This is a genomic window from Sporosarcina sp. NCCP-2716, from assembly GCF_023707985.1.
Taxonomy (GTDB): domain Bacteria; phylum Bacillota; class Bacilli; order Bacillales_A; family Planococcaceae; genus Sporosarcina.
This window is the reverse complement of record NZ_BRCF01000011.1, coordinates 1-57,509: the sequence shown is the minus strand read 5'-3', so window position 1 is coordinate 57,509 and position 57,509 is coordinate 1. Positions and strand designations below refer to the sequence as shown.

Genomic DNA, 57,509 nt, shown 5'->3' with positions numbered 1-57,509 from the left:
GAATAACACTTGACTAGTATTTTTGACTTCACCGTTTGCTAATTGTGAAAAAATAGCAGTATTTTTCCAATCCCACGGTTTATTTAAAATTTCAGATCCTTCATACAAACTTGCCAAAGTTGAAAATATAAAAATAAATATAAGAATAAGAATATATATTAATCTAATTGCGATGCACTCCTTTTACTTTATATTTGTAATTACACTACAATTAAACCATAAAGTAATTTAATTTACAAACTATTTGTTGACTTGTAAAATTTTTCATTGTAAAGTGGTGGTGATTAATAAAAAAGGAGATGTATAAGTATGAAGAAAATCTTTTTAACATTATCCACAGTTTTCATCGCTGCAATTATTGTCTATATGCCACAAAGTGCAAAGGCTAGTGAGGATTTTGAATTACCTAGGTTTTATAATGCTGATAATCAAGAGATCTTCCCTTACAATCAAAAAGAATATGCAGAGAAGGTTAACGCTATTTTTAATGGAGGAGAGGACCTAAAATCTAACCTATTGTCAACAGTATATTCAATTCCAAAGTATTATGATGACTTTGGTCCTGGTAGTTTCACGAATTTTGTATGGATTAGAAAAGGTAAACTTTATAAGAATCCTCTGTATGTGAACGTTGAAAGAATTAACAGGACAACGGGTTTAGCAATTTATTATTATAATAGTGGGAATAGCTATGAAGGTAAAACTGTTTTCCCTAAATACGGTAACATATGGCACGCCGCTACTGTTGATTATTTGCCGCGTGGAAAGTCATACAAATTTAAATTGGTTAGCGAAAGTGGAGAATTAGCTCAGGTGAAGCAAGGAGAAGTAGGATACAATAATTAAATGACATTCATACTTTATGATGTAACTGAAAGAGAGAACAAGCTGTCAAATTGACGAAATCAGACTAAATCTGAAGTTTTAATTAAAGATATCTAATTATTTTTAACTGTAGACAAAAGGGTTGGAAATCGTTACGATTTCCAACCCTTTTGTGTTTTCTGATTCTAAATCAGCAGAGGAGAAACCGGCCGTTGATTTCCGTTCCGGGCGAACGTTTTCCGGTTCGCTTGCCCTCAGCCAAGCGAACCGTGAAGTGTTCGCTTTGCCGTATTTCTGTGTACTATACAGAAATCAAGGCATCAGGCTGCTCCTAACGCTTCGCTTATAGTCGCAAGAGCTGTTCTTCGTGACAGCTCTTCCTGCGGGGTCTTTGCGCTGCGCTGATCCCCCAGGAGTCGCCGCCCTGCACTCCAATCAACTAGGTGTCTCGCAGGACACTTAGGTTGTAGATGGGCCTCCCTGGACAGGCGGTCTCCATGTCCAGCTGGCAAGTTTCTTCAGATTTTGCGCAGCAAAAGAAAGCATCGCCTGCATGGACAATTTTTTAAGACCCCTCAGGGTTGTCCATCGCATCCAATGCTTCTCTTTCGCATCGGCAAAGACATGTTCAACCGTCTCTTTCCGCTTCTCATAGATTTCTTTGATCTCGTAGTAGTGTCTCAAGTCCTCTGCAACGTCCAGATAGTCCTGCCAAATATGCCGCTGGATCATCTTTTGCTTGTTCTTACTTTGCATACATTGCTCAATTACCGGGCACGCGGCACAGATAGAGGGAGAGGAAGCGTGGGCTGCCGCAAGGCAGCTTTTTGAAAATAAGACTTGTTCCGCGCGTTGTGCGTCTCTGTGGGCCGGAATGCCCTCAGTGTCCTCAGATCGTTCGGTGAAATTGTTAGTTGGACAATCCTCCTGTTGACAAACCATTTCCGTGAAAGGATGAGGAGATTTACTGGCTGCTCCCTAATTGGCAAAACCTGAACGAGTCGAATGTAACGGCTATGGGTTTGTAAGAGCAGTTGGAGCAGCTAGGATAGATAGCAGATGCCCGGTTGCTTTTCACGGCAATTAGTAAGGACTCTTCTTATCGAGAAACGTGCATCAACTCCATATGGGGTGCAGGTGGTGACCAGGGATTCATGGGGCATACCTCCTCTGAATAGTTTAGTAGACAAATATCCAGTTTAGGTGGCCACCAAACCTCGTAAGAAACACTTCAGGAAAGAAGAAATACTATGGACGTTTGGCAATCAACAAGTTATTACGACAATAGGTGTATTAACCCAATATCCTATTCCAGAAGAGTTGAAAGGAGAAAAAGTGACAGTTGAAAATGGAAAGGAAGCATTTATTTACAGAGATACGTATCAGAACAACTTTTTGTACTACTATGATACGGACAAAGTAATCGTGGTTTCGGGGAAAGTTAGCAGATCAGCTATTAATGAACTGACCTATACACTTCCATCTGTCCCGATGCGAGTTTTCCAGGTAACAAAACGAGAGATCACCAGTTAGGCTATCGGCGTTTTGTGAGATGACCTTCTTTTAATTGCACGCTGGCCAGCGCATTCGTCGCACACCTATAGGAGCCATTAATAAATTTTCCTTAAAGCCCGCCTCCGTAACCTGCATTACAAATGTACCGTATACCGAGCAACTTCTTCTTCCACCATACGCAGCAGACCTTCTTCCTCCAATACCTCCAACATTGTTATCCCTTTAGCAATCCAATACTGCCCATCTTCTTCCAACATTTGTAGGCATATCCCTTTCCGTACATAGCAGACCGACAACTGCAGGAAGGCTTTTTGTTGTTTGGCGTAGGGAATGGCTGCTTCCACCTCATCCTGCGCCTCGGCGAACCTGTTTTCTTTCATCAGCAGCAGCGAGATATTAACACTGAAATTCAAATGCAGCCTGGGCACTTTCGGAAACTGTTTGTAGCGCGCCAGACTGGACTCCGCCAGCTTGCGCATCTGCAGCATCGTTTCAAGAGGAAAAAGATAATAGATGGCATTCAGCAAATACAGATCCGTAAGATAGAATTGATTTTTAACAGACAGTCGTTCCCAAACACTGGTGACAGAGGTTTTGAGCAAATCATCATCACTTGTAGAGATAAACAAAAGCAACCCTTCAAACAAAGTTTGGACGTCCCTAACTAATAGATCTTCATCGATGTCCAAATAGTCCTCTGCCAAACGCATAAGCTCGGTCAATCGCACCTCATCATTATAGGAAATCGAGGTGAATGAGCTGATAATCCGGTTCTTTGTAGTCAGACAGAAGTCGTTATGAATATAGAGAAACTCGTCCATTGAGACTTCTAATTTCTCTAAAATCTTGACTAACAAGAAAAACGAAATGTCCGTCTTGTTCAGCTCGAACTTTGAATAAGCACTTTGTGTCATGATGCCGTCGGTCACATAGCGCTGCGAATAATTTTTGTCTGTTCTAATTTTCCGTATTGTAGAGCCGATTGTTCTGTCCACCTATCATCTCTCCGTTTATAGTCATTTACGACTGTTTTAATTTATTGTAACCAAATTGAAGTAGAATGACAAAGAGTGGAATTAATACATAATCTGAAAGAGGTGGATGTCATGACCGGAATTATAATTTCTCTATTAGATATTTGGTTTATTGGGGGTGGTTGATTAAGAATAAAGGATATTTACTAATCTTTACTCAATTAAATGCTATGTGTATTAGTGACAGTCATAATACCAACACAGACACCAATATTAAAACAGAAAAGGGGCAAATCAAAAATGAAATCATCATTTTATAAAAAAGTAAGTGGATTACTACTAATTAGCAGTTTGACTTTAGGCTTGAGTAACGGAGTTCTGGCAGAGGAGTTAGATTCTGAGCCAACTGTTGCTGTTGCAAAAAACAACTCCTTACCTTCGCTATTGCCAAAGCACGGTACAGAGGGAATGGTAGAAACTTATGCAGCGGATGCTAGATCTATCAAGACCGATACTGGTGGCACTCTTACAAGTAATACATGGCTAAGCAGTATACATTCTAATGGTTTAATTGATTATCAGGTATCGGCAAATTACAATAAAACCGATCATCAGAATATTAAAACACAGTGGTTCGCCACTATTGAATCTAATAGCACATCTAAAACGGCTTCAGTTACAATAAGTACCTCCGGAGGAAGTGTGAGTGCCTCCACAACAAAAACTACCACAACAGCAAAAACAGCAAGCAAGTATTATCAAAATACAAAATCCCAAAAAGACGCATCATATAAATCAAATTTAGCAGTACAAGGTGACTGGAGGAAGGTTACTTTAACGAATGAAGCTTCAGTGTGGGGTAATAAAGTGGTTAAAAAAGCTGCCATTAACAGTCAGGCAACTGTCACGAAGTAAATCGCTAGAAATCCTGTAATGGTATAAGGACCTTACAGGGTTTCTTTAGATTAATAATCATAGTTTTTAGGTGGAGACTGTAAAATGAAAAAAAATTACTTTTTACAACTAACGTTAATTATAATTCTCACATTAGCTGTTGTAATTTTCTTTGCAATAAATACTCAAAAAAATGTATCTCTTGAAACATATGCAGCATATAATAATAAAGAGGCAATGAGAAGTACAAATTATATTAAACAAACTGGCCTGTTTTCTTTCCTTAACAATATGTACGAAAAGGAAGGTGAATTTACTTCGTTACGAGTAGATTTAAACGAGCAAAGTTTAGACCAAACATACTACTATATTAAAATAAATGCAATGCTGGAAAACGACATCAATGATGATTTACTTAATAAGTTTAACGAATCTTTAATAACGCAACTTGATGAGAATCCTTTTTTTTATGCCTATCTAGATACATTAAAGATAAACAAGGAGCAAGTTTCACAATCTGTTAAAAAAAGACTAAGTCTAGACATGAATGAACAGCTAAATTGTTCGCGCTGTCTTAGTGAAGCAAGTCCATATATCATATATTATTTAGCAAATTTTTTAGAGAACCAAGATAGTAAATCAATGGACATATTATATCAGTTTATTGTTGAAGAAAGAGACAATGAAAATTTAATTTATTATTTGTACTGGTACTTGATGTTAAATGAAAAAAAAGATAATAAAGATAAAGTTCCAGAAGAAATAATGAATATTGCTGTTAACTTGTTGAAAAATGTAAAATTAGAATATTTTAACGACCCTCAAACGGTATATAATTTATACTGGATAAGCATTTTATTAGACAAACCTTATAGTGTTAATGAAGTTAGCCTCGGGAATATTAAAAATAAAATGAATCGAACCTTTAATTTGCAGGATTTATTTTATGAATTGAAGTTTCTTATGCTATATGAAGGTAGACTAAATAATGATTACAGAATTCAAATAAATAAATATTTCACTGTTATAAATGAACATAAAGAAGTCTTAGCACCTTTGGTTGTTATTGAAGACGATAATTTAATTGAAATGATCGAATGGCATATCATAACAAATTTCTTAATTGAGTCCGGAAGTAAAGATTTATCACATTATATAAAAAAAGTTATTGAAACAACCAATCCTACTTCCTCACAAACAGAAATGTATTATCAAGTATTATTTTATAAGTTACATAACATTCCATTCCCTCAAGAAAGAATCAGGAGTATAAAACAGGGATTAATGTATGAAACTAAATTGGTAGAAAACTATTATCATTTTATCGCTGGCTCGATATTAGGTTATACACTAGACGAAAGACAAATGAGTAACTTGAAATCCGAAGTAGAAAAATATAGTAGCGAAAATGATGTTTGGGGGTTGGTCTCTGGATTGGATCTGTATTTTACATATAGTACTGATAAATCCAAGCTAAATAGCTTGTGGGAACAGCACAAAAGCTTTTTGGAAAGCAATGTATATGAAATGAATCAAAAAACATTCTTTCTTTACCAACTTTTAAAGTCTTCCATGGGAGAAGAATTGGATAAAAATAAAATAAATCATTTTTATAAGGTTAGAAGAAATGGTGACATGCTTCTAATACAAGGAGATACTGCTATATTAGATATATCCTCTATTTATAGCTATCTATCACTTTTAAAACTAAAAGGTAATCAAGGAAGAAAGAATAATTAACTAAACTCTTAGTTACAGTGAGTCATTTAAAATGAGGAACGTTGGAATGTTGAGAATACTTTTTATTATAGGATTATCAGTGATTCTATGAATTCAATTTGGACTTAAAGAGAGGTGTCAGTGCAGTGATAATAAAATATAAGTTACCGGAATTTGTAATTTTCATTACTCTAGGCGCTTTCTTTGGATTAGCGTCTAAATACTTAGATAATATAGCCGTAGAGGAAGGCGATATGTGGCTGGAAGCTCTAAGTTATTTTGGTGATTTGTCTACAAGGCTAGGAATTTGGGTATTACTTGCAACGTTTATAGCTGCATTCAGTAAGACATTTGTTGAATCTGCTATTAATACCTTTCTATTCTTTGTTGCAATGCTGTTTACCTACTATTTATATTCTGCTTATCTATTTGGGTTTTTCCCTTTTAGATACCTGATAATTTGGGGTGCCTTAGCAATCGCTTCGCCTCTGTTTGCGATGATTGCATGGGAGGCTAAAAACAATGAACGTCGTTCTCTTCTCTTACCAGCCCTGCCTATGGGGTTAATGTTGAGCTTGTCTTTAGGAATGGGTCTGTTTTATATTCACTTGAATTATATTGAAGAACTTATTATGTATTTTATTTTAGCTCTGATATTTTATAGAAGCCCTAAACAAATGGCAATTGTTATCGTTCTTTCGTTTGTAGTCGGGTTTATTATTGAACAAGTAAGTCCCTTTCACTTTTGAATGTAATGGAGAGAAATTAGCGTTGCAGAATGTATTGAGGTATGAGGAGAATGAGCATGGGTATCTATTCAGTAAAGTTGCTCTTAGAATCAACTGTGAGGCCGAATATGCGTGCAAGTAAGACGTTTGAGGAAAGTATTGTATTGGTAAAAGTGAAAAATCCCTCTGAGATACAACAGAAAATTTACGGTCATTTTGTTGATGTTACTTATGAAAACGCTGATAGGGGGCAGACGACATGGAGTTTAGTTAAAATCTTGGACACCTTCGAATTGATGGACGACTTTGAGGGTAATATTGATTTCAAAGAAGTGTACAGCCGGTATCTCCCATTCGATAAGCCCATGACGGCTGATCAAGTGATCGACCTCTATTCTCTTGAAAAGTGATCCTGCATGCTCGTATACCGCGTCCTGGAAAACCAGATGACCTATTCGCCGTTATAGCATCTTTGGTGAATGCGTAGCCTTGTATTCTGCATGCCGTTTGAGACAGGTGATGTTTAATTTAAGACAGATTTACGAATTGAAAAAAGCTGTCCACCGGATACTTCGGCTGGACAGCTTGTTCTATGATATAAAGGGTCGTGCTTATGTATGGAGGAGGTAGAGGGATTCGAACCCCCGCGGGTTTTGACACCCCTGTCGGTTTTCAAGACCGATCCCTTCAGCCAGACTTGGGTATACCTCCGTAATCGGACAAGAACTACTATAGCAAGCGGGAAAACGGAAGTCAACAGATTTTCGAAAAAAGGGGTCCTGTACCGTACAGCGCTCCGAGTTGATTTTTCCTCGGTCACCCTCTATAATGGAGGATGCCGTGCTAGGTGGGGAGGTAGCGGTGCCCTGTCACTTGCAATCCGCTCTAGCAAGACTGAATCCCTTTCCTGAGGCCGTCCGTATTGTAGGGTCTGCCTTTTGCACGTAGTGTTGACATTTGGGTCCTGCGCAATGGGAACCCACGAACCATGTCAGGTCCGGAAGGAAGCAGCATTAAGTGGACTCTCTCATGTGCCGCGGGGTCGCCTAAATCGAGCCAACGACAAGAGTAACGCTTATGTGCGGCGGTCGAAGGAAGGTGCACGGTATACATACGCAAACGCCCCCCATCCCGTGTTTCGGGTGGGGGGCGTTTGCATGCCTGCAGGTGTCCGTGCCGCTGTTTTTATCGAACGGCGGCTGTGCATCCCGCAGGCGTTTTTTCTGACCGGCTGTGCTATAATGGAAGGAACGGACGTAACAGACAGAAAGGGGAGCGGACGGTTGAGTTATCAAGCTTTCTACCGGGTGTACCGGCCTCAGACATTCGACGAGATGTCAGGACAGCGGCATGTCAAACAGACACTTCAAAACGCTCTCCTCCACAACAAAACCACTCACGCCTATCTATTCTCTGGACCTCGAGGCACCGGGAAGACGAGTGCCGCCAAGATTTTTGCGAAAGCGCTGAACTGTGAGAACGGACCGGCCAAGGAACCATGCAATGCGTGCGAGACGTGCCGGACGATCACGGAAGGCTCGAATACGGACGTCATCGAGTTTGACGCTGCCTCCAATTCACGTGTCGAAGAAATGCGCGACATTATCGAAAAGGTTCGTTATGCCCCCGCTTCCTCCAAATACAAAGTCTACATCATCGACGAAGTGCACATGCTGTCGAATTCGGCGTTCAACGCGCTGCTGAAGACGCTCGAGGAGCCTCCAGCACACGCGGTGTTCATCCTGGCGACGACGGAACCGCATAAGCTGCCGCTGACGATCATCTCCCGCTGCCAGCGGTTCGATTTCAAGCCGATCACTGCCGCGGAGATCATGGAGCGGATGGCGTACGTGCTCGATGAAGCGGGTATTGAAGCGGACAACAGCGCCTTGAAAGTCATTGCGCAGGCAGCGTCCGGCGGGATGCGGGATGCGCTCAGCATGCTCGATCAGGTCGTGTCCTTCAGCGGGGAGCGGGTGACGGCGGAAGAAGCGCTGCTCGTCACCGGTTCTGTCGGCGAGGACATCTTCTACGAGCTGGCCTGCGCCCTGCAGTCAAAAGACGCGGGTGCTGCGCTTACGCTGCTGAACCGGCTCATTGCGGAAGGCAAGGACGTCTCCCGACTCGCGGAGGATCTGATCACCTTCTTCCGGGATCTGCTGCTGCTCCATACAGCTCCGGAACTGACCGACCTGCTGGAAGCGATCTCCGGGGACGACCGGTTCGTTGCGCTCGCCGCGGACTTCGATCCGGATCTGCTCTATGCGTATATCGATATACTGGGAGAGACGCAGTCGGAGATGCGGTTCTCCAATCATGCGAAAGTCTACATCGAATCCGCCGTGCTGAAGATGATTCAGACGAAGGGTGCGGTGTCCGGTACGGGCGCAGGGACCGTCATCCCGGCGGAACTCGAACAGAAGATCGCCAGTCTCGAACGGCTGGTGGGCGACTTGCAGAAGCAGCTGGCAGATGGCGGTGCGGCCGGTCAGCCGGCAGACCGTGCACCTGCAGCACGCAAGAACTCGTCCAACAATGCCCGGGCGTATAAGATTCCGACGGGCAAAGTCCATCAGGTGCTGAGTGCTGCGACGAAGCAGGACATCCAGGTGATCCGGGAAGAATGGGCGCGCATGATGCAGACGATGCAGCGTTCGCATTCGGCGCTGCTGGAAGAAACCGAACCGGTCGCAGCGTCGGATAGCGCCTTTGTGTTAAAATTCAAATATGAGATCCACTGCCTGATGGCGTCCGAGAATGCGTCGCTCCGATCGGGGCTCGCCGAGGCGCTGCACCAGCAGACCGGCAAGGCCTATGAAGTGGTCTACGTGCCGGAAGAGGGCTGGCTGAAAGTCAGGGAAGATTTCATCCGTAAAAACGGGCTGGCGAAACAGCCGTCTTCCGGGGAGACCCGTCCTGAAGGAGAGGGAGCCTCTTCTGAACCTGCGGGGCAGGAAGAACTGCCTGCGTTCCTGGAAGGGGCGGAGCTGACGGAAGAGGACGGCATCGTGTCCGAAGCGGAAAAACTGTTCGGCAAGGAATTCATTACCGTCCATGACGAGTAATACAACTGACAAGGAGGAATTCACATGCGTGGTATGGGAAATATGCAAGGTATGATGAAGCAGATGCAGAAGATGCAGAAACAGATGGCGGAGGCTCAGGAGAAACTGGGTGACGAGCGCCTGGAAGGGACAGCTGGCGGCGGTATGGTGAAAGTCATCGTATCGGGCGACAAGAAAGTGGTCGACGTCGTCGTGGATCCGTCTGTCATCGATCCAGAAGATGCGGAAATGCTGCAGGACCTGATTATCGTCGCAACGAATGACGCGATGGAAAAAGCGGATGAATTAACGAACTCCACGATGGGGCAATTCACGAAAGGATTGAACCTGCCAGGGATGTTCTAGGAGGCAGACTTATGCATTATCCAGAACCGATCTCCAAACTGATCGACAGTTTCATGAAACTGCCAGGCATCGGCCCGAAAACTGCGGGCCGTCTGGCGTTTTTTGTGTTAAGCATGAAAGAAGACACCGTGCTCGACTTCGCGAAGGCGCTCGTTGACGCGAAGCGGAATTTGCGGTTCTGCAGTGTGTGCGGCCATATTACCGACATCGATCCGTGCCACATTTGTCAGGATACATCGCGCGACCGTTCGCTGATCTGTGTCGTGCAGGATCCGAAAGATGTCATCGCGATGGAGAAGATGCGCGATTACAACGGACTCTATCACGTCCTGCATGGGGCGATTTCCCCGATGGATGGCATTGGTCCGGAAGACATCAACGTGCCGGACTTGCTGAAGCGCCTGCAGGATGATGAAGTGCAGGAGCTGATCCTCGCAACCAATCCGACGATTGAAGGCGAGGCGACCGCGATGTACATTTCCCGGCTCGTCAAACCGTCGGGCATCACGACGACCCGTATCGCTCATGGCCTGCCAGTCGGCGGAGACCTCGAATACGCGGACGAAGTGACGCTGTCGAAGGCGCTGGAAGGGCGGCGTGAACTGTGAGGCGGTCAGCCGGCCTGTTCCGCCGCAAGCACAAGATGAAACGGGAATACGACGAAAAATTGCGTGCGCTCATGATGGAAACCCGTCAGGAATGGGAGCACGCCAAAGAAATCGAGAAGTATGCCGATGACTGGGATGCCGACGTTCTTATCCGGCGCAAAATTGCCGAATGCAGCCATTTTTATCTCTACAAAGAAGCCAAGCAGCGAAACCTCGGCCTGGAATGACTACCTCCTTCTTTGCATAAGCTAGTTAATAGCTAAGTTAAATGATTACCTTTTTGTGTTTTTCTTATGCTGAGTTGATTGGAGTGCAGGGCGGCGACTCCTGGGGGGTAGGCGAAGATTGAAGACCCCACAGGGAGCGAGGAGGCTGAAATCGAGCCCCCCGGAAAGCGTCCGCCTGGAACGGAAATCAACGTTTCTAACGAGCTCATGTAGAAGGGGGAGTCCGCGTGAAAGCGGCTATCATTCTGGTGTTCGGTGTGCTGCTTCTGTTCATCTTGCGATTGACCAAGCCTCAGCTGCAGCACGCCTTCGAAAAGCTGTCGGTCTTCTGGTTCCGGATTGCGTTTTCGTTCTTAGTCCTATTTATTCTTAACATCGCAGGAGGATTTGTCGGCCTGTACGTGCCGATCAATCTCGGCTCGGGCCTGCTGCTCGCGATCCTCGGCCTGCCGGGGGCGGCATCGCTCCTCGCTCTGGCCATTTTCCTGTAATGACGGGGGAACCTCCCCGAAGCCCCGCCAGCCGGTTCGTGTGCTGGCTTTTTTACATAGAAGACTTTTACAAACAACAGGAGGAATGCAGATGGATCAGAAACAACGCCCGATCGTGGACGCACTGGAAGCGTTCCAGTCGACTTCCCCGATTTCGTTCCACGTGCCGGGACACAAGCACGGGCTGCTGTCCGGACTGCCGGATGGCCTCCGCACAGCCATGCGCTACGACGCCACTGAACTGACCGGGCTCGATGACCTGCATGCGCCGTCCTCCATCATCCGGGAAGCCCAGCAGCTGCTGGCGGATGCCTACGGAGCTGACCGCAGTTTCCTGCTCGTCAACGGCTCCACGGTCGGCAATCTGGCGATGATCCGGGCTGTCTGCGGATCCGGCGATGTTCTGCTCGTCCAGCGGAACGCCCACAAGTCGGTGTTCCATGCGGTGGAACTGGCAGGCGCCCATGCCGTTTTCCTGAACCCCGAATGGGACGAATCGACCTGTACTGCAGGCGCAGTCGCTGCGGGTACCGTGCGGGATGCGCTCGACCGGCATCCGGACGCGAAAGGGGTGTTCCTCACTTATCCGACGTATTACGGAATTGCCGGGGACGAGCTGCCCGCCATTATCGAATGTGCACATGAACACGGTATTCCTGTGCTCGCTGATGAAGCGCACGGTGCCCATTTCGTTGCCGGTTCGCCGTTCCCGCCATCGGCACTCGATCTTGGCGCTGATGCCGTCGTGCAGTCCGCGCACAAAACGTTATCCGCGATGACGCAAGGTTCGTTCCTGCATGTGAAGTCACACCTGCTCGACATCGACCGTCTCACGCGGTGGTTGTCCATGCTGCAGACGAGCAGCCCGTCGTATGTGCTGCTGGCCTCCCTAGACGATGCGCGCGCACGGATAGCAGCCTATTCGGAAGCGGACAAGCAGGCGTTCCTCACGTGGCGCCGGCGGTTCATCGACCGATGCAGCGAGCTCACGATGCTCGAAACCATAGAACCGGATGATCCGCTAAAAGTGCTCGTGCGGCACAAGCACGTATCCGGCTATGCACTGCAGCAGGCACTCGAACAGCAGGGGGTCTTTACCGAACTCGCGGACGAGCGCCAGGTGCTGTTCATCCTGCCTCTGCTCATGGAAGGGAAGGATTTCCCGATCGAGCCGGTGATGGACGCCTTTGCGGCTGCTGTCAGAGCGCTTGAGCACCGGAAGGAAGATGAACCGCCGGCAGCGGAACCAGCTGTACCGGAGGTTTATACGGCTATCCCGATATCGGGCGGGACCGCCAGCAGTTCATCTGAATGGATTGCTGCTGCAGACGCAGAAGGGCGGATCGCAGCATCCGCCATCATTCCGTATCCTCCGGGTATCCCGATGATCCTCGCGGGGGAGCGGCTGACAGAAGAAATGATTACGGACGTCTGCCGGATGATCGGCTCCGGTGCGGCGTTCCAGGGAGCCGTCCGGGGCAGCGGAGACTCGATACAAATGGAAGTGAAGACGGACCAACAAGGAGGCGATCGCCATGGCTGACGGTGTGTTCATCACATTCGAAGGACCTGAAGGCGCAGGGAAGACAACAGTGATCCAGGAAATCCACAGACGGCTGGCGGACACAGGCCGGCCGGTCGTATTGACGCGCGAGCCGGGCGGCATCCGGATCGCAGAGAAGATCCGCAGTGTCATTCTGGACAATGATCATTCGGAAATGGATGGCCGGACGGAAGCGCTGCTGTATGCAGCAGCTCGCCGGCAGCATCTGACGGAAAAAGTGATCCCGGCACTGGAGGACGGAGCGGTTGTACTGTGCGACCGGTTCGTCGACAGCTCGCTTGCGTACCAGGGATATGCCCGCGGTCTCGGTATCGACGCGGTGTTGGCCATTAATGAGTTCGCGATACAGGGGCTTATGCCGGATCATACGATATTCTTTGATATTACACCGAAACAGGGACTTGCACGGATTGCGGCGAGCGGAACCCGCGAACAGAATCGGCTGGACAACGAGGCGCTGGCATTCCACGAAGCGGTCTATGAAGGCTACCGGATTGTCCGGGAACGGTTCCCGGATCGCATCGAATCGGTCGATGCCTCCGCTCCGCTTGAAACGGTGACCGGGAATGTATGGGCTAAGATTGTATCATTCATATCCTGACCCATTTCATGGTATACTGAAAGAAAGCGGAAAAGGGGAGATTCCTGTGAAACTAATCGTGGCAGTAGTACAAGACCAAGACAGCAACCGGCTTTCAACAGCTTTGACGAAAGGTGATTTCCGGGCGACGAAACTCGCAAGTACCGGCGGATTCCTGAAGTCCGGGAACACGACGTTCCTGATCGGTACGGAGGACAGCCTCGTGCCGAAATGTCTGGACCTGATCCGGGATAACTGCCGGTCACGCGACCAGATGGTGGCCCCTGTCTCCCCTATGGGCGGCAATGCAGACTCCTATATCCCGTACCCGGTTGAAGTGGAAGTCGGCGGTGCCACGGTATTCGTCCTGCCAATCGAACAGTTCCGTCATTTCTGATGACAATCGGAGTGAACGCACATGAAAGTGAATAACGACTACCGGACGGGTCTCGACAAACTGAGGAACGATCCGCTGAAAGCGCCTCAGGGCGGGGACCGGTTCGGCCAGATGGTGCAGAAGCAGGAATCCCGCCTGCACGGGGAGCAGATCACCCGGCTGCTCGGGGATATCTCGACAGCGGGTGACCGGCTCGCCCGCTCACGCAACTTGCGTGACATGGCAAAATTCAAAATGCTCGTGAAACGATTTTTGAAGGAGTCCGTGGAAAGCGGTCTTGGCTTGAAGCAGTCCCATACGTGGAACCAATACGGCGAAGGCCGGCGTCTGAAGCTTGTTGAGACGATCGATCAGAAACTGATCGAACTGGCGGAACAGCTGCTGCAGGACGAGGAATCTTCCGTCGATCTTCTTGCCAAGATCGGAGAGATCAAAGGACTTCTCATTAACCTATATACGTGATGGCGTTTTCTGCAGTCTTGAGAAAACGTCTTTTTTTCAGAAAGGGGGCAGCGGGATGGATTTTCAGCAGACGCATCGGTTTCCGGCAGAACAGCCAGTGGCCGCTGCAAAACTGAGCGGAGCCTATAAGCATAACCGGATCGGGCATGCGTATCTGTTCGACGGGGAAAAAGGGGTCGGCAAAAAAGACGCCGCCCTATATTTCGCGCAATTATTGCTTTGTGAGCATCCTTCCGACAATGTTCCATGTGAAACATGTCATGCGTGCAGACGTGTCTTATCAGGGAATCATCCGAATATCCTCACCGTCGAACCGGATGGTCAGGACATCAAGAAAGACCAGATGGCCCGGCTGCTCGAAGCGATGACGAAAAAAGCGTACGAGCAGGGCCGGCGCATCTACATCATCGAACAGGCACACCGGCTGAACACAGCGGCGGCCAACGCCCTGTTGAAGTTTCTTGAAGAACCGGATGGCGACGTGACGGCCATCCTCCTGACCGATGCGTACCATATGATCCTCCCGACCATCCAGTCGCGCTGCCAGCGGCTGTCCTTCCTGCCGCCCCGGCGCGAGCAGGTCGTCGAGAGGTTGAAGGCTGAAGGGATTTCACCTTCCCTTGCCGCCACAGTCACCTGTCTGACGGCAGATGCAGCACGGGCTGCCGAGCTGGCTTCAGAAGAGCAGTTTGTAACTTTACGAAAAACAGTGGTAAAATTAGTGCAGGCCATCGATCAGCATGTGACTGAAGCGCTCATGCTAATCCAGACCGAGTGGGGTCCGTTCTTGAAAGAGAAGGAAGATGCCGAGATGGGTCTGGACTTGCTTCTCTATATGTACCGTGATATCGTGGCGAAGAAAGCGGGAATGACTGCACTGCCGGCCTATCCCGATCTGGAGGAATTCACCAGCGCACTTGCGATGAAGATGACCTATGATCAGCTGGCCTCCAATCTGGAGTCGATTTTGCAGGCGAAAAAACAATTGCATCGCAATATGCACCGTACGCTTTTATTGGAACAATTGGTGCTTAGTATGCAGGAGGGGTTATCCGTTGTATAACGTAGCAGGAATCCGCTTTAAAAAAGCGGGTAAAATACAGTATTTCGACCCTATGGATTATGATCTGAAGGCAGACGATTATGTGATCGTCGAATCAGCCCGGGGCACGGAATTCGGCAAAGTCGTCCGTGTAATGGAAGGTGTCGACGCTGCCGATCTCGTCCTGCCGCTGAAGAAAGTGATCCGCCCGGCAAGCCTGGAAGATTTGGAACAAGTGGAAGAGAACCGGCACGATGCACACAAAGCATTCGATACGTGCGTCAAGAAGGTTCACGAACACAAACTGGATATGAAATTAGTCGATGTGGAATACACATTCGATCGAAATAAAGTGATTTTCTATTTTACCGCCGAAGGCCGTGTCGATTTCCGGAATTTGGTGAAGGACCTGGCCTCGATCTTCCGGACACGTATCGAGCTGCGCCAGATCGGCGTCCGCGACGAAGCGAAAATGCTCGGCGGCATCGGACCGTGCGGCCGGATGCTCTGCTGCTCGACGTTCCTCGGTGACTTCGAACCGGTTTCCATCAAGATGGCGAAAGATCAGAATCTCTCGCTGAACCCTTCGAAGATTTCAGGGCTCTGCGGCCGGCTCATGTGCTGCCTGAAATACGAAAACGATGAGTACGAAGAAGCGAAATCCCTCATGCCGGATATCGGAACGCGTCTCGAAACACCGGACGGTCCCGGGAAAGTGGTCGGCCTGAACTTGCTGGAGCGTCTGCTGAAAGTGAAGCTGCAAGATCAGGATCAGACATTGGAATACGCGTGGGAAGAACTGTCGAAGAAGACGGGACAGCCCGTCAATTAGTGAAGCGATGAGGTGAAAAAGTTGAAAGAAGGGAACTTTCTCGACAAGGTAATCGAATACGAACAGCAACTCGACTCCATGCATAAGCAATTCCGGGAAATCATCGGTTTTGTTGCCAAGATGACAGAAGAGAACCATTCGCTTCAACTTGAAAATCATCATCTTCGCACCCGGCTGAACGAGCTGGACCTGGAGTCGAAAGCTGCAGCCGACAAGAAACATGCACAGCGGATGCAGCGGGCGGATGTGGGCGAAGGGGTGGATAACCTCGCCCGCCTCTATAACGAAGGGTTCCACGTCTGCAATGTGCATTACGGAAGCACACGGAAAGGTGAAGACTGCCTGTTCTGTCTGTCGTTCCTAAGTAAACAGAATTTGTGACATCCAGCCGATCCCTACTCAACTAGGTGTCGGTTTTTCTTTATCGATAACAGCTGCTAAAGGAGTCCATCCATCATGGAAACGAATTTGTTGCGGGGCGATGAGCGCCTCGATTATTTACTGGCGGAGGAGCTGCGGATCATCCAGAGCCCGTCCGTCTTCTCCTTTTCGCTCGATGCGGTGCTGCTGGCCAGGTTCGCCTATATGCCGATCCGCAGCGGGAAAGTGGTTGACTTATGCGCGGGCAACGGGGCCATCCCGCTGTTCCTGAGCGCACGGACGAACGCCGAGATCACTGCCGTCGAAATCCAGGAGCAGCTCGCGGACATGGCGGAACGGAGCATCGCCTATAATGGGCTCGACCAGCAGATCCGTGTGCTGTGCGATGACGTCATCGGGATCGCGGCCAAGATCGGAACCGAGAAATACGATGCCGTGACGTGCAATCCGCCCTATTTCAAAGCCAATGAACAGAGCGACCGGAATGTGCTGGAGCCGCTGACGATCGCCCGCCACGAAGTGAAACTGACGCTCGATCAGGCGGTCCGGTCTGCGAGTGAACTGCTGAAGCAGGGCGGCAAAGCGGCGTTCGTCCATCGTCCGGGACGCCTGCTCGACATCATTACTGCGATGCGGGCGAATCGGCTGGAGCCGAAACGGATCCGGTTCGTTTATCCGAAAGAAGGCAAAGAGGCGAATACGCTGCTGATCGAGGGCATGAAGGACGGCAAGCCGGACGTGAAGATCCTGCCGCCGCTGTTCGTCTATCAGGCGGACGGGACGTATACCGATGAAGTGAGGGAACTGCTGTATGGAAGCGAAGACGGGCCATCTGTTCTACGTCCTGGAATGTAACGACGGCTCGTATTATGGCGGGTATACGACCGATCTCGCGCGCCGGGTGGACATGCATAACACCGGTAAAGGCGCCAAATATACACGGGCAAGGGGACCGGTGCGCTGCATCCATTCCGAATCGTTCGGAACGAAACGGGAAGCCATGCAGGCGGAATACCGGTTCAAACAGCTCACACGCACGGCGAAAGAACGGTACTTACGACAACAGGGGGCAGAGGAATGATCACACAAAAAAGCGCGGAAGCATCCGGCGGCGTACTCTATTTGGTAGGGACGCCGATCGGGAACCTGGAGGACATGAGCTACCGGGCGATCCGCATCTTGCAGGAAGCCGATCTCATCGCGGCGGAAGACACACGCAACACGGTCAAACTGTCGAATCACTTCGACATCGACACACCGTTCATGAGTTATCACGAGCATAATCTGGAAGCCGGGGGCAGGAAGATCCTCGATCTGCTGGAGGAAGGAAAGACCGTCGCTCTCGTCAGTGACGCGGGGATGCCATGCATTTCCGACCCGGGAGCGGACATTGCGGAGAAAGCGATTGCTGCCGGGATGGCGGTTGTGCCCGTTCCCGGACCGAATGCGGCCATCAGTGCTCTCGTCGCGTCAGGCTTACCGGCTCAGCCGTTCCTGTTTTACGGTTTCCTCGACAGGCAGAAGAAAAAGCGCCGCCTGCAGCTTGAATCACTCGCCCATCGGCAGGAAACGCTATTGTTCTATGAAGCCCCGCACCGGCTGAAAGAGACGCTTCGCGCGCTGGCGGAACAGTTCGGTTCAGACCGTCGGATCACGCTGGCCCGGGAATTGACGAAACGATATGAGGAGTTTGTCCGCGGAACGATTGAAGAAGCACTGCAGTGGGCAGAATCTACAGAGATACGTGGGGAATTCTGCTTAGTGGTGGAAGGATCGGCGGAAGCAGAGGAACAAGCAGGCGAAGCTTGGTGGACAGACCTGACCCCTGCAGAACATGTCAGCCATCTCATGGAAGAAAGCGGCTGTTCCTCGAAGGAAGCGATCCGCCAGGCGGCCGCCGACAGGGGATTGAGCAAGCGGGACGTCTACCAGGCCTACCATGTCGAATAAAAAAATAACATCTGATCCCTTTTGACTGGGACAAGATGCTATATAAATAAAACTATTAAATCAAGACATTTTGTTTTCGATTTCAGCGATGAGCTGCTTCGCGCCTTCTGGGCTGAGGATGAGCTTCCCGTCGATCAGGGAGAGGTTATCATCCGATACTTCGCCAGTTACGGAGCATGTCATGTTCGGCATGTATTTCTTAAGGATGATTTTGTCATCGTCCACGTAAATCTCCAATGCATCTTTCTGTGCGATTCCTAATGTCCGTCGCAATTCGATTGGAATGACCACTCGGCCAAGTTCGTCAACTTTACGTACAATTCCTGTAGACTTCATAAGTTCGTGCCTCCTAAGGGGTGTAGTGGTTCGTCAAAATTCGACATATTTCTCTTGTCTGATTCTCATCATACCAACTCTTCCATTTAACGTCAATAGCGAAACCTATAAACTATAAAATGAATAATAAATACATGAAATACTCACATAGCGGTGAATTGAAATTACACCATTTCACCGGCGGATACAACTCTTCATAGCGAAAAACGGCAAAGTCCGATAAAATGAAAGAATCGACAAGGGTACAGGAGGAATTGAAGTGGCTGAGAAAAATACATTCTATATTACAACGCCGATCTATTATCCAAGCGGTAAATTCCATATCGGGACGGCTTACACAACGGTCGCAGCCGATGCAGTGGCGCGCTACAAACGTCTGCGCGGCTTCGATGTGCGCTTCCTGACGGGTATGGACGAGCACGGGCAGAAGATCCAGGAAAAAGCCGAAGAAGCAGGCCGTCCGCCGCAGGAATATGTGGATGACATCGCCGACTACGCGAAGCGGATCTGGAACTTGATGGACATCACGTATGATGACTTCATCCGCACGACGGAAGATCGCCATAAAGATGCTGTTCAGAAGATCTTCCAGAAATTCCTGGACAACGGGGATATCTACAAAGGCGAATACGAAGGATGGAAATGCGTGCCGTGCGAATCGTACTTCACGGAATCCCAATTGGTCGACGGCAACTGTCCGGACTGCGGACGTCCCGTCGATCGGGTGCGGGAAGAGTCCTATTTCTTCAACATGAAGAAGTACTCGGACCGGCTCCTCCAGTACTATGCGGATCACCCGGAGTTCATCGAACCGGAATCACGCAAAAACGAAATGATCAACAACTTCATCAAACCGGGGCTTGAGGATCTGTCCGTCTCCCGGATGTCCTTCGACTGGGGCATCAAAGTGCCGGGCGACCCGAAACACGTCATCTACGTATGGGTTGATGCTCTGACAAACTATATTACGTCACTCGGTTATCTGTCCGATGACGATTCGCTGTTCAGGAAATACTGGCCGGCTGACGTCCAGGTCGTCGGGAAAGACATCGTCCGCTTCCATACGATCTACTGGCCGATCTTCCTGATGGCGCTCGATCTGCCGCTGCCGAAGAAAGTGTTCGCGCACGGTTTCATCATGATGAAAGATGGCAAGATGTCGAAGTCGAAAGGCAACGTCGTCTATCCGGATATGCTCGTTGAGCGGTTCGGCCTGGACGCGACTCGGTATTTCCTGCTGCGTGAACTGCCGTTCGGATCGGATGGCACCTTCTCGCCGGAAGCATTCGTCGAACGGACGAACTATGACCTCGCGAACGATCTCGGCAACTTGCTCAACCGCTCCGTCTCGATGATCAACAAATACTTCGACGGGGAAGTGCCGGTCGCGTCAGCCGGTTCGACGGATTACGATGAAAGCCTGCGGGAAGCGATTGTTTCGACGGTGGGCAAGTACGAGGAATCGATCGAGAAGATGCAGTTCAGCATCACCCTTTCCGAGTTATGGTCGCTCATTTCACGGACGAACAAATATATCGATGAAACGGCGCCGTGGGTATTGGCGAAAGACGAAGCGGACCGCGGAAAACTCGCTGCCGTCATGGTGAACCTGGCTCATGCACTCCGCCATATCGCGGTCCTGCTTCAGCCGTTCACACCGGAAACACCGAAGAAGATCATGGAACAGTTAGGGCTTTCCGAATCCCTCCTCGCATGGGAGACGCTCGGTGACTTCACGGCCATCCCGGAAAACACGAAAGTGATCGAAAAAGGGGTGCCGATCTTCCCGCGTCTCGACACGGACGTGGAAATCCAGTACATTAAAGACCAGATGGCAGTCACGGCGCCGAAAGAAGCAGAAGCTGAAGAAGACGAAGCGGAGAAAGCTGCGGATGAACCAGCCGAAGAGCAGGCGCCGGAGATCACGATCGATGCGTTCAATGCCATCGACCTGCGCATCGCAACGGTCACGGCTTGTGAAAAGATACCGAAAGCGGACAAACTGCTGAAGCTCCAGGTCGACCTCGGCTACGAGCAGCGGCAAGTCGTATCCGGCATTGCCGAACATTACAAACCGGAAGAGCTGGTCGGTCAGAAAGTGATCGTCGTCGCGAACCTGAAACCGGTCAAACTCCGCGGCGAATGGTCGCAGGGGATGATTTTGGCAGGGACGTCGGACGGCGTTCTGAAACTCGCGACAGCGGACGCTTCGCTTGCAAATGGCTCACGGGTGAAATAATATAGGACAGCGGACTCGTCAAGAGGTCCGCTGTCCTATTTTTCTTGTCATCATTTTGTAATGTAATTGCGATATGGGTGTAAAGAACGTGCAGTAGACTATAACCATTGTGAGGCGAGAGCGATGTTGATCGATACACATGTCCACTTGAATGCAGACCAATACGAAGAAGATATAGACGCAGTGATCCAGCGTGCACTTGACGCCGGTGTGGAGCGGATGGTCGTCGTCGGATTCGACCGGCCGACCATTACGAAAGCGATGGAATTAGCGGAACAGCATGAGTTCATCTACGCGGTGGTCGGATGGCATCCGGTCGATGCCATCGACTGTACGGCAGATGACCTGCAATGGATCGAGGAGCTGGCCGCTCATCCGAAAGTTGTCGGCATCGGGGAGACCGGTCTCGATTACCATTGGGACAAGTCGCCGAAAGATGTCCAGCAGCAACTGTTCCGCAAGCAGATCCGACTGGCACAGAAAGTCAATCTGCCAGTCATCATCCATAACAGGGATGCGACCGGCGATGTCGTGCGTATCCTGAAAGAAGAGGACGCACACCTGACCGGCGGTATCATGCACTGCTACAGCGGCAGTGTGGAGACCGCCCGCGAATGCATCGGCATGAATTTCATGATTTCGCTTGGCGGCCCGGTGACGTTCAAAAACGCCAGGATGCCGAAAGAGGTCGCGAAGGAAATCCCGCTGGAGCACTTGCTCGTGGAGACCGACGCACCCTACTTGGCGCCGCATCCGCACCGCGGCAAACGGAACGAACCTGCCTACGTGGCGCTCGTTGCCGAACAGATTGCGGAACTGAAAGGGATTCCGGTCGAAACAGTGGCGGAGACGACCACCCGGAATGCCATGAATTTATTTTCCATCGACTGAAGGTTGTGCCGGAAGCGTGCAGTGCATCTGCTGCAGACGACTTCCGGCGTTCCTGTGCGGGAAAGTTCGATCGGTTGACAGTGAAAAATGGAGTCTATATAATCAGCCGAGTGAATTAAGGAGGAGAAACGTTAATGACGAAAAGAACCAAGGGCAACCGATTCTTTCAATCATTGAAGATACAGCGGATCGCAGCGGGCATTGCAGTGCTTGCGGTTTTCGTGACAGTTCTTTCTCTTGTCCTGTATGAGGGCACGAAGAAAACGGTGACCGTCGCAGCAGACGGTGAAACCACGGAACTCAAAACACATGCAGCCACTGTCGCAGACGCGCTGGCGCAGCATGACATAGAAGTCGGTCCGCATGATGCGGTGACACCGGCAGCCGGGACACCGGTCGAAGACGGGATGACCGTCGATTGGAAGAAGGCACGTCCCGTAGCCATCAGCATGAATAATGACTCTACCACTATCTGGACAACTGAAACATCTGTCGGTGATATTCTCGACGCAGCCGGCGTGGAGCTTGGTGAGCATGATGGCGTCACTCCCGCTCTCGGCAGTACGGTCGGGGACAAAGGGGAAATCACAGTCGACAAGGCGTTCCAAGTGACGTTGAAAGACGGTAAGAAATCGAAAAATGTATGGTCCACTTCGACTACGGTCGCTGACTTTTTGAAAAACGAAAATATCCAGTTGAGTGAGCTGGATCGCCTAGAGAGTGATCAGGGGCAAGTACTGCTCCCGAAATCCGTAGTGTCGATCGTCCGTGTAGAAAAGGTCACCGATGTAGTGGAAGAGACGACGAATTTCGACGTGAAGACACGTGCTGATGAGAACCTGCTGAAAGGACATGAAAAAGTTGTCCGTGAAGGCGAGAAGGGGAAAGTCAGGAAGAGATTCGAGATCGTCAAAGAGAACGGCAAGGAAGTATCCCGCAAGCTCGTGGCGAAGCACGTAGTCGCCCACCCGAAACCGAAAGTGATTTCGGTCGGTTCGAAAGTGGAACTCGCAAGCGCTGCACCGGCTGCAGCGGTTTCACAAGCTTCCGCCAAAACGGCATCCGTAAAGACAAGCGTTTCCCGTGGCGGCAGTGAGTCCGGCAAAGTGATGTACATGAATGCGACCGCCTATACGGCGCATTGTACAGGCTGCAGCGGTATCACAGCGACAGGCATCAACCTCGCCGCGAATCCGAGTTTGAAAGTGATCGCGGTCGACCCGGGCGTCATCCCGCTCGGCTCAAAAGTGTGGGTGGAAGGGTACGGCTATGCCGTCGCCGGTGACACTGGCGGCGCCATCAAAGGAAATAGGATCGATCTCCATGTACCGAACGACGCAGCGGCAAGACAATTCGGCCGCCGCCAAGTGAAGATAAAAGTCCTGAACTGATACACGGAACGGACACCTATATAGAAGGAAACAGCTGCAATCCGCACAGCCACCCGGCCGTGCGGATTGTTGTCTGTCCGGCATGCCTCCTGTACAACTGTCCATCCAGCCGGTAGAATTGGGAGAGAAGCATGATAAGCGCAGCGGCCGTGCCGGCCCGCTGCATAGAGTGAAGGAAAGAGGAATAGAGTGGACATTCAAGAGATCATCGTTGTGGAAGGAAAGTCAGATACAATCGCCGTCAAACGGGCGACCGGTGCGGACACCATCGAAACGAACGGCTCCGCAGTGAGTGGGGAGACGCTCGTTAAAATCCGGCATGCCCAGGAAACGAGGGGCGTCATCGTCTTCACCGATCCCGACTACCCGGGAAGACGGATCCGGGCGATCATCGAAGAGCAGATTCCGGATGTGAAGCACGCATTTCTGAAGCGCAGCAAGGCCATTGCGAAAAACGGCAAAAAAGTCGGCATTGAACACGCTGCTGATGAGGACATCCGCGAGGCGCTTGCGGCTGTCTATACGGTTGATACGGAGGCGGCGGAGGAGATTCCGCAGAACGTGCTTATCGCGGCCCGCCTGATCGGGCATCCTGATTCCAAGCAGCGCCGCGACCGGCTCGCAGACCTGCTGCAGATCGGCCAGGTGAACGGCAAAGGGCTGCAAAAACGTCTGGCCATGTTCAGGATCGGGGAAACCGCTTTCCAGCAGGCCGTGGAGACGATCGATAAGGAGGAACAGCAATGAGGAAAGATATTGCAACACCGGTCCGGACGAAAGAAATCCTCGAAAAACATGGTTTCTCTTTCAAGAAAAGCCTCGGTCAGAACTTTTTGATCGATCCGAACATCTTAACGAACATCATTTCAGCTGCCGGTATCTCGAGAAATTCCGGCGTCATTGAAATCGGCCCAGGCATCGGGGCGCTGACGGAGCCGATCGCCCGTGCGGCAGGCAAGGTCACTGCATTTGAAATCGACGGCCGTCTGCTGCCTGTGCTTGAAGATACGCTGTCCCCGTATCCGAACGTCACGGTCATCCACCAGGACGTGCTGGAAGCGGATCTGAAGGCCACCATCGCCGAGCAGATGGCAGACATGGACGAGGTCGTCGTCGTCGCGAACCTGCCGTACTACGTCACGACCCCGATCATCATGAAGTTCCTCATGGATAACGTGCCGATCGACCGGATGGTCATCATGATGCAGCGGGAAGTGGCGGACCGCATCACGGCTTCACCGGGCACGAAGGCATACGGATCGCTCTCCATCGCCATCCAGTACTATATGGACGCGGAAGTGGCGATGATCGTACCGAAAACCGTCTTCATGCCCCAGCCGAACGTGGAATCCGCCGTGCTCCGGCTTTCGCGCAAACCGGAACCGCCGGCTGACGTCATCAGCGAAGACTTCCTCTTCACTGTCGCCCGCGGCTCATTCGTCCAGCGGAGAAAGACGATTTTGAACAACCTGCAGGCCTCCCTGCCCAACGGCAAAGCGAAAAAAGAGGAAATTCTCGAAGCGCTGTCCGCTGCAGGCATCGACCCGTCACGGCGGGGCGAAACCCTCTCCATCCAGGAGTTCGCAGCGCTGTCGAACGCCCTGTATGGAACGTTCAGTGGCGGGAAGTGACGACTGTTAGGTAGGGAATAGCAGACAGCCGGCGATCAATCGCCGACTGTCTGTTTTTTTTATAGGGGAGTGCTGCGGAATGGAGCGGTTAGGCAGAGGAATGGATCGGTTAGCGGGTGGTAATGATCGGTTAGGCAGAGGAATGGATCGGTCAGCGGGCGGAAACGAGCGGTTCGGCAGCAGAATGGATCGGTTAGCGCTTAGAAACGAGCGCTCAGCGGCCTGCATGGAATACCCGTCTTCTCCAGCAACCAAATCATGAGAAAAGTGAACTTATGACTATTTTAAGGAAAAAAGAATGTCGAAACGCGAAAATGTAGACAAAAAGCATTGACAAAGCTAAATTCAACCTGTTAAAATTTAAAGTTTTAATTGACAGAACCTTTTAACTGTGTTATGATAATACACAGTGAGGTGGAAGCGACGTGCCAAAAACATTAGCGGACATTAAAAAGTCATTGGATGCTCACTTGGGAAAACGTCTGCACCTTCGTGCAAACGGCGGTCGTAAGAAGACGATCGAAAGAGCTGGAATCCTTCGTGACACGTATCGTGCAGTATTTGTAGTGGAACTTGATCAGGACGAAAATGCGTTTGAACGGGTATCATACAGTTATGCGGATATTTTGACCGAAGCGGTTGAAATAACGATACTGGACGGTGGAGACACCACAGCGTTCGAGATTAAATAGCACTCTTATTTTCACCAGAACACTTCATCAGAACACCCTGAACTTTCTTCTGGAAAGTTTTACGGGGTGTTTTTTCGTGCGCCGCGGCTACACTATCCTTGTCAGCCCATAAGGAGGAAACCTGAATGGCGAAACGAAATGGCGTAATGTCTGAGCAATTGAAAGAAGAAATTGCAAAAGAACTTGGATTTTACGATGTCGTCCAGCGTGAAGGGTGGGGAGGCATCAAATCGCGGGATGCCGGCAACATGGTGAAACGTGCGATTGAGATGGCAGGACGGGGAATCGCGGACAACGAACGGCCGCACTAAGAGGAACACTACTGCACGACCCAAATCCAACGAATGGCTGACAAGGAAAGCCGCGGCTCTGCACATCTGTGCTGGCCCGGCTTTTTTTCCGTTCCTCTTTGCAGAAACCGGGCACGCACCGGGGTGCCTATGGTAAAATGGGGAACAATGAAGTTGGAATGGAGGCAGCCAGATGAGTATGATATCTGAAAAAGCGCCCGCAAAAATCAATTTGACGCTCGACGTCTTACAGAAACGGCCGGACGGCTACCACGAAGTGGAAATGATCATGACGACGGTGGATCTGGCAGACCGGATCTGGCTGAAACCGCTGGACCGCGGCATCACCATCCGTTCGTCGGAGCGGTATGTCCCGAACGACAAACGGAACTTGGCCTGGCAGGCAGCCGACCTTTTACGGAAGACCTGCCATATCTCGCACGGCGTCGAGATCACCCTCGACAAAAACATCCCAGTGGCAGCAGGGCTGGCGGGCGGCAGTTCGGATGCTGCCGCGACACTGCGCGGCCTGAACCGGCTCTGGAACCTCGGCCTGACGCTGGACGAGCTGGCGGAGCTCGGCGCGCAGATCGGCTCGGATATCCCTTTCTGCGTATACGGCGGCACAGCGATTGCCTCCGGCCGGGGGGAGCAGATCCGGCATCTGCCGGCCCCGCCGAATTGCTGGGTCCTCCTCGCCAAGCCGGCCATTTCCGTCTCGACGGCTGATATCTACGGCGGCCTGGACGTCTCGGCTATCCGGCATCCCGACACTGCCGGTATGATGGCTGCCCTGGAAACGGCTGATTACGGTGCCATGTGCCGCCAGCTCGGGAATGCGCTCGAGCCGGTCACGATGCAGCTCCACCCACAAGTCGCCGTCCTGAAAGAGCAGATGCTGAAGTTCGGCGCGGATGCCGTCCTGATGAGCGGCAGCGGTCCGACCGTCTTCGGATTTGTGCAGCACGAATCACAAGTGGCCCGTGTCTACAACGGGCTGAAAGGGTTCTGTCCGGAAGTCTACGCAGTACGAATGATGGGAGAACGGATCCATCTTGCTTAAAAACAGATGATTATGGTAGTCTTGTCTTATAATATTCGGGTTTTAGGAGTTGTTGGACATGAAGTGGAAGAGGAGTGAACGTCTCGTCGAGATGACACGCCATCTGTTGGAACACCCTCACCAGCTCATTCCGCTCACTGTTTTTTCTGAACGTTTCCAGTCAGCGAAGTCTTCGATCAGCGAAGACCTGACCATTGTAAAAGAGACATTTGAAGAGAGCGGAGCCGGAAGACTGCTGACGGTCTCCGGGGCAGCCGGCGGCGTGAAATACATTCCTTTGGTATCGGATGACATGGCACACGGCGTCATCCGTCAGCTGATCGAGGAGCTCAGCCATTCGGATCGGCTGCTTCCCGGCGGCTATCTGTACATGACCGACCTGCTCGGCAATCCGCAGCTCATCGACAAAGTGGGCCGTCTGTTTGCGACCGCGTTCGCGGATCAGCAGATCGATGTGATCATGACGGTGGCGACGAAGGGGATACCGATCGCCCATGCAATCGCCCATCATCTGAACGTACCGGTCGTCATCGTACGGCGGGACAGCAAAGTGACGGAAGGCTCCACGGTGAGCATCAACTACGTCTCCGGATCCGCACGGCGCATCCAGACGATGGTGCTGTCGAAACGGAGCATGAAGAGCGGACAGCGCGTTCTCATCACGGATGATTTCATGAAAGCGGGCGGCACGATGCTCGGCATGCGGAACCTCGTGGAAGAGTTCGGCTGTGAACTGGCAGGTGCAGCCGTGCTGGTGGAATCCGAGCATTCGGAAAAGGTGCTCGTGGAAAAATACCGTTCCCTGGTGAAACTGCGTCAGGTGAATGAGCAGGACCGGACAATCGAGCTTGAAGAAGGCAACTATTTCTCGGAAGGTGGAGAGGGAGCATGAACTACATAGCAACCGACAAAGCGCCGGCAGCGATCGGCCCTTACGCGCAGGCAGTGAAAGTGAACGGACTGGTGTACACATCCGGCCAGATCCCATTGCGGACGACTGGTGAAATCGCCGGAACGACCATCGAAGAACAGACAGACCAAGTATTCGAAAACTTGAAAGCGGTACTGGCTGAAGCGGGATCATCCCTCAGCAAAGTCGTCAAAGCGACAGTTTTCATCAAGGACATGAACGAATTCGCAGCGCTGAATGACGTCTATGCGAAGCATTTCGGAGATCATACGCCTGCCCGGTCCACCGTGGAAGTCGCCCGTCTCCCGAAAGACGTGAAAGTGGAGATCGAAGTCGTAGCAGAAGCTGAATAATCGTCGAAAGCCGGTTCCGCGATGCCTTGCACCGCAGGAGCCGCTTTTTTCCGCCGCTTCAAATAGTCGGAAAAATTTAAATTTGAAAAAGGATTTTCCCTTCCTATGTAGAATCTATACTAGAACACGTCTGCAAGAAAGGGGAATGGAAAGGCATATGCAAGTTACGAATGTGCGTTTACGTAAAGTGGAGACCGATGGCAGGATGCGGGCGATCGCATCCATCACGATCGACGAGGAATTTGTCATTCACGATATCCGGATCATCGAAGGGAATGCGGGTCTGTTCGTCGCCATGCCGAGCAAACGGACGCCGGACGGGGAGTTCCGCGATATCGCGCATCCCATCAACCCGGAATCCCGATCGAAAGTCCAGGACGCTGTGCTGCAGGCCTATTTTGCGGAAGAAGAGGTTTTCGAAGGAGCCACCGTCTGAACGTGAAGATGTCGTTAAATTGTCACAGAGCCGCGAGCCTACCTGCTTGCGGCTCTGTTTACGCGCGCCGGGCCGCCGGGAGCTGCAAAAAATGCCATTAATAATAGGACACTGCGTATGGATTGTCAAGTGACGATAGTTGAAAAACGCTGCTATGTCGGCTATAGTCAAATAGGAAATCAAAGATGGGGGACAGCTCATGACACATACATATGCTATTGTTCTGGCAGCAGGCCAAGGCACACGCATGAAATCGAAACTCTACAAAGTGCTCCACCCCGTTTGCGGGAAACCGATGGTCGAACACGTCATCGATCACGTCAGGGGCATTGGCGCAGACCGTGTCGTCACCGTCGTCGGACACGGTGCCGAACAGGTCGAAGAGACCCTCGGTGCAAAAAGTGAATACGTCCTGCAGGCGGAACAGCTCGGCACGGCGCATGCTGTACAGCAGGCGGAGCAGCTCCTCGGCAACCTGGACGGAACGACGCTTGTCATCTGCGGGGATACGCCGCTGATCCGCTCTGAAACGATGGAAGCACTCGTCCGCAACCACCGGGAACTGGGCGCCAAAGCGACAATCCTGACCGCCATCGCGGAAGATCCTGCAGGATACGGCCGCATCATCCGCGGAGAACGTGGTGAAGTGCTGCGGAACGTCGAACAGAAAGACGCCTCACCGGAAGAACAGGCCATCCGGGAGATCAACACCGGCACGTACTGCTTCGACAACCGGGCGCTGTTCGATGCGCTGAAGAAAGTGAAGAACGATAACGCGCAGGGCGAATACTACCTGCCTGATGTGGTGGGTATCCTGCAATCGGAAGGTGCACTCATCGGGGCCTATGCATGCGCGGATTTCAGCGAAACACTCGGTGTCAATGACCGGGTCGTCCTGTCCCAGGCGGAAGCGGTCATGCGCCGCCGTATTGCGGAAACGCACATGCGCAACGGCGTCACGATCATTTCCCCGGAAACGACCGTCATCAGTGCGGATGCGGTCATCGGCCGGGACACCGTCCTTCAGCCCGGCACTGTCCTCGAGGGCAATACGGTGATCGGTGAGGAATGCGTGATCGGACCGAACAGCCATCTCATCGACAGCGAAGTCGGGAACCGCACAACAATCCATTCCTCCGTCGTCAAGTCGAGCCGGATCGGTTCGGAGACCGCTGTCGGGCCGTTCGCCCACATCCGTCCGGAATCGGATCTCGGCGATCATGTCAAAGTCGGCAACTTCGTCGAAGTGAAGAAGTCGACATTCGGCGACGGCAGCAAAGTGTCCCACCTCAGCTATATCGGCGACGCGGAAGTCGGTTCCGCCGTCAATATCGGCTGCGGTTCGATCACCGTCAACTACGACGGCAAGAACAAATTCAAGACAGTCATTGAAGACGATGCTTTCATCGGCTGCAATTCGAACTTAGTCGCACCCGTCACGGTAGGAAAAGGCTCGTATGTCGCAGCAGGCTCAACTGTAACGAAAGATGTGCCGGCAGACTCACTCGCCATCGCGCGCGCGCGTCAGGAGAACAAAGAAGGCTACGCAGCGAAACTAAACTCTAAACGATAAAACAGGAGGTCCATCATGGGCAATCAATATCCGAACCACAAACTGAAACTCTTCACACTGAATGCAAACGAACCGCTGGCAAAAGAGGTCGCGGACTTCATCGGCTGCCCGCTCGGCGAGTGTTCCGTAAAACGGTTCAGTGACGGAGAAGTTCAGATCAACATCGAAGAAAGCATCCGCGGCTGTGATGTATTCGTCATCCAATCGACGTCATATCCTGTCAACGACAACCTCATGGAACTCCTGATCATGATCGACGCCCTGCGCCGTGCCTCCGCACGGACGATCAATGTCGTCATGCCGTATTACGGCTATGCGCGCCAGGACCGCAAAGCGCGTTCCCGTGAGCCGATCACGGCGAAACTCGTTGCGAACCTCCTCGAGAAAGCCGGAGCGGACCGCGTCATCGCCATGGACCTTCATGCACCGCAGATCCAAGGGTTCTTCGATATCCCGATCGACCACCTGGTTGCTGTTCCGCTGTTGTCCGACCACTTCAAGAACCAAGGATTCAAAGGAGACGATATCGTCATCGTCTCGCCTGACCACGGCGGTGTGACCCGCGCGCGCAAAATGGCGGACCGCCTGAAGGCGCCGATCGCCATCATCGACAAACGCCGTCCGAAGCCGAACGTCAGCGAAGTGATGAATATCGTCGGCCAGGTGGACGGAAAAATCGCCATCCTGATCGACGACATCATCGACACGGCAGGTACGATCACGGCGGGAGCGAATGCGATCGTGGAAGCCGGTGCGAAGGAAGTCTATGCCTGCTGTACACACCCGGTGCTGTCAGGTCCGGCCATCCAGCGCATCAACGACTCGCAGATCAAGGAATTGGTCATCACCAATACGATCGAACTCCCTGAAGATAAAAACTCACCGAAGATCAAGCAGCTGTCCGTAGCGCGCCTGATCGGCGATGCGATTGTCCGCGTGTTCGAGGAAAAATCAGTCAGCACACTGTTCGACTGATCCGGCAGCCGCGCTTGCTGGAACGTGTAGATAGGGTTTGGAATGTCTTGTAACGGGTATTTACTATGTAGGAAAACTTTCATGAAAAGGGGACTAAACATATGAGTACAGCATTACAGTCAGAGAAACGTGAAACTGCACCACAATCAGCATTGCGTCAGCTGCGTCAGGAAGGGAAAGTCCCTTCTGTCGTATACGGATTCAAAACGGAAGCCACACCGATCACAGTGGATGAACGCGATCTCCTAAAGACCGTGCAGAAGCATGGCCGTAACGGTGCGTTCAAACTGGCTGTGGACGGACAGGATATCGATGTCATGCTCAGCGATTACCAGGCGGATGTACTGACAGGCAAAGTCGAGCACGCGGACTTCCTGGCCATCAACATGGCGGAAGAACTCGAAGTCGATGTGACGATCCACCTGACAGGCGACTCCCCGGGAGAGAAGGCAGGCGGTGTCGTCCAGCAGCCGCTCTGGGAACTGAAAGTGAAAGCGAAACCGTCCGATATTCCGGAGCACATCGAAGTCGACGTGTCCAAACTCGAAATCGGCGGAGCGATCCAAGTCTCCGATCTGCGTGAAGGGGCGAAATACGAAATCCTGAACGAAGATGACGAGACGATCGTCCTCGTATCAGCACCTCGTACAGAAGAGGAGCTCGACGCACTTGATGACGAGACGGCCGGCGGAACTGCTGAGCCTGAAGTAGTATCTGAAAAAGGCGACGACAGCCAACAATAAGGAAAAGAGCGCACGGCACGCCGTGCGCTTGTTTTTTACGTTTCACGATTTTTCAATAGAAAGAGAGCGTTCCCATGAAAATGATCATAGGGCTCGGAAATCCGGGTAAACAATATGAAATGACCCGCCACAATGTCGGCTTCCACGCGATCGACCTGCTGGCGGAGCAGCTCAGCGCACCGCCCGCACAGACGAAGTTCAACGGTCTGTTCACGACGGTGCATGTCGGGGCGGAAAAAGTGATGCTCGTCAAGCCGCTCACCTACATGAACCTTTCCGGTGAATGTGTACGGCCGCTGATGGATTATTACGAAGTCGATGATTCTGACGTCGTCGTCATCTATGACGATCTGGACCTGGCTCCCGGCAAGCTGCGCCTCCGGGCGAAAGGCGGAGCCGGCGGCCATAACGGCATGAAATCCCTCATCGCCCACTTAGGCACGGATACGTTCAACCGGATCCGGATCGGCGTCGGCCGGCCGGACGGACGGATGGGTGTGGCCGATTATGTACTGAGCCGGTTCGGTGACGAAGAACTGCCGCTCATCCGGGATGCGGTCGAACGCAGTGCATCCGCCTGCCGGTCGTGGCTCGATCGTCCGTTTGTAGAAGTGATGAACGAATTCAATGGAGCACAGGCATAAGCAGCCCTCAGCCGGCCTATACTTGTACAGCATGTACAAACGAAAGGCGTTGAGCTGCATGGTGACTTACCGCTGCAGGCATTGCAGCACCGAAATCGGGATGATCCCGTTTGCTTCAGTCAAGGAAACGATCGCTGAACTCCAGCGGACAGACCGGCGCTTCCTGCACGAAACCGATGAAGGGACCGTCGAAGTCCGCTGCATCTGCGACCAGTGCGAACAGTCGCTGCGGGAGTTTCCGGAGTATTATACAGTTGAAAAGTGGCTTCAGTAGAGGCCTGGCTTTGGCGCCTGTCCGGGGTGTGCAAAGCTTTTTGTGCTTATGCATTTCAGGAAGAAGGGACGGATTCGAATGGATTCACTAGTAAGCTATTACCGCAAGACCGCAGACATCGAGAAACTGACAAGTGAATTGAATCAGAGCCGCGACCGTCAGCTGCTGACAGGACTGACTGGCGGCGCCAAGACACTGTTCTTCCAGACACTCCAGCAGGACTCAGCCCGGCCGATGCTCATCGTTTCACCGAACATGCTGCAGGCGCAGCGTACATATGATGACCTGGTCAAACAGCTGGGGGAGGACTCTGTCCATCTGTACCCGGCTGAAGAGCTCATCGCCGCCGACTTCGCGTTTGCCAGTTACGAATTGCGGGCAGGGCGTATCGATACACTCAGCCACTTGGCCGAACAAGGAACAGGCATCTACATCACACCGGTCGCAGGCCTGAAGAAACTGCTGCCGGCGAAGGACCGCTTTGCCGGCGTCACGCTCTCTGCTGCAGTCGGCGACACAATCGACACGGACAGCTGGCTTCAGCGGCTGTCCGGCATGGGCTATGCCCGCAAAGACATGGTCACCGCACCCGGCGAATTCGCCCTGCGGGGAGGCATCCTGGACGTCTATCCGCTGACGGCGGATGATCCTGTGCGCATCGAACTGTTCGATACCGACATCGACTCGATCCGGACGTTCTCTGCTGAAGATCAGCGTTCAAAAGACAAGCTGGAACGCATCGAACTGCTGCCGGCGACGGAGTTCTCCTGGACAGCAGCGGACCTGCATGTGATTGCGGACAGGCTGGAAGACGCCCTTGCAAAGAGTCTGAAGAAGGTGAAGGACGAGACGGTGAAGGAGAACCTGCTGTACAGCATCTCGGGCGACATCGAACTGATGCGTGCAGGCGTCCAGCCGGAAAACATGGGGAAATACGCCGGATTCGCAGGGGAAGGAGTGACGACGCTCGGCGAGTACTTGCCGGCAGAAGCCCTTGTCGTTTTCGATGAAATCAACCGTATCCAGGAAAGCGCGGCCATGCTCGAAAAGGACGAGGAGGAGTGGCGGCTCTCCCTGCTCGAAGAAGGCAAGCTCGTGCACGATGCGGTGCTGTCCGTCCCGTTTGCGGAAGTGCACGCAGCATTGAACGCAATGAAACTGTACACATCGCTCTTCACAAGGACCTTGCCGGGCATCACCGTCAAGGAAGTGATGTCGTACTCGTGCAAGCCGATGCAGGAGTTCCACGGTCAGATGCCGCTGCTGAAAGCGGAAATGGAGCGCTGGCACCACGGGAAATACAATGTCTTCGTACTCGCGGAAGGCCGGGAGCGGGCAGATCAGGTGCAGTCGATCTTGGCGGATTACGACATCGAGGCGACAGAGAACGGCAGCGCGGCAGCAGAAGGTATGGTCACCGTCCTTGACGGGAGCCTGCACGCCGGATTCGAACTGCCGATGCAGCGGCTCGTCGTCATCACAGACGGCGAACTGTTCAAAGGGAAGCCGAGACGGAAAGCACGGCCGCAGAAAGTCTCGAACGCGGAACGCATCAAGAACTATTCGGAGATCAAGCCCGGTGATTATATCGTCCACGTCCAGCACGGCATCGGTAAATACTACGGCGTCGTCACGCTGGAAGTGGGCGGTGTCAGCAAGGACTATCTGGACATCCGTTACCGCGGGGAAGACAAGCTGTTCGTCCCTGCCGACCAGATCGATCTCGTCCAGAAATACGTCGCGTCCGGCGACAAAGAGCCGAAACTCCACAAGCTCGGCGGGGCGGAATGGAAGAAGACGAAGACGAAAGTCACCGCTGCCGTCAAGGATATCGCGGATGATCTCATCAAGCTCTACGCAGAACGGGAAGCACAGAAAGGCTTCGCCTTCTCGCAGGACGACGATCTGCAGCGGTCGTTCGAGAACGCTTTCCCGTACGAAGAGACGGACGACCAGCTGCGCTCCATCACGGAAGTGAAGCAGGACATGGAAAAAGAACGCCCGATGGATCGTCTGCTATGCGGGGACGTCGGTTACGGCAAGACGGAAGTCGCCATCCGAGCCGCTTTCAAGGCGGTTTCGGACGGCAAGCAGGTCGCCTTCCTCGTGCCGACCACCATACTCGCCCAGCAGCACTATGAGACGATGAAGTCCCGGTTCGCCGATTTCCCGATCCAAGTCGAGCTGTTGAACCGCTTCCGTTCGAAGAAGCAGCAGACCGAAACGAAAAAAGGACTGAAGAACGGCACGGTCGACGTCGTCGTCGGCACGCACCGCCTGCTGTCGAAAGATGTTGTTTATCATGACCTGGGCCTGCTGATCGTCGATGAAGAGCAGCGGTTCGGCGTGACACACAAGGAAAAGCTGAAGCAGCTGAAGACGAACGTCGATGTCCTGACATTGACTGCGACCCCGATTCCGCGGACGCTCCACATGTCGATGATCGGCGTCAGGGACCTGTCGATCATCGAAACGCCGCCAGCGAACCGGTTCCCTGTGCAGACGTACGTCATGGAAAACAACATGGCGCTCGTGCGGGAAGCGATCGAACGGGAAATGTCGCGCGGGGGCCAAGTGTTCTACCTGTACAACCGGGTGGACGACATGACGAAAAAAGTCGATGAAATCCGCCAGCTCGTGCCGGAAGCCCGGGTCGCCTTCGCCCATGGCCAGATGGGTGAAGCTGCGCTCGAGGAAGTGATCCTCAGTTTCCTGGAAGGCGAATACGACGTCCTTGTGACGACGACGATCATCGAGACCGGCATCGACATCCCGAACGTCAACACGCTGCTCGTCCACGACGCGGACCGGATGGGTCTCTCCCAGCTGTATCAGCTGAGGGGGCGTGTCGGCAGGTCGAACCGGGTTGCCTATGCGTATTTTCTTTATGAGCGTGACAAAGTGCTGACCGAAGTGGCGGAGAACCGGCTGCAGGCCATCAAGGAATTCACCGAACTCGGATCGGGCTTCAAGATTGCCATGCGCGACTTGTCGATCCGCGGGGCCGGAAACCTGCTCGGTTCCCAGCAGCACGGCTTCATCGACTCGGTCGGGTTTGACCTGTATTCCCAGATGCTCCAGGAGGCCGTGGAAGAAAAACAGACAGGCATCTCGAAAGAAGACAAGCCTGATCTCGAAATCTCACTGCCGCTCAACGCCTATCTGCCGGATACGTACATCAAGGACGGTTATCAGAAGATCCAAATGTACAAGCGGGTGAAAGCGATGGAAGGCGAAGAGGATTTCAACGAGCTGTGGGATGAGATGACGGACCGGTTCGGCGACCTGCCGTACGAAGCGGAGCTCCTGCTGCGCATCGGCCGCTTGAAGGCATGGGGGAAAACAGCAGGCGTCGCGTCCATCAAAAAGCGGCATTCCGTCATCGAAATCCGTTTCTCGGCATCCGGGACGGCGAAGACGGACGGCGCGAAACTCGTGTCGGAGACGATGGTGTTCGGCCGGGCGATCGGCTTCACGATGGACGACGGCGACCTCGTCATTTCGATCGACGACCGCAAGCTCGGCAAACAGACCGAGTTCGACGTTTTGGAATCGGTGATGCGCCTGCTGCAGGATGCCGGGAAAGAAACGAGCGACGTCCATGCCGGTTAGTCCCGCGACTGCATAAAATGCCCATGCATGAAGCATACTGAGACCGTAAAGCGGATTTCAATAAGAAAGTGAGGCATCATGCATGAAGGCAACCGGTATTGTCCGCAGAATCGATGACCTGGGCAGAGTGGTCATTCCAAAAGAGATCCGGCGTACGCTCCGCATCCGTGAGGGCGATCCGCTGGAAATATTCACGGATCGTGACGGCGAAGTGATCTTGAAAAAATACTCACCCATCTCCGAATTGGGGCAGTTTGCAGCCGAATACGCAGATACCCTGTACCAGACGCTCGGCACGCCCGTTCTTATCAGTGACCGCGACGAAATCATCGCAGTCTCCGGCCTGCCGAAGAAAGAATACTTGAATCGGCAAGTGTCCAGCGATGCGGAAGAGCTGCTGACGAAGCGGACGATGGTGACGGAAAAGATGGAGAAGACCGTTGAGTGGGTGCCCGGACAGACAGAACACGTGAAGTCGTATTGCGTGACGCCGATCGTCGTGAACGGTGACACGATCGGCGCCATCTATTTACTGTCGAAAGTGCATTTCATCGGCGAAGCGGAACAGAAGACGGCTGAGACGGCTGCGCTCTTTCTGGCCAAACAAATGGAACAGTGATCCGCCTGCACCACCTGAAGTGTTTCAGGTAGTGCAGGTTTTTTCGTGCATTCCGCGAGGCTGTTGTTTGCCGCCCGCAATGGTATAATGGACACCATCCATACAACGAAAGAGGATTCAGCATGGCAGCAGCCGATTGGAACATGAAAACATTCATGAAGGGCGCGTCGGTCCTGACAGTGTCCGCCCTGATTGTCAAAATGCTCGGGGCGGTCTACCGGGTGCCGTTCCAGAACCTGGTCGGTGACAAAGGATTCTACATTTACCAGCAGGTGTATCCGGTCATCGGCATCTTCGTCATCTGGACGACGTACGGGGCGGCGGTGTCCATCTCGAAACTTCTTGCCGGAACGGAGGATCCGGGAGAACAGCGGGCCATCTTGAAATTGTCTTTCCTTTACATGGGCGTGCTGAGCGTGATCGCTTTTGCTGCACTGACAGCAGGGGCTCCGCTTGTGGCCGAACTCATGGGTGACGGACAGCTCGCTCCGCTTCTGCGGACGGGTGCCTATATCCTGCTCGTCATGCCGCTGCTCGCCGTCTACAAAGGTGCTTTCCAATCGAGGGGCGACATGATGCCGATAGCTGTGTCGGGTGTTGGGGAACAAGGAATCCGGGTAGCGATCATACTGGCGGGCACTTGGATCGCCGTGCAATCCGGCGCTTCACTCTATACAACAGGGCAGATCGCCGTATTCGGGACTGTCGCCGGCCAGGCGGCAGGTATTGCAATCCTGATGGCCTGGAGCCGGTCTTCCGTAAAAACGGTGCCCGTCGCCATCGACAAACGGCACGTTCTGTGGGAGCTGACGGTCGTCAGCCTCAGTCTCAGCGCAAGCTCCCTCATCCTGCTGCTGTATCAGCTGGCGGATGCGTTCACCATCCTGAACGTCCTGACGACTTCCGGGATGGCTGAATCGGCCGCCATGACGCTGAAAGGGGTCTATGACCGCGGACAGCCGCTTCTTCAGCTCGGCAGCCTCGTTGCGACGACGCTTGCCATGGCGATCGTCCCGCTGATTGCCCATCATACGGCAAAACAGGGCACGCGCGGTTCGTGGCCGTTCGTCCAGCTGACGTACCGGGTCGCCGTCCTGTTCGGCATAGCCGCCGCCCTCGGGCTCGCGCTGCTGCTTCCATCCGTGAATGTCCTGCTGTTCGAGACCGCTGAAGGATCCGGAGCCCTGGCGATCTTCTGCCTGCAGATTTTCTGGCTGTCCCTCGTGCTGCCGCTCTGTGCGATTTTGCAGGGCGCGGGTTCCGGAAAGATTCCTGCGGCATGGCTGCTGATCGGGCTTGCGGTCAAGGTTCTTGCGAATGTGCTGCTTGTCCCGCGTTTCGGCATTACAGGGGCGGCGCTCGCCGGCAACCTGGGGTTCGCCGTGACAGCTGCCGGCCTGCTCGTCCGTTTCAAGCAGCAGTGGCCGGCCCGCCTGGCACCGGCCCGTTTCTACGGCTGGCTGACAGTGGCCGCGGCAGCGATGGCCGCTGCTGTGCTGGCGTGGACAGCTTTCATCGGTGCTGCGGGGCCTTATGCAGGAAGCCGGACAACCGCTGCACTGGCGGCGCTGCCGGCAGTAGCGATCGGCGCTTCTGTCTTTTTATCCATCCTCATGAAAGTCCGCGTATTGGCGGAAAAGGACTGGTACTTGCTGCCGTTCGGGAAACACCTGGCGCGCCTGCAGCTGGTCCTGACAAAAAAGAGAAGGTGAATGTATGCATACAATAACGATAATCGGACTCGGAGCCGGGGAGCTCGATCAGCTGCCGCTCGGAGTCTACCGGAAACTGAAAGCGGCGGAGACGCTGATCGTCCGGACGGATCAGCATCCGGCGGTCGATGAACTGAAGGCGGAAAGGGTGCAGCTTCGCAGTTTCGATGACGTGTACGAATCGAATGATGCGTTCGATGCCGTTTACAAGACAATTGTCAGCCGCCTGCTCGACATGGCGGCGCACGGTCCGGTTACATACGCGGTCCCGGGCCATCCGCTCGTCGCAGAGCGGACGGTCCAGCTGCTGATCGAAGAGGAGAAAGCCGGCAGAGTCGAACTGGACATCGCGGGAGGCAGCAGTTTCCTCGATCCTGTCTTCACTGCGTTGCGCATTGATCCGATCGAAGGGTTTCAGCTGCTGGACGCGACGGATCTCCATCAGGATGCCGTCATGATGGGGCAGCACGTCCTGATCGGCCAAGTGTACGATGCGTTCGTCGCTTCCGACGTGAAACTGACGCTGCTCGAAAAGTATGATGTCGAACATCCTGTTACGATCGTCACGGCAGCTGGAACTTCCGCGGAGCAAGTCCGCACCGTCCCTCTCGTGGATCTTGACCGCAGCACGGAAATCGACAACTTGACGACGGTCTACGTGCCGCCTGTGCCGCAACAGACGGGCCGGCTGAAGGAATGGCAGACGTTCCGGGCGATCATCGCGGAGCTCCGCGGTCCGGAAGGCTGCCCGTGGGACCGGGAACAGACGCACGAATCGCTGAAACGGTATCTGATCGAAGAAGCGCACGAAGTGATCGACGCCATCGACCGGCAAGACGACGAGGGGCTGGTCGAAGAACTCGGCGACGTGCTGCTGCAAGTGTTCCTGCACGCGCAGATCGGTGAAGATGAAGGCTACTTCTCCATCGAGGACGTGCTGTCTGCGGTGGGAGACAAGATGATCCGCCGACATCCGCACGTGTTCGGCGAAACGGACGTGGCCGACGCGGAAGAGGTCCTCGCCAACTGGCAGACCATCAAAGCCGCGGAAAAACCGGAGCGGACGTCATTGCTCGACGGACAGGCGCTGACCGGTTCATCGCTGCTGACCTCCTTTAATTATCAAAAAGCTGCTGCCCGCGTCGGATTCGATTGGGATGACGTCAGCGGGGCCTTTGCGAAGTTCGAAGAGGAATGGCAGGAGTTCAAGGACGAAGTCGCGGACGGCACGCAGGATTCCCGGACGGATGAGCTCGGCGACGTATTCTTCACCCTCGTCAACATCGCCCGCTTCCTGAAACTGTCACCGGAAGAAGCGATGCAGCACGCCAACAGGAAATTCCAGACCCGGTTCGCCTACATCGAACAGGCGGTCGCCGCCGGGCGCGGGGAGTTCAGCGACTATACGCTGGACGAGCTCGAACAATTTTGGCAGGAAGCCAAACGGAACAGGAGGAACTTGACATGAGACTCGATAAATTCTTGAAAGTGTCACGGCTGATCAAACGCCGGACACTCGCGAAGCAAGTCGCGGACCAGGGCCGCATCACCATCAACGGCAAAGTCGCCAAAGCGTCATCCGACGTGGCGCCGGGTCAGGAACTCGCGATCCGCTTCGGCCAGAAGATCGTCACTGTCACTGTGAACGAATTGAAGGCATCGACGAAAAAAGAGGATGCCGCGACGATGTATACGATCGTCAAAGAGGAAAAGCTCGACAAAGTGGAGCCGGAGTTCGTGGACGACGAAGACTGAACAGACATGACAGGAGGTTTCCTGTCATGTTTTTTGTTGGACGTGCATAGGATGGCAGTGTACAAATTCGACAGGGGGACAGACTATGCAAATCCAAACTGAAAGCCCAGCCTACACGATTCCATCCGGGGATCACGTCGTCACGATGCGCAATCGGAAACGGATGGACCTGACATCCGTCAAGACGATCGACCGGTTCGACCAGGAAGAGTTTCTCGTCCGGACCTCCCAAGGAATGCTGACCATCAAAGGAGAAGAGTTACGCATCGTCCACTTGGATGTCGACAAAGGCCTTCTTACCTTGGAAGGTTCCGTCAGCACGCTCCAGTACGACGAAGAAGAGACAGGCTCCCGTAACTTCCTCCATAAATTGTTCGGATGAGCATTTCCGGCCAGTTCGTCAGCCTGCTTGCGATGATCGGCTCCGGAATCATCGCAGGCGCGTTCATGGATATGATCGGCACGGGCATCGCACAGACCGGGAAATCATCGGCGGTCCGGCGGGTCTCCGGCTGGCTGGAGGGAGCCGGCTGGCTGCTCGCAGGCTGTTTCGCCTTTGCCGTGCTCTTCGAATTCCGGGCCGGCGAGTGGCGGATGTACGATCCGCTCGCCCAGCTGGCTGGGCTGCTGCTGTACGCCAGCCTGTTCCATCGGCCGTTCCGACTGATCGGAAGGCTGGCCGTCCTGCTGTTCATCCGTCCGATTGTGTGGCTGATCCGTCTGATCGCCTGGGGAATCCGCAGTGTCTTCCGCATCCTTTTTGCAGTGGTGTACGTCCTCATAGGACCGTTCCGTTATCTATACCGCCGGCTTGTCAACTTTCGCTTCAAAAAAAAGCCCGAGTGACGTATAATGGAAATAGACCAGCTGTAAAATTGTAGTTGAGGGGGCTGTACAGGAGATGGAGCAAAAGGCAAGGAAGCAAAATTCCTCATCCGTTGCATCGATTGAAACTGAATATGTCCGCTCCATGCAACGCAAAGAAGACTGGCGCCGCAGGCAGAAGAAACGGCTGAAGCTGAAATTGCTGGCCTTCGCCATCATTGCAGTCGTCACATTCGGCGGCATTGCGGGCTACAATCACCAGCAGAAGGAATTGCTGGCTGCGAAGCAGCAGGAGAAACAGCAACTGATCGAACAGCTCGCCGCGAAGACGGGCGAACAGGAGCAGCTCAAGAAACAGCTGCTGAAATTGGACGACGAAGAGTACATCGCGAAATTGGCCCGGAAAGAGTATTTCGTTTCGAATGAGGGTGAAATCATTTTCTCCCTGCCGGAAGGAAAGAAAAAAATGGACAAAAAAGACGGCGGAAAAGAGTAGTCTTATTGACACTCTTTTTTTGTTGGATATAATGAAAGTAGGAATCTTGCGCAGGCAGGACCCGTAAAAACGGTTGCTAGGCTCCTGAAGAAGGGGAGCCCGCTTAAATTCTAAGGAGGAGCATTTTTTTTATGTCAATTGAAGTAGGCAGCAAATTAGAGGGTAAAGTGACAGGGATTACAAATTTTGGGGCATTCGTTGAATTGCCGACCGGCGTAACAGGACTTGTCCACATCAGTGAAGTGGCGGACAACTACGTCAAGGATATTAACGATCATTTAAAAGTCGGCGACAAAGTTGAAGTGAAAGTCATGAACGTCGGTTCAGACGGCAAGATCGGCTTGTCGATCCGGAAAGCGAAACCGGAATCCGAACGGCCGCAGCGCCCGCAGCGACCATCACGCCCTCGTCAGGGAGGACGTCCGCCGGAGCGTCCGGAGAATTTCGAGCAGAAAATGGCGAAATTCATGAAGGACAGCGAGGAACGCCTCACGACACTTAAGCGCGCAACCGAGTCAAAACGCGGAGGCCGCGGAGCACGCAGAGGCTGACGTGTACGAATAAGGTTGTTACCGACCCTCGCGAGCTGTTTCAATACAAAAAAAATGTCTTATATATCGAGAGCTGAGCATGTGCCTTCTGGGCGCACGCTCAGCTTTTTCTTGCTGGCGGTGTGTCGGTCGGCTCGTTGTTATGAGCGCATTGGGCAGTTTATGAGCGGTTTGCTGAGGTTTATGAGCGGTTTGCGGGATTTATGAGCGGTTTGCTGAGGTTTATGAGCGGTTTGCAGGATTTATGAGCGGTTTGCAGAATTTATGAGCGTTTTCCGAGGTTTATGAGCGTTTTCAGGAATTTATGAGCGGTTCCCCCGGTTTTATGAGCAATCCCGCACTCTCCCGGGGCATCCGCTGTATCAAAACCCAAGCACACAAAAAAAGGATCTGTCATTTCGACAGATCCTTTCACACGATACAATATAGCGGCGGAGGGGATCGAACCCCCGACCTCACGGGTATGAACCGTACGCTCTAGCCAGCTGAGCTACACCGCCAAATGGATGATCCGCAAAGTTCATCTTTGCGACCCTTTACATCATACAGAGAGCAGAAGAACTTGTCAACGGTTTCCCGAGACTTTTTCAGAAAAGAAGACGCAGCCTGTCCCGGAGTCCGATCTATCCTTCATCCGCGACCCGAAAAAACATCCCCGGAAACCGTCGAAATGTTTTTAGGACCAGGTGTCAGGAAGAGACAAATTATGAAGCAGCCTCCCGGTATACTTACGGCACTAGGTCATAGGGGGAATGAGAGATGAAGTTGGTCAGCAGCAATACAGAGAGAAACGTGATGCATCCAATTCAAAGCATGCTCGGGTCGATTATGGAACGGAAGGTGCACTTGCTGACGACGTTTTTCTTCGCATTCGGCTCCTTCTTTTTAGCGCAGGCCGTCCTGTTCGACGCCGCCGTTCCGTTTTTGCTGCCGGTCTGGGCGCTCGCGGTCATGCGCTATCCGAAGTACCTGATCCCTGCGTTCGTCGGCGGAATGAGCGGCAGTCTATTCCTCGGTCTCGGACAAGCCCTCTTGTTCGTGTTGCAGCTCGTGCTGTTCAACTTGGTCATCCGGCATGCGTTCACCCGGAAATCGGTGCAGCTCACGGTCGCCGGGACGATCATCGCCACGCAGGTGTTCTGGCAGCTGATCATGTATGCCGGCCAGCCGCCGCTGACCGTGCAGGTGGCGATCGGGTTCGAGGCACTGCTCGCACTTGTCATGACCGTCTTTCTGTTCATCGCGTTCCCCCAGGTCGATAAGCTGCTGTACTCCCCGTGGCGGGCTGAGCAGCTGGGGGCTGCCTGCATCATCGCGGCGATGGCGACGACCGGGATGGACCGGATGATGATCGGTCTCGTTTCGGTGCCGGGCGCTCTTCTCTATATGGCGATCCTGATTGCTGCCGTGTCGGGCGGTGTCCTGTTCTCAACGACGATCGCCATGATGATTGCCGCCATCACCGGTATGGCGGAGCTTTCCTTCACAGGCATGATGACCGTGTACGGCATGACAGGGTTCGCCGCCGGTTCCATGAAAGGGTTCGGGAAACTGGGGGTGGCGACGGGAGGTCTGTTCGCTTCTGTCTTCTTCCTGATGTATGACCTGACGCTGCCGCTCGACCAGACGCATTTCGTCACAATCGGTGTGGCGACCGTCCTGTTCTTCCTCATTCCATCGAGGCGGCTTGCTTCCGTCTCCGATGTGCTGCAGCCGGAGCGGCAGGATCTGTCCGAAAAGCGCCAGCAGTGGCTGGCCCGCCGGCTGGATGAACAATTGACGGATTTCCAGCAGTTCGCGTCGTTCATGTCGACGATGGTGAATGATCAGTTCCCCGCCCAGGAGACGCATCACAGGGCGCGGACGGAGGAGCTGCCGCTCGCCTGCCGTTCATGCTTCCGGTATACGAAATGCTGGGAGTCGAATGACGACAGCATGCCGGCGCTTCTTTCGGAATGGGAATCGACCTACTCCGCCACGAAGAAAGCGGCACGGCACCGGGTGGAAGAGAAGATCCGCTACAAATGTGTCCGCCATAACGGACTGATCGAAGAGCTGGAGGAACGCGGCGCGGACCGCCTGCTCATGGGACAGCTCCAGCACGGGCGCAAGATGCTTGCCCTGCAATTGCGTGATATGAGCACCCACCTGGAGAATATGATGAAGGAGATCAAAGAAGACGTCACGATCTATCATCCGTCGGAAGAGGAACTCGGCAGCTGTCTGCGCGCCCAGGATATCGAGTTTTTCCAGATCGATATTTTATCGGAAGAAAAGGGGTCCATGCGCATCGTCTGTTCGATTCCGGAGCGTCGTTCGTCGTTCGAGACGGATACGACGGTCGCCGAACGGCTCATCTTGCCGATCCTGGAGGAGATGTATGAAGAGCCATTCCAGGTGGAGAAAGCCCTGGCACGGGAGCGGCCGTTCGCCCATCTGCAGCTGACGTTCACGTCGGCTGTCCGCTTCTCCATGCAGTACGGTGTCGTCGCCACAGCCGGCGGCGGCTCGATGTACGCGGGGGATGCGTATGAAGTGTTCCCGATCCACGACGGACTGACCGCGGTGCTGCTGTCGGACGGGATGGGGCAGGACCTGAACGCGTATTACGAAAGCCAGAAAGTGATCCGCCTCATGCGGGAGTGCCTGGACCGCAAGATGGGTCCTGAAACGGCCATGCATACGCTCCATTATATGATGGCGCTGAACGGATTAGACGACATGTACGCGACTTTGGATCTGGCGCTGGTCGACTTGCAGGACGGCCGGCTCTGGTCGTGGAAAGCCGGTTCGATGAGCACCTACATCAAGCGGGGGGATGAGTTCCTGCGGATGGACAGCAAAGCGGTGCCGTTCGGATTTTTACCTTCGTTCACCGTGGAAGCGAAAAACGAGGATCTGAAATCAGGGGACATCATCGTCATGATGACGGACGGTATCTTCAACGGGGATATTCCGCTCGAACAGCAGGAACGCGCCCTGTGCCAGACGCTGGAACGCCACAGCGGGCTGGATTGCGAAGCGCTCGCTGACCGGGTCATGGCGGAGATGGAGCGGAAATTCAAGACGACGGCGGATGACCGGACGGTGCTCGTCATGAAAGTGGACCATATCGTGCCGAGCTGGTCGAGTGTGAAGATGCGGACTCCGTCACTTTTCCGGCAGAAAGTGGTAGGATGAAGGGAGAATAGGGAGGTGAGCCGGAATGGACCATAAATGGACACGGGAAGTTTTGGGGTTCATCCGCCGCAAAGGCCTCCTGCAGCGGGGAGACCGGGTGCTTGCAGCCTGTTCAGGAGGGGTCGATTCGATGGTGATGCTGCATTATCTGGCGGCAGCCCGGCAGCGGATCGGCATCGAAGTCGGGGCGGTCCATGTCGATCACTGCCTGCGCGGTGAGGAGTCCGCTGCAGACGGGGAGGCTGTGCAGCTGCTGGCGGATCGGTTCGGCATCCCCTGCTTCCGGACGATCGTTCCGGTGCCGGAGCTGCTGGAGCAGTCGGGCGGCAGCGTGCAGGACGTCTGCCGGACCGGCCGCTACGGGAAATTCGAAGAGGTGATGACGGCAGGAGGGTATACGGTGCTCGCGGTCGCCCACCATGCGGAGGATCAGCTGGAGACGGTGCTGATGCAGCTCGCGAAAGGGCAGCGGCCGAAAGGGATGCCGATCAGCCGGAGTATCGGACAGGGGCGGCTGATCCGGCCGCTGCTGCAGCTCGGAAAAGCGGATCTGTACCGGTACGCGTCTGAACACGGAGTGGCATACCGGGAGGACCCGAGCAACGAAAAGGACGACTATACGCGGAACCGCTACCGGCATCATGTCTTGCCGGCGCTGCTGGCAGAGGAGCCGGCAGCGGCAGGCAGTGCGGTCCGGGTGTCGGAAACCCTTCAGGAAGAGGAGGATTACCTCAGCAGGATGGCCGCGGAGCATGCTGCACCGCTGATCGCGGCAGCTGACCGGGAAGGCGTCCTGTCCGTGCGTTCAGAAGCGTTTCGCGCCATGCACCCGGCTTTACAAAAGAGGGTCGTTCCTCTACTATTAAAGTATCTTTACAATGGGGAAACTTTACATGCAATCTACAACGTCTCCCTGCTGGAACAGCTCATCCGTCAGCTGTGCGAAGTGCACGGCAGCGCCTCTGTCGATCTGCCTGAAGGATGGCGGCTGCAGAGGGAGTACGGGGTGTCCTCATTCGTTCGGGAAGAAGAGGGAAGGCGGCCATGCCGCAGCATTCCGTTCCCGGAAGACGAATGGGTCCGGTGGGGGACGTGCAGATTGCGTTGGTGCCGTGCGGAGCGGACGGATGCCGATGAACTTGTCGGCTTGGCCGAATGGCGGTATTTCCTGCCGGCGGAGGACGGCATGCCGTCTGAAATCCGTACGCGGAAACCCGGGGACCGGATCCGGCTGCCGGGGATGGACTCACCGAAAAAACTGAGCCGGCTGTTCATCGACGGGAAAGTCGATCCGTCGAAACGGGACACACTTCCGGTCATCATTTCGGAACAGGGGAGGATCTACGCAATCCCCGGTGTCCGGTATGGTGATTGTTTCTCGCAGGAATGCCCGGCAGGTGAAGCGTACATCCTGATGATGGACCGGACGCACGGATGACGTCCGCCCGAGCCTGGACCCCACAAACTTTAGGAGGAATTATTCATGTTGGAACAAGATATTCAAGAAGTGCTGATCTCTGAGGAGCAGCTGCAGGAAAAAGTGGCGGAGCTCGGAAAGCAGCTGACTGAAGAGTACAAGGACAAGTACCCGCTCGTCATTGGTGTGCTGAAAGGCGCCCTGCCGTTCATGAGCGACCTTATCAAACGGTTCGATGCTTACATAGAACTCGATTTCATGGATGTTTCCAGTTATGGGAACGCGACAGTTTCTTCGGGCGAAGTGAAAATCATCAAAGACTTGAACACCAGTGTGGAAGGCCGCGATATCCTCATCCTGGAAGACATCATCGACAGCGGAAAGACGCTGAAATACTTAGTGGAGCTGTTCAAGTACCGTAAAGCGAACTCCATCAAAATCGTCACACTGCTCGATAAGCCGACGGGCCGTAAAGTCGATCTGTCAGCGGACCTGGTCGGATTCGAAGTGCCGGATGCGTTCGTCGTCGGATACGGACTCGACTACGCAGAGAAGTACCGGAACCTCCCGTATATCGGTGTTTTGAAAAAAGAAATCTACACGACTTGAGGACGTCCGGCAGCCCGTCATGACGGGGGGCAGCGCAACTCCTCAGCAAAGTCATTTTCTTTGTGATTCAAATTGCATATGTGATAAGATTGTCAATAGTTTTCTGTTGAAGAAATGAGGAGGCTTGGGATGAATCGAATATTTCGATACTTTCTATTATATGGGCTGATTTTTCTGGCGATCATGGGAATCTTCAGTTCGCTGAACAATCCGAACCCTAAAATGGAAAAGATCCGTTATGACGAATTTCTCACAGCATTAGAACAAGGTAAAGTGGAAAAAGCCGAATTTCAGCCTGTTCAGCTTGTCTATGAAGTAAAAGGGCATATGAAGGGCGCAAAGAAAGACGAGACGTTCACAACCAACGTTCCGATGAATGATGAGACGACTATGAGCGACATCCGTGAACTTGCGAAAACCACCAAGACGGAAGTGGACATTTTACCAGCGCCTGAAACGAGCGCATGGGTTTCCTTCTTCACCGGCCTTGTGCCGTTCATCATCATTATCATCCTGTTCTTCTTCCTGCTGAACCAAGCGCAGGGCGGCGGCGGTGGCGGTAAAGTGATGAACTTCGGGAAAAGCAAAGCGAAACTGCATTCCGATGACCGCAAGAAAGTCCGTTTTACGGACGTAGCCGGCGCAGACGAAGAGAAACAGGAACTGATTGAAGTCGTGGACTTCTTGAAAGACCCGCGGAAATTCGCGGAAGTCGGTGCCCGTATTCCGAAGGGCATCCTGCTAGTCGGACCTCCTGGGACAGGGAAGACCCTGCTGGCCCGTGCGGTGGCAGGAGAAGCCGGCGTGCCGTTCTTCAGCATCTCCGGTTCGGACTTCGTCGAGATGTTTGTCGGCGTCGGGGCATCCCGTGTCCGTGACCTGTTCGAAAACGCGAAGAAAAACGCACCATGTATCATCTTCATCGATGAAATCGATGCTGTCGGACGTCAGCGGGGCGCTGGCCTCGGCGGCGGACATGATGAGCGCGAGCAGACGCTCAACCAGCTGCTTGTCGAGATGGATGGCTTCGGTGAAAACGAAGGCATCATCATCATCGCTGCAACAAACCGCCCGGACATCCTGGACCCTGCACTCTTGCGTCCAGGCCGTTTCGACCGTCAGATCACGGTCGGCCGTCCGGATGTAAAAGGTCGTGAAGCTGTACTGAAAGTGCACGCACGCAACAAACCGCTCGACGAAACGGTCAACTTGAAGGCCCTCGCCCAGCGGACGCCTGGTTTCTCAGGTGCTGATCTTGAAAACTTGCTGAACGAAGCCGCCCTGGTGGCTGCGCGCCGCAACAAGACGAAGATCGACATGTCCGACATCGACGAAGCGACGGACCGTGTCATTGCCGGTACGGCGAAGACGAGCCGTGTCATATCCGAGAAGGAACGCCGGATCGTCGCGAACCATGAGGCAGGCCACGTTGTTGTCGGTCTGATTCTCGACGACGCGGAGATCGTGCACAAAGTGACGATCGTCCCTCGCGGCCAGGCTGGCGGTTATGCCGTCATGCTGCCGAAAGAGGATCGTTACTTCATGACGAAACCGGAACTTCTCGACAAGATCGCAGGCCTCCTCGGCGGCCGTGTCTCCGAAGAAATCGTTCTCGGCGAAGCATCGACCGGAGCGCATAACGACTTCCAGCGGGCGACAGGCATTGCCCGTTCGATGGTGACGGAATACGGGATGAGCGAAAAGCTCGGACCGATGCAGTTCGGCCAGGCACAGGGCGGCAACGTCTTCCTCGGCCGCGACTTCAACTCCGAACAGAACTATTCCGATTCGATCGCTTACGAAATCGATCAGGAAATGCAGGCGATCATCAAAGGGGAATACGAGCGCACGAAGCGGATCCTTACTGAGAACCGGGACTTGCTCGACCTGATCGCGAAGACGCTTCTCGAAGTGGAAACACTCGACGCCGAACAGATCAACCATCTGAAGGACCACGGGACACTCCCGGAGCGTCCGTACGATCGGAAAGAAGTCGGCGAAGACGCAGAGGCGAATCCGGATGTGACCGGAGCACCGACAGATCCATCCGTCGGCGACCTGCCGAGCGGTGCGGAACCGAAAGAACCGCTCGACTCGATCGACGAAAAACGCAACGAATTCTAACAAGCCCAGCTGACTGTCCATCACAAGACAGTCGGCTGTTTTTTTTGAAAAGATATATGGTATGATGTGAGGGAAAAAAGACTATTGAGGTTAGTGAGGAATCGGCCATGCTCTTAGTTTTAGATACAGGCAACACCAACATCGTGCTCGGCGTCTATGACGGCGACGAACTGAAGCACCACTGGCGGATGGAGACCTACAGGCAGAAGACGGAAGACGAATATGCCATGCAGGTGAAATCGCTGTTCGGGCATGTCGGTCTGGAGTTCTCGGATATCCAAGGCATCATCATCTCCTCTGTCGTGCCGCCCGTCATGCACCCGCTCGAACAGATGTGCAAGAAATACTTCAACCAGGAACCGATCATCGTCGGGCCGGGCGTCAAAACCGGCCTGAATATCAAATACGAAAACCCGCGTGAAGTGGGCGCCGACCGGATCGTCAACGCGGTCGCAGCAATCCACGAATACGGCAGTCCCCTCATCATTGTCGACTTCGGGACAGCGACGACGTACTGCTATGTCAACGAACGGGGGGAATACATGGGAGGGGCCATTGCGCCGGGTGTCAACATTTCCATGGAGGCGCTGTTCGACCGCGCTTCGAAACTCCCGAGGATCGAACTCGTCCGGCCGGAGCATGTCGTCGGGAAAAACACCGTATCCGCCATGCAGGCTGGAATCCTATACGGCTATGTCGGCCAGGTCGAAGGGCTCGTCAACCGCATGAAAGAAGCGAGCAAACAGCCGCCGACCGTCATCGCGACCGGCGGACTCGCCCCGCTCATCGGGAAGGAAACCGATACGATCGACGTCATCGACGAATTTCTGACGCTGAAAGGGTTAAAACTGATCTACGAACGCAACCTATAAGGAGAGAATGGCACATGAATGATTATCTCGTAAAAGCACTCGCATTCGACGGCACGATCCGGGCCTATGCGGCGACAACTACAGGAGCAGTCGGGGAAATGCAGCGCCGCCACTATTCGTGGCCGACCGCGACAGCTGCCATCGGACGCACGATGACCGCCACTGTCATGATGGGCGCCATGCTGAAAGGCGACGACAAACTGACCGCCAAAGTCGACGGGGGAGGACCGCTCGGCGCAATCGTCACCGACGCAGACGCCCACGGCCATATCCGCGGCTACGCACTCAATCCGCAGACCCATTTCGACTTGAATGCACAGGGCAAGCTGGACGTCCGCCGCGCTGTCGGAACGGACGGCATGCTGACGGTCGTCAAGGACCTCGGCCTGCGGGATATGTTCACCGGCCAGACACCGATCGTTTCAGGTGAGATCGCGGAAGACTTCACCCAGTACTTCGTCGTGTCGGAGCAGGTGCCGTCCGCAGTGGCGCTCGGTGTGCTGGTGAACCCGGATAATACCGTAAAAGCTTCCGGCGGGTTCATCCTCCAGGTGATGCCGGGGGCGGAAGAAGAGACGATTGCAGAGCTGGAACAGCGGATCGGCCGTATGGAGCCGATCTCAAAAATGATCGACCGAGGCCTGTCACCGGAAGAAGTCCTGGCTGAAGTACTCGGGACGGAGAACGTCCGGGTCGTCGACAAGATGGACGTCAGTTTCCGATGCAACTGTTCCAAGGAACGCTTCGGCACGGCCATCAAAAGCCTCGGGGAAGCCGAAATCCTCCAGATGATCGAAGAGGATGGCCAGGCGGAGGCGGAGTGCCATTTCTGCTTGGAAAAGTACGTGTATTCCAAAGAGGAACTAGAGGAATTTGTCGATGAAATCCGGGCCGGCTCGTAATCCGGAGGGAAGCGGACAGCCGAAACGCCGGCTGAAGACGAAGCCGCTGCTTCTCCTGATCGCCCTCCTCGCCGCCGGGAACCTGCTGTGGTTCATCGGCTGGCTGATCCCTGACAAAGCGCAGAGTCCGTTCGAAGCCGGCGAAGAGGTTGCATCCGTCGCCGGCAAACCGATCACCCGGGAAGAGTGGATGACCGCGATGGAGCAGGAAGTCGGCCGGGAGGTCCTGCTCGGCCTTGTGAACGACCGTGTCATGGAGACGGCGGCAAAAGAATACAAGATCGATGTGACCGATGCCGACGTCGACCGTGAACTCGCACTGCTGTCCTCCGTGGACGGAAAAGCCTACACCGGTCTCGACGCCGGCCAGATGCGGAAGAAAGTCCGGAGCCAGCTGATCCTCGACCGTGTGCTGACGAAAGACATCGTCATCGACGACGAAGCTGTGAAGAAGTATTACAGCAAGAACGAATCGCAGTTTGAAATACCGACCTCTTACCGGACGTCCCTGCTCGCTGCAGCGACGGAGGAAGACGCGGAACAGGCGCTGAAAGAGCTGAAGGACGGCTCGAGTTTCGACGTCCTTGCAAAGGAACGCTCGATCGACCCGGCCTCCGCTTCGATCGGAGGGGATCTCGGCTACGTGAGCAGCCGGTCGGAAGACGTGGACCCTGCCGTCATCGACCAGGCGGGGAAGATGAAACCTGACAGCATCAGTCCGGTAGTCCGGCTGTCCGACGGCACGTTCGCCATTTTGAATGTCCATGACGTGCTGGAGGGACAGTCGTTCAAGCTGAAGGACGTCCAGGAACACATACGCCGTGAACTGGCGCTGCAGCAGCTTTCCCAATCGGTCACCCCCGAGACCTTCTGGCAGGAATTCGACGCCAAGTGGTTTTACGGAAAGTGAAGAACTTCGCACTCGCTGCGGAGTTTTTTTCATACAGATAAGGGAATTCAAATGATTGACAGCGGTCACATTTCTCTTATACACTGAATACAGTATTAAACCTACCTATTAACTAGGAATTGGAGTGGTCGACATGAAGAGAATCGGAAATTCAGTAGCGGATCTGGTGGGCCAGACCCCGCTCGTCAAATTGAACCGGCTCACCGGTGCGGAAGACGCGGATGTCTACTTGAAGCTCGAATACTTCAACCCTGGCTCGAGCGTCAAAGACCGGATCGCCCTTGCGATGATCGAAGCGGCCGAACGGTCCGGAGACTTGCAGGAAGGCGGGACGCTCATCGAGCCGACGAGCGGCAACACAGGCATCGGACTCGCCATGATCGCGGCGGCGAAAGGCTATAAAGCGGTCCTCGTCATGCCGGATACGATGAGTATGGAGCGGCGCAACCTGCTGCGTGCGTATGGCGCCGACCTGATCCTGACCCCGGGTGCGGAAGGTATGAAAGGCGCAATCGCCAAATCCGAGCAGCTGGCGGAAGAGAACGGCTGGTTCCTGCCGCAGCAGTTCAACAATGAAGCGAATCCGGAAGTGCACCGGCTGACGACAGGCCCGGAAATCGCAGACGCGCTCGACCGGGTCGATGCGTTCGTTTCCGCGGTCGGTACAGGCGGGACGATCACAGGTGTCGGCAGCGTGCTGAAAGAGCGGTTCCCGGACGTCCGGATCATCGCTGTCGAGCCGACTGATTCCCCGGTGCTGTCAGGCGGTAAACCCGGCCCCCATAAGATCCAGGGAATCGGCGCCGGTTTCATTCCCGAAGTGCTCGATACGGACATCTACGATGACATCACACAAGTGACGAACGAGGAGTCCTACGAATATGCACGGAAGCTTGCGAAGGAAGAAGGGATCCTCGGCGGCGTATCTTCCGGGGCGGCAGTCTTCGCAGCCTTGAAAGCGGCGCGGGAACTCGGCAAAGGAAAAACGGTCGTTGCGATCCTGCCGTCGAACGGGGAGAGGTACTTGAGCACCCCTCTCTACCAGTTCGAAGAGGAATGAGCAGCACAGGGAGGAAGCGCGGATGCTTCCTCTCTTTTTTGTGCATTTCATTAGGAAAACGGGCGGGCAGCCGGTAAACTGAAGACCAAAAGACGCCAAACAGCAGTGGCGTGGTATATAGGGGGAGAAGGCATTATGGAGTTGGAGCATGCAGCGGGGCCTTATCAGTTCGGCGGCACGACAATCGACTTTTCGAAAGAGACGGCGGTGATGGGGATCCTGAATGTGACACCGGATTCATTCTCGGACGGCGGTAAGTACAGCCGGACGGACGCAGCGCTTCGGCATGCGTCGGAAATGCTCGCGGACGGGGCGAAAATCATCGATATCGGCGGGGAATCCACACGGCCCGGCCATACACCCGTTTCGCTGGATGAAGAATTGTCCCGGATCGTCCCGATCATCGAAGCGCTCGCGGGCGAGCTGGATTGTGCGCTGTCCATCGATACATACAAAGCGGATGTCGCAGAGGAGGCGCTAAAAGTAGGCGCCCATATCGTCAACGACATCTGGGGAGCGAAACGCGAGCCGCGGATCGCCGAAGTGGCACGTGAATACGGGGCGCCGATCATCCTGATGCACAACCGGGAGCAGGCCGTCTACGGAGGGCCGTTCGGTGACGAACTGATGGCTGATCTGAACGGAAGCATCGATACCGCACGGGCTGCAGGGGTGCCGCTCCGCAATATTTGGCTCGATCCCGGCATTGGTTTCGCAAAAGACGTCCAGCAGAACATCGAAGCGATGCAGTGCCTGGACCGGATTGCGGACCTCGGTTACCCGGTGCTGCTCGGCACATCGAAGAAATCACTGGTAGGGCGCGTGCTGGACCTGCCGGTGGATGAACGGCTCGAAGGGACAGGGGCTACGGTCTGCTATGGCATCGAGCACGGCTGCCACATCGTCCGGGTGCATGACGTGAAACCGATCTCCCGGATGGTGAAGATGATGGACACCCTTGTCGGGAAGCGGCACTATGAACAGTGAAAGCGGGGCGGAACAGTTGGATTTCATACACATTAACGACATGCAGTTTTACGGCTATCACGGAGCGCTCGCAGAGGAGAATGTACTCGGCCAGCGGTTTGTCATATCAGTCGTCCTGGTGACGGACTTGAAGCAGGCCGGGACGACGGACGATCTGACAGCTACCGTCAATTATGCGGAAGTCTATGAGAAAGTCCGGAGTATCGCGGAAGGGGAACCGGTGAAACTGATTGAAACGGTCGCGGAGCGAATTGCTGCGGACCTGCTTGAAAGTTATCCGGAGCGCGTGCAGTCCGTGCGGGTGAAGGTCGTCAAACCGGACCCGCCGATTGCCGGTCATTACGCCAGTGTCGCTGTCGAGATTGAGAGGGGGCGGCGTCCGTGAATACTGCCTATTTGTCGATCGGTACAAATATGGGCGACCGGGAAGTCAACCTGACGAAGGCGGCGGAACAGCTGCGCCGGACGGACGGCATCGAATCCGTTGAATTGTCCTCCATCTATGAAACGGCTCCGGTCGGACTGACGGACCAGGCGGACTTTCTGAACGCGGCCGCCCGTGTTGTGACGTCACTGCCGGCTGAAGAACTGCTTGCGGCCTGTCAGCGGATCGAGAAGGATCTCGGGCGGGTGCGGACGATCCGGTGGGGGCCGCGTACGGCGGATCTTGACATCTTATTGTATAATGAGGAGCGGATCGACACGGAAACGCTGACCGTTCCTCATCCGCGGATGCAGGAGAGGGCGTTTGTCCTGATCCCGCTGACCGAGCTTGCTCCGGACTGCGCGGACCCGGTCACCGGGCGCCTGTACCGGGAAGCCCCGGCTATGGCGGATGAAGGCGTTCGGCGGTGGAAAGCGAAGGAAGACAGTGGTCCCCGTCCGTAATTCATCGGAAAGAACATACGCCGCTTTGCGAGCGGCTTTTTTTACGTATGCAGTTTGTGTACAATAGGAGTAGCGCATATAGAAAGTGCAGGACGAAACCAGAGGAGTGAACAGGATGTCGACGAACGAAGAATTGAATGACCAGCTTCAGGTGAGACGCCAGAAGATGGATGAAATACGCAGCAGCGGCCAGGATCCGTTCGGGGCGCGGTACGAACGCACCCATCTGTCGAACGAAGTGATCGAGGCTTACGGAGAACTGTCGAAGGAAGAGCTGGACGAAACGCCGCATCCCGTGAAGATCGCAGGACGGATCATGACGAAACGCGGAAAAGGGAAAGCCGGCTTCGCGCATATCCAGGACCTCGGCGGCCAGATCCAGATCTACGTCCGCCAAGATGCAATCGGGGAGGACGCCTATAAGCTGTTCAATATGGCCGATCTCGGTGACATCGTAGGTATCGAAGGGACAGTCTTCAAGACGAAGGTCGGGGAACTTTCCATTAAGGCGCAGGAGTTCACATTCCTTTCGAAAGCATTGCGCCCGCTTCCCGAGAAGTACCATGGCCTGCAGGACATCGAACAGCGCTACCGCCAGCGGTACCTGGACCTGATCTCCACGGAAGGCAGCAAGGAGACGTTCATCCTCCGCAGCCGCATCATCCAGTCGATGCGCCGATACTTGGATGGACAAGGGTTCCTGGAAGTGGAGACGCCGATGCTGCACTCGATCGCAGGGGGAGCGGCGGCACGTCCGTTCATCACCCACCACAATACACTCGACATGACGCTGTATATGCGGATCGCCATCGAACTTCATCTGAAGCGGCTGATCGTCGGAGGTCTTGAGAAAGTGTATGAGATCGGACGGGTATTCCGGAACGAAGGGATTTCCACCCGCCACAATCCGGAGTTCACGATGATCGAACTGTACGAGGCTTATGCCGACTACAATGACATCATGGAATTGACAGAGAACCTGATCTCCCATATTGCCCAGGAAGTGCTCGGCACAACACAGGTCCAATACGGGGAAGAGATCATCGATGTATCGCCAGGCTGGAAGCGGCTGCATATGGCGGATGCCGTCAAGGAATACACAGGCGCGGACTTCTGGAAGGAGATGACGAAGGAAGAGGCGCATGCACTGGCCAAGGAACACGGCGTTGACGTGCAGCCTTCAATGGAGACTGGGCACGTGCTGAATGAATTCTTCGAACAGAAAGTCGAAGAGCAGCTTGTCCAGCCGACATTCATCTTCGGGCATCCCGTGGAAATTTCGCCTCTCGCGAAAAAGAATCCGGAAGACGGCCGTTTCACCGACCGCTTCGAACTGTTCATCGTCCGCCGCGAGCATGCCAATGCATTCACGGAACTGAATGACCCGATCGATCAGCGCCAGCGTTTCGAAGCGCAGCTTGTCGAAAAGGAGCAGGGCAATGACGAAGCGCATGAAATGGATGAAGACTTCATCGAGGCTCTGGAGTACGGCCTGCCGCCTACAGGCGGACTCGGCATCGGTGTCGACCGTCTCGTCATGCTGCTGACGAACTCCCAGTCGATCCGTGATGTGCTGCTGTTCCCGCAGATGCGCTCCAAAGACCAGTCGGGCAAAAAGGACTGAAAATACGTGTAAGATGAGCATCCCGATCAACAGCGGGATGCTTTTTTAAATCAAGGGAAATAAAAACCTTGCACAGATAAGAACTGCATGGTATATTAGAACACGTTGCTTTTCACATAAGCTTTTCGAAGAAACACATCGAAGTAAATATCGTCCAACAAAGTTGTTGACGCGGATCGCAAGAAGTGTTATCATTAGAAAGTTGCTGAAAACAACAACTGAACAACATGAACCTTGAAAACTGAACAGCAAAATGTCAACGAATTATCGTCTGTGAAACCGACCCCGTCGGCGGAACAGACACAAACCAGATCAACAGATCTGAT

The 57,509-nt window shown here is 53.6% G+C and carries 60 protein-coding genes, 2 tRNA genes, 1 other RNA gene and 1 pseudogene (1 of these 64 running past the window's edge); 58 read left to right on the top strand and 6 right to left on the bottom strand.

Features of this window, described 5'->3' with window-relative positions; all coding sequences use genetic code 11:
• On the bottom strand, positions 1–147 hold the start of the coding sequence (locus NFU03_RS15800) for a DUF4306 domain-containing protein (RefSeq protein WP_398290505.1). 282 nt of this gene lie to the left of the window's left edge; only the first 147 of its 429 coding nucleotides appear in the window; the start codon lies at positions 145–147; its stop codon lies beyond the left edge, outside the window.
• A gap of 162 nt (positions 148–309) precedes the next feature.
• Between NFU03_RS15800 and NFU03_RS14645 the strand changes: the two genes are divergently transcribed.
• Positions 310–846 (top strand): hypothetical protein, encoded by a 537-nt coding sequence (locus tag NFU03_RS14645; RefSeq protein WP_251639861.1) that lies wholly within the window; start codon positions 310–312, stop codon positions 844–846.
• Positions 847–1,284: 438 nt separating this feature from the next.
• Here NFU03_RS14645 and NFU03_RS14640 read toward each other — a convergent pair.
• Together NFU03_RS14640 and NFU03_RS14635 are read right to left on the bottom strand one after the other, a co-directional pair.
• Positions 1,285–1,632: pseudogene (locus NFU03_RS14640) on the bottom strand (transposase); the annotation flags it as partial.
• A gap of 842 nt (positions 1,633–2,474) precedes the next feature.
• On the bottom strand, positions 2,475–3,335 hold the full coding sequence (locus NFU03_RS14635) for a helix-turn-helix domain-containing protein (protein ID WP_251639860.1): 861 nt from the start codon (positions 3,333–3,335) through the stop codon (positions 2,475–2,477).
• 279 nt (positions 3,336–3,614) lie between these two features.
• Here NFU03_RS14635 and NFU03_RS14630 point away from each other — a divergent pair, with 279 nt between their 5' ends.
• From NFU03_RS14630 to NFU03_RS14615, 4 genes are all read left to right on the top strand, one after another.
• On the top strand, positions 3,615–4,229 hold the full coding sequence (locus tag NFU03_RS14630) for a hypothetical protein (RefSeq protein ID WP_251639859.1): 615 nt from the start codon (positions 3,615–3,617) through the stop codon (positions 4,227–4,229).
• Positions 4,230–4,313: 84 nt separating this feature from the next.
• Positions 4,314–5,948 (top strand): hypothetical protein, encoded by a 1,635-nt coding sequence (locus tag NFU03_RS14625; protein WP_251639858.1) that lies wholly within the window; start codon positions 4,314–4,316, stop codon positions 5,946–5,948.
• A gap of 125 nt (positions 5,949–6,073) precedes the next feature.
• Entirely contained in the window at positions 6,074–6,676 is a 603-nt protein-coding gene (locus NFU03_RS14620) for a DUF6518 family protein (RefSeq protein ID WP_251639857.1), read from the top strand.
• Positions 6,677–6,732: 56 nt separating this feature from the next.
• Positions 6,733–7,065 (top strand): DUF4288 domain-containing protein, encoded by a 333-nt coding sequence (locus NFU03_RS14615; RefSeq protein WP_251639856.1) that lies wholly within the window; start codon positions 6,733–6,735, stop codon positions 7,063–7,065.
• Between the two features lie 208 nt (positions 7,066–7,273).
• Here the strand turns inward: NFU03_RS14615 and NFU03_RS14610 are convergent.
• A tRNA-Ser gene (locus NFU03_RS14610) sits at positions 7,274–7,366 on the bottom strand.
• Between the two features lie 127 nt (positions 7,367–7,493).
• Between NFU03_RS14610 and ffs the strand changes: the two genes are divergently transcribed.
• The 16 genes from ffs (at position 7,494) to rsmI (ending at position 18,599) form a co-directional block, all read left to right on the top strand.
• An RNA gene (gene ffs, locus NFU03_RS14605) (signal recognition particle sRNA large type) lies at positions 7,494–7,761 on the top strand.
• Between the two features lie 177 nt (positions 7,762–7,938).
• Entirely contained in the window at positions 7,939–9,720 is a 1,782-nt protein-coding gene (gene dnaX, locus NFU03_RS14600; RefSeq protein ID WP_251639855.1) for a DNA polymerase III subunit gamma/tau, read from the top strand.
• Between the two features lie 24 nt (positions 9,721–9,744).
• The gene (locus NFU03_RS14595) at positions 9,745–10,065 is read left to right on the top strand and encodes a YbaB/EbfC family nucleoid-associated protein (RefSeq protein WP_251639854.1); all 321 of its coding nucleotides are present in this window, start codon (positions 9,745–9,747) and stop codon (positions 10,063–10,065) included.
• 11 nt (positions 10,066–10,076) lie between these two features.
• Entirely contained in the window at positions 10,077–10,673 is a 597-nt protein-coding gene (gene recR / locus NFU03_RS14590; RefSeq protein ID WP_040285222.1) for a recombination mediator RecR, read from the top strand.
• A complete protein-coding gene (locus NFU03_RS14585) occupies positions 10,670–10,900 on the top strand; it encodes a YaaL family protein (protein WP_251639853.1) in 231 nt (76 codons plus the stop codon). The genes recR and NFU03_RS14585 overlap by 4 nt, the downstream gene beginning before the upstream one ends.
• Positions 10,901–11,127: 227 nt before the next feature.
• Positions 11,128–11,391 carry a pro-sigmaK processing inhibitor BofA family protein gene (locus NFU03_RS14580; protein ID WP_251639852.1) on the top strand — a complete coding sequence of 88 codons (264 nt, stop codon included), beginning with the start codon at positions 11,128–11,130 and terminating at the stop codon, positions 11,389–11,391.
• A 91-nt stretch (positions 11,392–11,482) separates the two neighbouring features.
• On the top strand, positions 11,483–12,934 hold the full coding sequence (locus tag NFU03_RS14575) for an aminotransferase class I/II-fold pyridoxal phosphate-dependent enzyme (RefSeq protein ID WP_309296277.1): 1,452 nt from the start codon (positions 11,483–11,485) through the stop codon (positions 12,932–12,934).
• Positions 12,927–13,556 carry a dTMP kinase gene (gene tmk, locus NFU03_RS14570; protein ID WP_251639850.1) on the top strand — a complete coding sequence of 210 codons (630 nt, stop codon included), beginning with the start codon at positions 12,927–12,929 and terminating at the stop codon, positions 13,554–13,556. The genes NFU03_RS14575 and tmk overlap by 8 nt, the downstream gene beginning before the upstream one ends.
• A 46-nt stretch (positions 13,557–13,602) precedes the next feature.
• A complete protein-coding gene (locus NFU03_RS14565) occupies positions 13,603–13,932 on the top strand; it encodes a cyclic-di-AMP receptor (RefSeq protein ID WP_251639849.1) in 330 nt (109 codons plus the stop codon).
• Between the two features lie 21 nt (positions 13,933–13,953).
• Entirely contained in the window at positions 13,954–14,394 is a 441-nt protein-coding gene (locus NFU03_RS14560) for a YaaR family protein (protein ID WP_251639848.1), read from the top strand.
• A gap of 55 nt (positions 14,395–14,449) precedes the next feature.
• Positions 14,450–15,457, top strand: a complete 1,008-nt coding sequence (gene holB, locus NFU03_RS14555; protein ID WP_251639847.1) for a DNA polymerase III subunit delta' — start codon at positions 14,450–14,452, stop codon at positions 15,455–15,457.
• Positions 15,450–16,268, top strand: a complete 819-nt coding sequence (locus tag NFU03_RS14550; protein WP_251639846.1) for a PSP1 domain-containing protein — start codon at positions 15,450–15,452, stop codon at positions 16,266–16,268. Before holB ends, NFU03_RS14550 begins: the two co-directional genes overlap by 8 nt.
• 21 nt (positions 16,269–16,289) lie before the next feature.
• On the top strand, positions 16,290–16,649 hold the full coding sequence (gene yabA, locus NFU03_RS14545; protein WP_285835457.1) for a DNA replication initiation control protein YabA: 360 nt from the start codon (positions 16,290–16,292) through the stop codon (positions 16,647–16,649).
• A gap of 75 nt (positions 16,650–16,724) precedes the next feature.
• Entirely contained in the window at positions 16,725–17,504 is a 780-nt protein-coding gene (locus NFU03_RS14540; protein WP_251639845.1) for a tRNA1(Val) (adenine(37)-N6)-methyltransferase, read from the top strand.
• On the top strand, positions 17,461–17,730 hold the full coding sequence (locus NFU03_RS14535) for a GIY-YIG nuclease family protein (protein ID WP_251639844.1): 270 nt from the start codon (positions 17,461–17,463) through the stop codon (positions 17,728–17,730). Before NFU03_RS14540 ends, NFU03_RS14535 begins: the two co-directional genes overlap by 44 nt.
• Entirely contained in the window at positions 17,727–18,599 is an 873-nt protein-coding gene (gene rsmI, locus NFU03_RS14530; RefSeq protein WP_251639843.1) for a 16S rRNA (cytidine(1402)-2'-O)-methyltransferase, read from the top strand. Before NFU03_RS14535 ends, rsmI begins: the two co-directional genes overlap by 4 nt.
• 60 nt (positions 18,600–18,659) lie before the next feature.
• Here rsmI and NFU03_RS14525 read toward each other — a convergent pair whose 3' ends face one another.
• Entirely contained in the window at positions 18,660–18,935 is a 276-nt protein-coding gene (locus tag NFU03_RS14525) for a transition state genes transcriptional regulator AbrB (protein WP_040285233.1), read from the bottom strand.
• 259 nt (positions 18,936–19,194) lie between these two features.
• On the opposite strand from NFU03_RS14525, the gene metG reads away from it, so the two are divergent.
• From metG to NFU03_RS14400, 25 genes are all read left to right on the top strand, one after another.
• Positions 19,195–21,174 carry a methionine--tRNA ligase gene (metG, locus tag NFU03_RS14520; RefSeq protein WP_251639842.1) on the top strand — a complete coding sequence of 660 codons (1,980 nt, stop codon included), beginning with the start codon at positions 19,195–19,197 and terminating at the stop codon, positions 21,172–21,174.
• Between the two features lie 123 nt (positions 21,175–21,297).
• Positions 21,298–22,065: a TatD family hydrolase gene (locus NFU03_RS14515; protein WP_251639841.1), complete on the top strand. Its 768-nt coding sequence runs from the start codon at positions 21,298–21,300 to the stop codon at positions 22,063–22,065.
• 134 nt (positions 22,066–22,199) lie between these two features.
• A complete protein-coding gene (locus NFU03_RS14510; RefSeq protein WP_251639840.1) occupies positions 22,200–23,456 on the top strand; it encodes a resuscitation-promoting factor in 1,257 nt (418 codons plus the stop codon).
• 189 nt (positions 23,457–23,645) lie between these two features.
• Positions 23,646–24,203 carry a ribonuclease M5 gene (rnmV, locus tag NFU03_RS14505; RefSeq protein WP_251639839.1) on the top strand — a complete coding sequence of 186 codons (558 nt, stop codon included), beginning with the start codon at positions 23,646–23,648 and terminating at the stop codon, positions 24,201–24,203.
• On the top strand, positions 24,200–25,087 hold the full coding sequence (rsmA, locus tag NFU03_RS14500; RefSeq protein ID WP_251639838.1) for a 16S rRNA (adenine(1518)-N(6)/adenine(1519)-N(6))-dimethyltransferase RsmA: 888 nt from the start codon (positions 24,200–24,202) through the stop codon (positions 25,085–25,087). The genes rnmV and rsmA overlap by 4 nt, the downstream gene beginning before the upstream one ends.
• Positions 25,088–25,512: 425 nt before the next feature.
• Entirely contained in the window at positions 25,513–25,779 is a 267-nt protein-coding gene (veg, locus tag NFU03_RS14495) for a biofilm formation stimulator Veg (RefSeq protein WP_025783693.1), read from the top strand.
• A 125-nt stretch (positions 25,780–25,904) separates the two neighbouring features.
• Positions 25,905–26,090 (top strand): small, acid-soluble spore protein, alpha/beta type, encoded by a 186-nt coding sequence (locus NFU03_RS14490; RefSeq protein ID WP_251639837.1) that lies wholly within the window; start codon positions 25,905–25,907, stop codon positions 26,088–26,090.
• Positions 26,091–26,268: 178 nt separating this feature from the next.
• Positions 26,269–27,132: a 4-(cytidine 5'-diphospho)-2-C-methyl-D-erythritol kinase gene (gene ispE, locus NFU03_RS14485; RefSeq protein ID WP_251639889.1), complete on the top strand. Its 864-nt coding sequence runs from the start codon at positions 26,269–26,271 to the stop codon at positions 27,130–27,132.
• A gap of 58 nt (positions 27,133–27,190) precedes the next feature.
• Positions 27,191–28,024 carry a pur operon repressor gene (purR, locus tag NFU03_RS14480; RefSeq protein WP_251639836.1) on the top strand — a complete coding sequence of 278 codons (834 nt, stop codon included), beginning with the start codon at positions 27,191–27,193 and terminating at the stop codon, positions 28,022–28,024.
• Entirely contained in the window at positions 28,021–28,395 is a 375-nt protein-coding gene (locus NFU03_RS14475; protein WP_251639835.1) for a RidA family protein, read from the top strand. The genes purR and NFU03_RS14475 overlap by 4 nt, the downstream gene beginning before the upstream one ends.
• 157 nt (positions 28,396–28,552) lie before the next feature.
• The gene (spoVG, locus tag NFU03_RS14470; protein ID WP_251639834.1) at positions 28,553–28,831 is read left to right on the top strand and encodes a septation regulator SpoVG; all 279 of its coding nucleotides are present in this window, start codon (positions 28,553–28,555) and stop codon (positions 28,829–28,831) included.
• Between the two features lie 199 nt (positions 28,832–29,030).
• Positions 29,031–30,404: a bifunctional UDP-N-acetylglucosamine diphosphorylase/glucosamine-1-phosphate N-acetyltransferase GlmU gene (gene glmU / locus NFU03_RS14465; RefSeq protein WP_251639833.1), complete on the top strand. Its 1,374-nt coding sequence runs from the start codon at positions 29,031–29,033 to the stop codon at positions 30,402–30,404.
• A 15-nt stretch (positions 30,405–30,419) separates the two neighbouring features.
• Positions 30,420–31,379, top strand: a complete 960-nt coding sequence (locus tag NFU03_RS14460) for a ribose-phosphate diphosphokinase (protein WP_251639832.1) — start codon at positions 30,420–30,422, stop codon at positions 31,377–31,379.
• 101 nt (positions 31,380–31,480) lie between these two features.
• Positions 31,481–32,122 (top strand): 50S ribosomal protein L25/general stress protein Ctc, encoded by a 642-nt coding sequence (locus NFU03_RS14455; RefSeq protein ID WP_251639831.1) that lies wholly within the window; start codon positions 31,481–31,483, stop codon positions 32,120–32,122.
• 74 nt (positions 32,123–32,196) lie between these two features.
• Positions 32,197–32,766, top strand: coding sequence for an aminoacyl-tRNA hydrolase (gene pth, locus NFU03_RS14450; RefSeq protein ID WP_251639830.1), 570 nt, complete (start codon positions 32,197–32,199; stop codon positions 32,764–32,766).
• 58 nt (positions 32,767–32,824) lie between these two features.
• Positions 32,825–33,040: an anti-sigma-F factor Fin gene (locus tag NFU03_RS14445; protein WP_251639829.1), complete on the top strand. Its 216-nt coding sequence runs from the start codon at positions 32,825–32,827 to the stop codon at positions 33,038–33,040.
• A 78-nt stretch (positions 33,041–33,118) separates the two neighbouring features.
• Positions 33,119–36,652 (top strand): transcription-repair coupling factor, encoded by a 3,534-nt coding sequence (mfd, locus tag NFU03_RS14440; protein ID WP_251639828.1) that lies wholly within the window; start codon positions 33,119–33,121, stop codon positions 36,650–36,652.
• Positions 36,653–36,734: 82 nt separating this feature from the next.
• Entirely contained in the window at positions 36,735–37,271 is a 537-nt protein-coding gene (gene spoVT / locus NFU03_RS14435) for a stage V sporulation protein T (RefSeq protein WP_251639827.1), read from the top strand.
• 122 nt (positions 37,272–37,393) lie between these two features.
• Positions 37,394–38,983, top strand: coding sequence for a putative polysaccharide biosynthesis protein (locus NFU03_RS14430; protein ID WP_251639825.1), 1,590 nt, complete (start codon positions 37,394–37,396; stop codon positions 38,981–38,983).
• A gap of 4 nt (positions 38,984–38,987) precedes the next feature.
• Positions 38,988–40,451, top strand: a complete 1,464-nt coding sequence (yabN, locus tag NFU03_RS14425; protein ID WP_251639823.1) for a bifunctional methyltransferase/pyrophosphohydrolase YabN — start codon at positions 38,988–38,990, stop codon at positions 40,449–40,451.
• Positions 40,448–40,738, top strand: coding sequence for an RNA-binding S4 domain-containing protein (locus tag NFU03_RS14420; protein ID WP_251639821.1), 291 nt, complete (start codon positions 40,448–40,450; stop codon positions 40,736–40,738). Before yabN ends, NFU03_RS14420 begins: the two co-directional genes overlap by 4 nt.
• Before the next feature lie 85 nt (positions 40,739–40,823).
• A complete protein-coding gene (gene yabP, locus NFU03_RS14415) occupies positions 40,824–41,120 on the top strand; it encodes a sporulation protein YabP (protein WP_251639819.1) in 297 nt (98 codons plus the stop codon).
• A complete protein-coding gene (gene yabQ / locus NFU03_RS14410) occupies positions 41,117–41,584 on the top strand; it encodes a spore cortex biosynthesis protein YabQ (RefSeq protein WP_251639817.1) in 468 nt (155 codons plus the stop codon). The genes yabP and yabQ overlap by 4 nt, the downstream gene beginning before the upstream one ends.
• A 55-nt stretch (positions 41,585–41,639) precedes the next feature.
• Entirely contained in the window at positions 41,640–42,059 is a 420-nt protein-coding gene (locus NFU03_RS14405) for an FtsB family cell division protein (RefSeq protein ID WP_251639815.1), read from the top strand.
• A 131-nt stretch (positions 42,060–42,190) separates the two neighbouring features.
• The gene (locus NFU03_RS14400) at positions 42,191–42,610 is read left to right on the top strand and encodes a S1 domain-containing RNA-binding protein (RefSeq protein ID WP_251639813.1); all 420 of its coding nucleotides are present in this window, start codon (positions 42,191–42,193) and stop codon (positions 42,608–42,610) included.
• A 426-nt stretch (positions 42,611–43,036) separates the two neighbouring features.
• On the opposite strand, the gene NFU03_RS14395 is transcribed toward NFU03_RS14400, so the two are convergent.
• Positions 43,037–43,110: transfer RNA gene (locus NFU03_RS14395), tRNA-Met, on the bottom strand.
• 295 nt (positions 43,111–43,405) lie between these two features.
• On the opposite strand from NFU03_RS14395, the gene NFU03_RS14390 reads away from it, so the two are divergent.
• From NFU03_RS14390 to lysS, 12 genes are all read left to right on the top strand, one after another.
• Entirely contained in the window at positions 43,406–45,790 is a 2,385-nt protein-coding gene (locus tag NFU03_RS14390) for a SpoIIE family protein phosphatase (RefSeq protein ID WP_251639811.1), read from the top strand.
• Positions 45,791–45,815: 25 nt separating this feature from the next.
• Positions 45,816–47,228 carry a tRNA lysidine(34) synthetase TilS gene (gene tilS, locus NFU03_RS14385; RefSeq protein ID WP_251639809.1) on the top strand — a complete coding sequence of 471 codons (1,413 nt, stop codon included), beginning with the start codon at positions 45,816–45,818 and terminating at the stop codon, positions 47,226–47,228.
• A 45-nt stretch (positions 47,229–47,273) separates the two neighbouring features.
• On the top strand, positions 47,274–47,816 hold the full coding sequence (hpt, locus tag NFU03_RS14380; RefSeq protein WP_251639807.1) for a hypoxanthine phosphoribosyltransferase: 543 nt from the start codon (positions 47,274–47,276) through the stop codon (positions 47,814–47,816).
• A 129-nt stretch (positions 47,817–47,945) separates the two neighbouring features.
• Positions 47,946–49,940, top strand: a complete 1,995-nt coding sequence (gene ftsH, locus NFU03_RS14375) for an ATP-dependent zinc metalloprotease FtsH (protein WP_251639805.1) — start codon at positions 47,946–47,948, stop codon at positions 49,938–49,940.
• A 107-nt stretch (positions 49,941–50,047) separates the two neighbouring features.
• Complete coding sequence (locus tag NFU03_RS14370; RefSeq protein WP_251639803.1) at positions 50,048–50,812, top strand: type III pantothenate kinase; 765 nt, start codon at positions 50,048–50,050, stop codon at positions 50,810–50,812.
• 14 nt (positions 50,813–50,826) lie between these two features.
• On the top strand, positions 50,827–51,714 hold the full coding sequence (gene hslO / locus NFU03_RS14365; protein ID WP_251639801.1) for an Hsp33 family molecular chaperone HslO: 888 nt from the start codon (positions 50,827–50,829) through the stop codon (positions 51,712–51,714).
• Positions 51,692–52,624, top strand: a complete 933-nt coding sequence (locus tag NFU03_RS14360; protein ID WP_251639799.1) for a peptidyl-prolyl cis-trans isomerase — start codon at positions 51,692–51,694, stop codon at positions 52,622–52,624. The genes hslO and NFU03_RS14360 overlap by 23 nt, the downstream gene beginning before the upstream one ends.
• A gap of 133 nt (positions 52,625–52,757) precedes the next feature.
• Positions 52,758–53,684 (top strand): cysteine synthase A, encoded by a 927-nt coding sequence (gene cysK, locus NFU03_RS14355; RefSeq protein WP_251639797.1) that lies wholly within the window; start codon positions 52,758–52,760, stop codon positions 53,682–53,684.
• Positions 53,685–53,819: 135 nt separating this feature from the next.
• Positions 53,820–54,671, top strand: a complete 852-nt coding sequence (gene folP, locus NFU03_RS14350) for a dihydropteroate synthase (RefSeq protein ID WP_251639795.1) — start codon at positions 53,820–53,822, stop codon at positions 54,669–54,671.
• A 16-nt stretch (positions 54,672–54,687) separates the two neighbouring features.
• Positions 54,688–55,056 (top strand): dihydroneopterin aldolase, encoded by a 369-nt coding sequence (gene folB, locus NFU03_RS14345; RefSeq protein WP_251639888.1) that lies wholly within the window; start codon positions 54,688–54,690, stop codon positions 55,054–55,056.
• A 29-nt stretch (positions 55,057–55,085) separates the two neighbouring features.
• Positions 55,086–55,559, top strand: a complete 474-nt coding sequence (gene folK, locus NFU03_RS14340; RefSeq protein ID WP_251639887.1) for a 2-amino-4-hydroxy-6-hydroxymethyldihydropteridine diphosphokinase — start codon at positions 55,086–55,088, stop codon at positions 55,557–55,559.
• Positions 55,560–55,674: 115 nt separating this feature from the next.
• Positions 55,675–57,183 (top strand): lysine--tRNA ligase, encoded by a 1,509-nt coding sequence (lysS, locus tag NFU03_RS14335; protein WP_251639793.1) that lies wholly within the window; start codon positions 55,675–55,677, stop codon positions 57,181–57,183.
• The last annotated feature ends 326 nt before the right edge of the window (positions 57,184–57,509 follow it).

Excerpts from the sequence above, each read along its gene's own strand:
- hslO (WP_251639801.1), top strand. The coding sequence starts at position 50,827 with ATGAATGATTATCTCGTAAAAGCACTCGCATTCGACGGCACGATCCGG.
- folP (WP_251639795.1), top strand. The coding sequence starts at position 53,820 with ATGGAGTTGGAGCATGCAGCGGGGCCTTATCAGTTCGGCGGCACGACA.
- rsmI (WP_251639843.1), top strand. The coding sequence starts at position 17,727 with ATGATCACACAAAAAAGCGCGGAAGCATCCGGCGGCGTACTCTATTTG.
- NFU03_RS14430 (WP_251639825.1), top strand. The coding sequence starts at position 37,394 with ATGGCAGCAGCCGATTGGAACATGAAAACATTCATGAAGGGCGCGTCG.
- tilS (WP_251639809.1), top strand. The coding sequence starts at position 45,816 with ATGGACCATAAATGGACACGGGAAGTTTTGGGGTTCATCCGCCGCAAA.
- NFU03_RS14515 (WP_251639841.1), top strand. The coding sequence starts at position 21,298 with ATGTTGATCGATACACATGTCCACTTGAATGCAGACCAATACGAAGAA.
- holB (WP_251639847.1), top strand. The coding sequence starts at position 14,450 with ATGGATTTTCAGCAGACGCATCGGTTTCCGGCAGAACAGCCAGTGGCC.
- lysS (WP_251639793.1), top strand. The coding sequence starts at position 55,675 with ATGTCGACGAACGAAGAATTGAATGACCAGCTTCAGGTGAGACGCCAG.
- ftsH (WP_251639805.1), top strand. The coding sequence starts at position 47,946 with ATGAATCGAATATTTCGATACTTTCTATTATATGGGCTGATTTTTCTG.
- purR (WP_251639836.1), top strand. The coding sequence starts at position 27,191 with ATGAAGTGGAAGAGGAGTGAACGTCTCGTCGAGATGACACGCCATCTG.
- NFU03_RS14535 (WP_251639844.1), top strand. The coding sequence starts at position 17,461 with ATGGAAGCGAAGACGGGCCATCTGTTCTACGTCCTGGAATGTAACGAC.
- yabN (WP_251639823.1), top strand. The coding sequence starts at position 38,988 with ATGCATACAATAACGATAATCGGACTCGGAGCCGGGGAGCTCGATCAG.
- NFU03_RS14645 (WP_251639861.1), top strand. The coding sequence starts at position 310 with ATGAAGAAAATCTTTTTAACATTATCCACAGTTTTCATCGCTGCAATT.
- glmU (WP_251639833.1), top strand. The coding sequence starts at position 29,031 with ATGACACATACATATGCTATTGTTCTGGCAGCAGGCCAAGGCACACGC.
- NFU03_RS14540 (WP_251639845.1), top strand. The coding sequence starts at position 16,725 with ATGGAAACGAATTTGTTGCGGGGCGATGAGCGCCTCGATTATTTACTG.
- hpt (WP_251639807.1), top strand. The coding sequence starts at position 47,274 with ATGTTGGAACAAGATATTCAAGAAGTGCTGATCTCTGAGGAGCAGCTG.
- NFU03_RS14525 (WP_040285233.1), bottom strand. The coding sequence starts at position 18,935 with ATGAAGTCTACAGGAATTGTACGTAAAGTTGACGAACTTGGCCGAGTG.
- NFU03_RS14490 (WP_251639837.1), top strand. The coding sequence starts at position 25,905 with ATGGCGAAACGAAATGGCGTAATGTCTGAGCAATTGAAAGAAGAAATT.
- NFU03_RS14575 (WP_309296277.1), top strand. The coding sequence starts at position 11,483 with ATGGATCAGAAACAACGCCCGATCGTGGACGCACTGGAAGCGTTCCAG.
- NFU03_RS14455 (WP_251639831.1), top strand. The coding sequence starts at position 31,481 with ATGAGTACAGCATTACAGTCAGAGAAACGTGAAACTGCACCACAATCA.
- spoVT (WP_251639827.1), top strand. The coding sequence starts at position 36,735 with ATGAAGGCAACCGGTATTGTCCGCAGAATCGATGACCTGGGCAGAGTG.
- tmk (WP_251639850.1), top strand. The coding sequence starts at position 12,927 with ATGGCTGACGGTGTGTTCATCACATTCGAAGGACCTGAAGGCGCAGGG.
- NFU03_RS14390 (WP_251639811.1), top strand. The coding sequence starts at position 43,406 with ATGCATCCAATTCAAAGCATGCTCGGGTCGATTATGGAACGGAAGGTG.
- NFU03_RS14510 (WP_251639840.1), top strand. The coding sequence starts at position 22,200 with ATGACGAAAAGAACCAAGGGCAACCGATTCTTTCAATCATTGAAGATA.
- mfd (WP_251639828.1), top strand. The coding sequence starts at position 33,119 with ATGGATTCACTAGTAAGCTATTACCGCAAGACCGCAGACATCGAGAAA.
- NFU03_RS14370 (WP_251639803.1), top strand. The coding sequence starts at position 50,048 with ATGCTCTTAGTTTTAGATACAGGCAACACCAACATCGTGCTCGGCGTC.
- folK (WP_251639887.1), top strand. The coding sequence starts at position 55,086 with ATGGGCGACCGGGAAGTCAACCTGACGAAGGCGGCGGAACAGCTGCGC.
- recR (WP_040285222.1), top strand. The coding sequence starts at position 10,077 with ATGCATTATCCAGAACCGATCTCCAAACTGATCGACAGTTTCATGAAA.
- NFU03_RS14560 (WP_251639848.1), top strand. The coding sequence starts at position 13,954 with ATGAAAGTGAATAACGACTACCGGACGGGTCTCGACAAACTGAGGAAC.
- NFU03_RS14630 (WP_251639859.1), top strand. The coding sequence starts at position 3,615 with ATGAAATCATCATTTTATAAAAAAGTAAGTGGATTACTACTAATTAGC.
- rsmA (WP_251639838.1), top strand. The coding sequence starts at position 24,200 with ATGAGGAAAGATATTGCAACACCGGTCCGGACGAAAGAAATCCTCGAA.
- cysK (WP_251639797.1), top strand. The coding sequence starts at position 52,758 with ATGAAGAGAATCGGAAATTCAGTAGCGGATCTGGTGGGCCAGACCCCG.
- ispE (WP_251639889.1), top strand. The coding sequence starts at position 26,269 with ATGATATCTGAAAAAGCGCCCGCAAAAATCAATTTGACGCTCGACGTC.
- NFU03_RS14475 (WP_251639835.1), top strand. The coding sequence starts at position 28,021 with ATGAACTACATAGCAACCGACAAAGCGCCGGCAGCGATCGGCCCTTAC.
- NFU03_RS14460 (WP_251639832.1), top strand. The coding sequence starts at position 30,420 with ATGGGCAATCAATATCCGAACCACAAACTGAAACTCTTCACACTGAAT.
- NFU03_RS14420 (WP_251639821.1), top strand. The coding sequence starts at position 40,448 with ATGAGACTCGATAAATTCTTGAAAGTGTCACGGCTGATCAAACGCCGG.
- NFU03_RS14625 (WP_251639858.1), top strand. The coding sequence starts at position 4,314 with ATGAAAAAAAATTACTTTTTACAACTAACGTTAATTATAATTCTCACA.
- NFU03_RS14405 (WP_251639815.1), top strand. The coding sequence starts at position 41,640 with ATGGAGCAAAAGGCAAGGAAGCAAAATTCCTCATCCGTTGCATCGATT.
- yabQ (WP_251639817.1), top strand. The coding sequence starts at position 41,117 with ATGAGCATTTCCGGCCAGTTCGTCAGCCTGCTTGCGATGATCGGCTCC.
- NFU03_RS14400 (WP_251639813.1), top strand. The coding sequence starts at position 42,191 with ATGTCAATTGAAGTAGGCAGCAAATTAGAGGGTAAAGTGACAGGGATT.
- NFU03_RS14615 (WP_251639856.1), top strand. The coding sequence starts at position 6,733 with ATGGGTATCTATTCAGTAAAGTTGCTCTTAGAATCAACTGTGAGGCCG.
- pth (WP_251639830.1), top strand. The coding sequence starts at position 32,197 with ATGAAAATGATCATAGGGCTCGGAAATCCGGGTAAACAATATGAAATG.
- yabP (WP_251639819.1), top strand. The coding sequence starts at position 40,824 with ATGCAAATCCAAACTGAAAGCCCAGCCTACACGATTCCATCCGGGGAT.
- spoVG (WP_251639834.1), top strand. The coding sequence starts at position 28,553 with ATGCAAGTTACGAATGTGCGTTTACGTAAAGTGGAGACCGATGGCAGG.
- NFU03_RS14595 (WP_251639854.1), top strand. The coding sequence starts at position 9,745 with ATGCGTGGTATGGGAAATATGCAAGGTATGATGAAGCAGATGCAGAAG.
- NFU03_RS14445 (WP_251639829.1), top strand. The coding sequence starts at position 32,825 with ATGGTGACTTACCGCTGCAGGCATTGCAGCACCGAAATCGGGATGATC.
- NFU03_RS14360 (WP_251639799.1), top strand. The coding sequence starts at position 51,692 with ATGAAATCCGGGCCGGCTCGTAATCCGGAGGGAAGCGGACAGCCGAAA.